Source organism: Oceanicaulis sp., assembly GCF_051859625.1.
Classification (GTDB): domain Bacteria; phylum Pseudomonadota; class Alphaproteobacteria; order Caulobacterales; family Maricaulaceae; genus Oceanicaulis.
In genome coordinates this window covers 57,672-110,273 of the sequence record NZ_JBHYFH010000001.1, presented here as the reverse complement: position 1 = coordinate 110,273, position 52,602 = coordinate 57,672, and the positions used below count along the sequence as shown (strand labels likewise).

The 52,602-nt window shown below is 62.2% G+C and carries 66 protein-coding genes and 3 tRNA genes (2 of these 69 running past the window's edge); 43 read left to right on the top strand and 26 right to left on the bottom strand.

Going from position 1 to position 52,602, the window contains the following annotated elements:
• On the top strand, positions 1-2,144 hold the 3' portion of the coding sequence (locus tag ACTIGF_RS00565; protein WP_439635018.1) for an efflux RND transporter permease subunit. Its footprint begins 994 nt before the window's first position; only the last 2,144 of its 3,138 coding nucleotides appear in the window; the start codon falls outside the window, past its left edge; its stop codon occupies positions 2,142-2,144.
• 56 nt (positions 2,145-2,200) lie between these two features.
• Here ACTIGF_RS00565 and ACTIGF_RS00560 read toward each other — a convergent pair whose 3' ends face one another.
• Positions 2,201-2,620 carry a c-type cytochrome gene (locus ACTIGF_RS00560; protein ID WP_439635017.1) on the bottom strand — a complete coding sequence of 140 codons (420 nt, stop codon included), beginning with the start codon at positions 2,618-2,620 and terminating at the stop codon, positions 2,201-2,203.
• Between the two features lie 242 nt (positions 2,621-2,862).
• Here ACTIGF_RS00560 and ACTIGF_RS00555 point away from each other — a divergent pair, with 242 nt between their 5' ends.
• From ACTIGF_RS00555 to ACTIGF_RS00545, 3 genes are read left to right on the top strand one after another with little or no spacing between them, the layout of a single operon-like run.
• Positions 2,863-3,582: an ABC transporter ATP-binding protein gene (locus tag ACTIGF_RS00555; RefSeq protein WP_439635016.1), complete on the top strand. Its 720-nt coding sequence runs from the start codon at positions 2,863-2,865 to the stop codon at positions 3,580-3,582.
• A complete protein-coding gene (locus tag ACTIGF_RS00550) occupies positions 3,579-5,957 on the top strand; it encodes an ABC transporter permease (RefSeq protein WP_439635015.1) in 2,379 nt (792 codons plus the stop codon). The genes ACTIGF_RS00555 and ACTIGF_RS00550 overlap by 4 nt, the downstream gene beginning before the upstream one ends.
• A gap of 15 nt (positions 5,958-5,972) precedes the next feature.
• A complete protein-coding gene (locus tag ACTIGF_RS00545) occupies positions 5,973-7,169 on the top strand; it encodes an efflux RND transporter periplasmic adaptor subunit (protein ID WP_439635014.1) in 1,197 nt (398 codons plus the stop codon).
• 200 nt (positions 7,170-7,369) lie between these two features.
• On the opposite strand, the gene ACTIGF_RS00540 is transcribed toward ACTIGF_RS00545, so the two are convergent.
• Positions 7,370-7,445, bottom strand: a tRNA-Thr gene (locus ACTIGF_RS00540).
• Between the two features lie 161 nt (positions 7,446-7,606).
• Here ACTIGF_RS00540 and metG point away from each other — a divergent pair.
• The 7 genes from metG (at position 7,607) to ACTIGF_RS00505 (ending at position 14,348) form a co-directional block, all read left to right on the top strand.
• Positions 7,607-9,313 carry a methionine--tRNA ligase gene (metG, locus tag ACTIGF_RS00535; protein ID WP_439635013.1) on the top strand — a complete coding sequence of 569 codons (1,707 nt, stop codon included), beginning with the start codon at positions 7,607-7,609 and terminating at the stop codon, positions 9,311-9,313.
• Positions 9,314-9,407: 94 nt separating this feature from the next.
• Entirely contained in the window at positions 9,408-9,899 is a 492-nt protein-coding gene (locus tag ACTIGF_RS00530) for a hypothetical protein (RefSeq protein WP_286800430.1), read from the top strand.
• 74 nt (positions 9,900-9,973) lie between these two features.
• Positions 9,974-10,621: a hypothetical protein gene (locus ACTIGF_RS00525; protein WP_439635012.1), complete on the top strand. Its 648-nt coding sequence runs from the start codon at positions 9,974-9,976 to the stop codon at positions 10,619-10,621.
• A 70-nt stretch (positions 10,622-10,691) separates the two neighbouring features.
• Entirely contained in the window at positions 10,692-12,026 is a 1,335-nt protein-coding gene (locus tag ACTIGF_RS00520) for an amidohydrolase (protein ID WP_439635011.1), read from the top strand.
• Between the two features lie 3 nt (positions 12,027-12,029).
• Positions 12,030-12,446: a RidA family protein gene (locus tag ACTIGF_RS00515; protein ID WP_439635010.1), complete on the top strand. Its 417-nt coding sequence runs from the start codon at positions 12,030-12,032 to the stop codon at positions 12,444-12,446.
• A 17-nt stretch (positions 12,447-12,463) separates the two neighbouring features.
• Entirely contained in the window at positions 12,464-13,603 is a 1,140-nt protein-coding gene (locus tag ACTIGF_RS00510; RefSeq protein ID WP_439635009.1) for a DUF819 family protein, read from the top strand.
• A 205-nt stretch (positions 13,604-13,808) separates the two neighbouring features.
• Complete coding sequence (locus tag ACTIGF_RS00505; protein WP_439635008.1) at positions 13,809-14,348, top strand: hypothetical protein; 540 nt, start codon at positions 13,809-13,811, stop codon at positions 14,346-14,348.
• Here the strand turns inward: ACTIGF_RS00505 and ACTIGF_RS00500 are convergent, their stop codons facing one another.
• Positions 14,349-16,004, bottom strand: a complete 1,656-nt coding sequence (locus ACTIGF_RS00500) for an acyl-CoA dehydrogenase family protein (RefSeq protein WP_439635007.1) — start codon at positions 16,002-16,004, stop codon at positions 14,349-14,351.
• 171 nt (positions 16,005-16,175) lie between these two features.
• Between ACTIGF_RS00500 and ACTIGF_RS00495 the strand changes: the two genes are divergently transcribed.
• Entirely contained in the window at positions 16,176-17,210 is a 1,035-nt protein-coding gene (locus tag ACTIGF_RS00495; protein WP_439635006.1) for a GIN domain-containing protein, read from the top strand.
• A 17-nt stretch (positions 17,211-17,227) separates the two neighbouring features.
• Here ACTIGF_RS00495 and ACTIGF_RS00490 read toward each other — a convergent pair whose 3' ends face one another.
• Positions 17,228-18,031 carry a TrmH family RNA methyltransferase gene (locus ACTIGF_RS00490; protein WP_439635005.1) on the bottom strand — a complete coding sequence of 268 codons (804 nt, stop codon included), beginning with the start codon at positions 18,029-18,031 and terminating at the stop codon, positions 17,228-17,230.
• 143 nt (positions 18,032-18,174) lie between these two features.
• Here ACTIGF_RS00490 and ACTIGF_RS00485 point away from each other — a divergent pair.
• A tRNA-Tyr gene (locus tag ACTIGF_RS00485) sits at positions 18,175-18,260 on the top strand.
• A gap of 94 nt (positions 18,261-18,354) precedes the next feature.
• Here the strand turns inward: ACTIGF_RS00485 and ACTIGF_RS00480 are convergent.
• From ACTIGF_RS00480 to ACTIGF_RS00395, 18 genes are all read right to left on the bottom strand, one after another.
• Entirely contained in the window at positions 18,355-19,572 is a 1,218-nt protein-coding gene (locus tag ACTIGF_RS00480) for a hypothetical protein (RefSeq protein ID WP_439635004.1), read from the bottom strand.
• The gene (locus ACTIGF_RS00475; protein ID WP_439635003.1) at positions 19,569-19,772 is read right to left on the bottom strand and encodes a hypothetical protein; all 204 of its coding nucleotides are present in this window, start codon (positions 19,770-19,772) and stop codon (positions 19,569-19,571) included. The genes ACTIGF_RS00480 and ACTIGF_RS00475 overlap by 4 nt, the downstream gene beginning before the upstream one ends.
• 40 nt (positions 19,773-19,812) lie before the next feature.
• Positions 19,813-20,205: a hypothetical protein gene (locus tag ACTIGF_RS00470; protein WP_439635002.1), complete on the bottom strand. Its 393-nt coding sequence runs from the start codon at positions 20,203-20,205 to the stop codon at positions 19,813-19,815.
• A 223-nt stretch (positions 20,206-20,428) separates the two neighbouring features.
• Entirely contained in the window at positions 20,429-21,229 is an 801-nt protein-coding gene (locus ACTIGF_RS00465) for an N-6 DNA methylase (RefSeq protein WP_439635001.1), read from the bottom strand.
• Entirely contained in the window at positions 21,229-21,702 is a 474-nt protein-coding gene (locus tag ACTIGF_RS00460; RefSeq protein WP_439635000.1) for a hypothetical protein, read from the bottom strand. The genes ACTIGF_RS00465 and ACTIGF_RS00460 overlap by 1 nt, the downstream gene beginning before the upstream one ends.
• Positions 21,699-22,544: a DUF5131 family protein gene (locus tag ACTIGF_RS00455; protein WP_439634999.1), complete on the bottom strand. Its 846-nt coding sequence runs from the start codon at positions 22,542-22,544 to the stop codon at positions 21,699-21,701. The genes ACTIGF_RS00460 and ACTIGF_RS00455 overlap by 4 nt, the downstream gene beginning before the upstream one ends.
• Positions 22,537-23,280 carry a hypothetical protein gene (locus ACTIGF_RS00450; protein WP_439634998.1) on the bottom strand — a complete coding sequence of 248 codons (744 nt, stop codon included), beginning with the start codon at positions 23,278-23,280 and terminating at the stop codon, positions 22,537-22,539. Before ACTIGF_RS00450 ends, ACTIGF_RS00455 begins: the two co-directional genes overlap by 8 nt.
• Positions 23,277-23,564: a hypothetical protein gene (locus ACTIGF_RS00445; protein WP_439634997.1), complete on the bottom strand. Its 288-nt coding sequence runs from the start codon at positions 23,562-23,564 to the stop codon at positions 23,277-23,279. The genes ACTIGF_RS00450 and ACTIGF_RS00445 overlap by 4 nt, the downstream gene beginning before the upstream one ends.
• Positions 23,561-23,938, bottom strand: a complete 378-nt coding sequence (locus tag ACTIGF_RS00440) for a helix-turn-helix domain-containing protein (RefSeq protein ID WP_439634996.1) — start codon at positions 23,936-23,938, stop codon at positions 23,561-23,563. Before ACTIGF_RS00440 ends, ACTIGF_RS00445 begins: the two co-directional genes overlap by 4 nt.
• Before the next feature lie 27 nt (positions 23,939-23,965).
• Positions 23,966-25,000 carry a hypothetical protein gene (locus tag ACTIGF_RS00435; protein ID WP_439634995.1) on the bottom strand — a complete coding sequence of 345 codons (1,035 nt, stop codon included), beginning with the start codon at positions 24,998-25,000 and terminating at the stop codon, positions 23,966-23,968.
• Entirely contained in the window at positions 24,997-25,911 is a 915-nt protein-coding gene (locus ACTIGF_RS00430; protein ID WP_439634994.1) for a PD-(D/E)XK nuclease-like domain-containing protein, read from the bottom strand. The genes ACTIGF_RS00435 and ACTIGF_RS00430 overlap by 4 nt, the downstream gene beginning before the upstream one ends.
• Positions 25,911-26,810: a hypothetical protein gene (locus ACTIGF_RS00425; protein ID WP_439634993.1), complete on the bottom strand. Its 900-nt coding sequence runs from the start codon at positions 26,808-26,810 to the stop codon at positions 25,911-25,913. The genes ACTIGF_RS00430 and ACTIGF_RS00425 overlap by 1 nt, the downstream gene beginning before the upstream one ends.
• A 41-nt stretch (positions 26,811-26,851) precedes the next feature.
• On the bottom strand, positions 26,852-26,983 hold the full coding sequence (locus ACTIGF_RS00420) for a hypothetical protein (RefSeq protein WP_439634992.1): 132 nt from the start codon (positions 26,981-26,983) through the stop codon (positions 26,852-26,854).
• On the bottom strand, positions 26,980-27,492 hold the full coding sequence (locus ACTIGF_RS00415; RefSeq protein ID WP_439634991.1) for a zinc-finger-containing protein: 513 nt from the start codon (positions 27,490-27,492) through the stop codon (positions 26,980-26,982). The genes ACTIGF_RS00420 and ACTIGF_RS00415 overlap by 4 nt, the downstream gene beginning before the upstream one ends.
• A 103-nt stretch (positions 27,493-27,595) precedes the next feature.
• Positions 27,596-27,865 (bottom strand): hypothetical protein, encoded by a 270-nt coding sequence (locus tag ACTIGF_RS00410; protein WP_439634990.1) that lies wholly within the window; start codon positions 27,863-27,865, stop codon positions 27,596-27,598.
• On the bottom strand, positions 27,865-28,083 hold the full coding sequence (locus ACTIGF_RS00405) for a hypothetical protein (protein WP_439634989.1): 219 nt from the start codon (positions 28,081-28,083) through the stop codon (positions 27,865-27,867). The genes ACTIGF_RS00410 and ACTIGF_RS00405 overlap by 1 nt, the downstream gene beginning before the upstream one ends.
• Complete coding sequence (locus ACTIGF_RS00400) at positions 28,084-28,395, bottom strand: hypothetical protein (RefSeq protein ID WP_439634988.1); 312 nt, start codon at positions 28,393-28,395, stop codon at positions 28,084-28,086.
• A 98-nt stretch (positions 28,396-28,493) separates the two neighbouring features.
• Entirely contained in the window at positions 28,494-29,111 is a 618-nt protein-coding gene (locus ACTIGF_RS00395; RefSeq protein ID WP_439634987.1) for an XRE family transcriptional regulator, read from the bottom strand.
• 103 nt (positions 29,112-29,214) lie between these two features.
• Between ACTIGF_RS00395 and ACTIGF_RS00390 the strand changes: the two genes are divergently transcribed.
• From ACTIGF_RS00390 to ACTIGF_RS00340, 11 genes are all read left to right on the top strand, one after another.
• Positions 29,215-29,439 (top strand): helix-turn-helix transcriptional regulator, encoded by a 225-nt coding sequence (locus ACTIGF_RS00390; protein ID WP_439634986.1) that lies wholly within the window; start codon positions 29,215-29,217, stop codon positions 29,437-29,439.
• A 94-nt stretch (positions 29,440-29,533) separates the two neighbouring features.
• A complete protein-coding gene (locus ACTIGF_RS00385) occupies positions 29,534-29,995 on the top strand; it encodes a hypothetical protein (protein WP_439634985.1) in 462 nt (153 codons plus the stop codon).
• A gap of 53 nt (positions 29,996-30,048) precedes the next feature.
• Complete coding sequence (locus ACTIGF_RS00380) at positions 30,049-30,603, top strand: hypothetical protein (protein WP_439634984.1); 555 nt, start codon at positions 30,049-30,051, stop codon at positions 30,601-30,603.
• Positions 30,603-31,112, top strand: coding sequence for a hypothetical protein (locus ACTIGF_RS00375; protein ID WP_439634983.1), 510 nt, complete (start codon positions 30,603-30,605; stop codon positions 31,110-31,112). The genes ACTIGF_RS00380 and ACTIGF_RS00375 overlap by 1 nt, the downstream gene beginning before the upstream one ends.
• A 186-nt stretch (positions 31,113-31,298) precedes the next feature.
• Complete coding sequence (locus tag ACTIGF_RS00370) at positions 31,299-31,496, top strand: hypothetical protein (protein ID WP_439634982.1); 198 nt, start codon at positions 31,299-31,301, stop codon at positions 31,494-31,496.
• Entirely contained in the window at positions 31,493-32,107 is a 615-nt protein-coding gene (locus ACTIGF_RS00365; RefSeq protein WP_439634981.1) for an MT-A70 family methyltransferase, read from the top strand. The genes ACTIGF_RS00370 and ACTIGF_RS00365 overlap by 4 nt, the downstream gene beginning before the upstream one ends.
• Positions 32,100-33,587: a DnaB-like helicase C-terminal domain-containing protein gene (locus ACTIGF_RS00360; protein ID WP_439634980.1), complete on the top strand. Its 1,488-nt coding sequence runs from the start codon at positions 32,100-32,102 to the stop codon at positions 33,585-33,587. The genes ACTIGF_RS00365 and ACTIGF_RS00360 overlap by 8 nt, the downstream gene beginning before the upstream one ends.
• On the top strand, positions 33,577-34,506 hold the full coding sequence (locus ACTIGF_RS00355; protein ID WP_439634979.1) for a hypothetical protein: 930 nt from the start codon (positions 33,577-33,579) through the stop codon (positions 34,504-34,506). The genes ACTIGF_RS00360 and ACTIGF_RS00355 overlap by 11 nt, the downstream gene beginning before the upstream one ends.
• A gap of 82 nt (positions 34,507-34,588) precedes the next feature.
• Positions 34,589-34,885 carry a hypothetical protein gene (locus ACTIGF_RS00350; protein ID WP_439634978.1) on the top strand — a complete coding sequence of 99 codons (297 nt, stop codon included), beginning with the start codon at positions 34,589-34,591 and terminating at the stop codon, positions 34,883-34,885.
• 4 nt (positions 34,886-34,889) lie between these two features.
• Complete coding sequence (locus ACTIGF_RS00345; protein WP_439634977.1) at positions 34,890-35,801, top strand: hypothetical protein; 912 nt, start codon at positions 34,890-34,892, stop codon at positions 35,799-35,801.
• 148 nt (positions 35,802-35,949) lie between these two features.
• A tRNA-Met gene (locus ACTIGF_RS00340) sits at positions 35,950-36,024 on the top strand.
• Positions 36,025-36,136: 112 nt separating this feature from the next.
• Here the strand turns inward: ACTIGF_RS00340 and ACTIGF_RS00335 are convergent.
• Positions 36,137-36,685, bottom strand: coding sequence for a hypothetical protein (locus ACTIGF_RS00335; protein ID WP_439634976.1), 549 nt, complete (start codon positions 36,683-36,685; stop codon positions 36,137-36,139).
• Between the two features lie 617 nt (positions 36,686-37,302).
• On the opposite strand from ACTIGF_RS00335, the gene ACTIGF_RS00330 reads away from it, so the two are divergent.
• Complete coding sequence (locus ACTIGF_RS00330) at positions 37,303-37,515, top strand: hypothetical protein (RefSeq protein WP_439634975.1); 213 nt, start codon at positions 37,303-37,305, stop codon at positions 37,513-37,515.
• On the opposite strand, the gene ACTIGF_RS00325 is transcribed toward ACTIGF_RS00330, so the two are convergent.
• Entirely contained in the window at positions 37,512-38,321 is an 810-nt protein-coding gene (locus ACTIGF_RS00325) for a TIGR02391 family protein (protein WP_439634974.1), read from the bottom strand. The genes ACTIGF_RS00330 and ACTIGF_RS00325 overlap by 4 nt on opposite strands.
• A 281-nt stretch (positions 38,322-38,602) precedes the next feature.
• Between ACTIGF_RS00325 and ACTIGF_RS00320 the strand changes: the two genes are divergently transcribed.
• The 7 genes from ACTIGF_RS00320 to ACTIGF_RS00290 are packed head-to-tail and all read left to right on the top strand — an operon-like array spanning position 38,603 to position 44,579.
• Positions 38,603-39,172 (top strand): ParB N-terminal domain-containing protein, encoded by a 570-nt coding sequence (locus tag ACTIGF_RS00320; protein WP_439634973.1) that lies wholly within the window; start codon positions 38,603-38,605, stop codon positions 39,170-39,172.
• Positions 39,157-39,843, top strand: coding sequence for a protein Mom (locus ACTIGF_RS00315; RefSeq protein ID WP_439634972.1), 687 nt, complete (start codon positions 39,157-39,159; stop codon positions 39,841-39,843). The genes ACTIGF_RS00320 and ACTIGF_RS00315 overlap by 16 nt, the downstream gene beginning before the upstream one ends.
• Positions 39,844-39,852: 9 nt before the next feature.
• Entirely contained in the window at positions 39,853-40,338 is a 486-nt protein-coding gene (locus ACTIGF_RS00310; protein WP_439634971.1) for a helix-turn-helix domain-containing protein, read from the top strand.
• The gene (terL, locus tag ACTIGF_RS00305) at positions 40,292-41,779 is read left to right on the top strand and encodes a phage terminase large subunit (RefSeq protein WP_439636629.1); all 1,488 of its coding nucleotides are present in this window, start codon (positions 40,292-40,294) and stop codon (positions 41,777-41,779) included. The genes ACTIGF_RS00310 and terL overlap by 47 nt, the downstream gene beginning before the upstream one ends.
• A complete protein-coding gene (locus ACTIGF_RS00300) occupies positions 41,780-43,318 on the top strand; it encodes a DUF1073 domain-containing protein (protein WP_439634970.1) in 1,539 nt (512 codons plus the stop codon). It abuts the gene before it with no gap.
• Between the two features lies 1 nt (position 43,319).
• Positions 43,320-44,330, top strand: coding sequence for a minor capsid protein (locus tag ACTIGF_RS00295; RefSeq protein WP_439634969.1), 1,011 nt, complete (start codon positions 43,320-43,322; stop codon positions 44,328-44,330).
• A 9-nt stretch (positions 44,331-44,339) separates the two neighbouring features.
• On the top strand, positions 44,340-44,579 hold the full coding sequence (locus ACTIGF_RS00290) for a hypothetical protein (protein WP_439634968.1): 240 nt from the start codon (positions 44,340-44,342) through the stop codon (positions 44,577-44,579).
• On the opposite strand, the gene ACTIGF_RS00285 is transcribed toward ACTIGF_RS00290, so the two are convergent.
• Together ACTIGF_RS00285 and ACTIGF_RS00280 are read right to left on the bottom strand one after the other, a co-directional pair.
• Positions 44,576-44,881, bottom strand: a complete 306-nt coding sequence (locus ACTIGF_RS00285; RefSeq protein ID WP_439634967.1) for a HigA family addiction module antitoxin — start codon at positions 44,879-44,881, stop codon at positions 44,576-44,578. The two genes, ACTIGF_RS00290 and ACTIGF_RS00285, sit on opposite strands and share 4 nt — an antisense overlap.
• 63 nt (positions 44,882-44,944) lie before the next feature.
• Entirely contained in the window at positions 44,945-45,226 is a 282-nt protein-coding gene (locus ACTIGF_RS00280) for a type II toxin-antitoxin system RelE/ParE family toxin (RefSeq protein WP_439634966.1), read from the bottom strand.
• 97 nt (positions 45,227-45,323) lie between these two features.
• Here ACTIGF_RS00280 and ACTIGF_RS00275 point away from each other — a divergent pair, with 97 nt between their 5' ends.
• The 11 genes from ACTIGF_RS00275 to ACTIGF_RS00225 form a co-directional block, all read left to right on the top strand.
• Positions 45,324-47,000, top strand: coding sequence for a DUF2213 domain-containing protein (locus ACTIGF_RS00275; protein ID WP_439634965.1), 1,677 nt, complete (start codon positions 45,324-45,326; stop codon positions 46,998-47,000).
• A 9-nt stretch (positions 47,001-47,009) separates the two neighbouring features.
• The gene (locus ACTIGF_RS00270; protein ID WP_439634964.1) at positions 47,010-47,465 is read left to right on the top strand and encodes a structural cement protein Gp24; all 456 of its coding nucleotides are present in this window, start codon (positions 47,010-47,012) and stop codon (positions 47,463-47,465) included.
• Positions 47,466-47,477: 12 nt separating this feature from the next.
• A complete protein-coding gene (locus ACTIGF_RS00265; RefSeq protein WP_439634963.1) occupies positions 47,478-48,416 on the top strand; it encodes a DUF2184 domain-containing protein in 939 nt (312 codons plus the stop codon).
• Positions 48,417-48,418: 2 nt separating this feature from the next.
• Entirely contained in the window at positions 48,419-48,877 is a 459-nt protein-coding gene (locus ACTIGF_RS00260; protein WP_439634962.1) for a hypothetical protein, read from the top strand.
• Positions 48,878-48,975: 98 nt separating this feature from the next.
• Entirely contained in the window at positions 48,976-49,455 is a 480-nt protein-coding gene (locus ACTIGF_RS00255) for a hypothetical protein (protein WP_439634961.1), read from the top strand.
• Positions 49,439-49,879, top strand: coding sequence for a hypothetical protein (locus ACTIGF_RS00250; RefSeq protein WP_439634960.1), 441 nt, complete (start codon positions 49,439-49,441; stop codon positions 49,877-49,879). The genes ACTIGF_RS00255 and ACTIGF_RS00250 overlap by 17 nt, the downstream gene beginning before the upstream one ends.
• On the top strand, positions 49,879-50,289 hold the full coding sequence (locus tag ACTIGF_RS00245) for an HK97 gp10 family phage protein (RefSeq protein ID WP_439634959.1): 411 nt from the start codon (positions 49,879-49,881) through the stop codon (positions 50,287-50,289). Before ACTIGF_RS00250 ends, ACTIGF_RS00245 begins: the two co-directional genes overlap by 1 nt.
• Before the next feature lie 12 nt (positions 50,290-50,301).
• Positions 50,302-50,727 (top strand): phage tail terminator-like protein, encoded by a 426-nt coding sequence (locus ACTIGF_RS00240; RefSeq protein WP_439634958.1) that lies wholly within the window; start codon positions 50,302-50,304, stop codon positions 50,725-50,727.
• A 77-nt stretch (positions 50,728-50,804) separates the two neighbouring features.
• Positions 50,805-51,749, top strand: coding sequence for a phage tail tube protein (locus ACTIGF_RS00235; RefSeq protein WP_439634957.1), 945 nt, complete (start codon positions 50,805-50,807; stop codon positions 51,747-51,749).
• A 110-nt stretch (positions 51,750-51,859) separates the two neighbouring features.
• Positions 51,860-52,399, top strand: a complete 540-nt coding sequence (locus tag ACTIGF_RS00230; RefSeq protein ID WP_439636662.1) for a hypothetical protein — start codon at positions 51,860-51,862, stop codon at positions 52,397-52,399.
• A protein-coding gene (locus tag ACTIGF_RS00225; RefSeq protein ID WP_439636628.1) for a phage tail assembly chaperone crosses the window boundary here: on the top strand, positions 52,357-52,602 show its 5' portion. Its footprint extends 9 nt past the window's final position; 246 of the gene's 255 nt are visible here — the first part of the coding sequence; its start codon is at positions 52,357-52,359; the stop codon falls past the right edge of the window. Before ACTIGF_RS00230 ends, ACTIGF_RS00225 begins: the two co-directional genes overlap by 43 nt.

The following is a 52,602-nucleotide window of genomic DNA, read 5'->3' as shown; positions in this document are numbered from 1 at the left end:
AGGAGGTCTGGCGCACCTTCGCCGTGGCCGCCACATTGGTGGTGCTGGTGATTTACCTCTTTCTGGGCAGCTTCAGGGCCGCCATCGTGCCGGCGGCCGTGGTGCCTGTCTGCATGATCGGCACCTTCGCCATCCTCGCCGCGGGCGGCTTCTCCATCAATATCCTGACGCTTCTGGCGCTGGTGCTGGCGATCGGGCTGGTGGTGGACGATTCCATCGTGGTTCTGGAGAACATCCAGCGCCGGGTCGATCTGGGCGAGCCGCCCATGCTGGCCAGCGAACGCGGCGGACGCCAGGTCTTCTTTGCGGTGATCGCCACGACCGCAGTTCTGGTCTCGGTCTTCATGCCGTTGATTTTCCTTCCGGGGCTCATCGGTCGGATTTTCGCCGAGCTGGCGGTGACCATCACCGGCGCCGTGGTGTTGTCGAGCTTTGTCGCGCTCACCCTGTCTCCGATGATGACGTCAAAATTGCTCAAGCCCAGCACTGAGCTGCGCGGTCCCGCCCGATGGGTGAACAGGGGCCTCGATCAGGTTCAGATGAGCTATCGTCACAGCCTGAAGCTCATTCTGGGCATGCCCTGGATCGTTGCGCCGCTGATCATCGTCGCTGTGGCGGGCTCGGCCTTCATGTTCTCACGCCTGCCTGGCGAGCTGACCCCGCCGTCTGATCGCGGCAGCTTTTTCGGCTTTGTGGGCGCCCATGAAGGGGCGAGCTTTGATTATATGAGCGGCCAGATGATGCAGGCCGAAGAGATCGTGAACAGCTATCTCGACAACGGTGAATTGCGCCGGGTTCTGGTGGTGTCGCCGGGCTGGGGCGGATCGGGGTATAATTCCGGCATCGTCATCGGCAGCATGACCGACTGGGATGAGCGCCGTCCGGGTGATGAGATCGTCAATGAGATCAACGCGCGTCTGGGCCAGTTGCCCGGTGTTCGCGCCTTTGTGTCCATGCGCTCGCCTCTGGGCGGCGGCGGGGGCGGCGGCAACGACATCCAGTTCGTGCTGCAAGGGCCTGAATATGAGCTTCTGGACCGCGAGGCGGACCGGCTGATCGCGGATATGGCCGAACGCAATCCCAATCTCATCCGCGCTCGCAAGGATTACCAACCCACGGCGCCGCGTCTGCTGGTCGATATCGATCGCGAACGTGCGGCGGCTCTGGGCGTGTCGGTGTCTGACATCAGCCGCACCTTGCAAACCCATCTCGGGTCGCGCCGGGTCGGGCAATTCATTGATCGCGGCGAGGCCTATAATGTGATCATGGAGAACCGGCAGGCGGACCGGTCCAGCCAGAACGACCTGGAAGCCCTGTTCGTCCGGGCGCAGTCAGGCGATCTGATCCCGTTGTCGAGCCTTGTGAATTTGCGCGAAGTGGGCGAAGCGCCCAGCCGCTCGCGCATTGATCGCCAGCGCGCGGTGACTGTCTCGGCCACCATTCAGGGTGACTACACCATTGGTCAGGCCGTGGAATGGCTGGACGCCTGGGCGGCGAACACGCTGCCGCCGGAAGTGGGCACGACCTATGTGGGTGAAGTGCGCGAATTCCTGCGGTCCAACAACGCGATCTATTTCGCGTTTGGTCTGGCGCTCCTGATCGTTTTCCTGGTGCTGGCGGCGCAGTTTGAAAGTTTCATCCAGCCCGCCGTGATCATGCTCACCGTGCCGCTTGCGGTCGCGGGCGGCCTGTTCGGGCTTTATATAGGCGGGTCGAGCCTGAACATCTTCTCCCAGATCGGATTGATCATCCTGATCGGTCTGGCGGCGAAGAACGGCATTCTGATCGTGGAGTTCGCCAATCAGCTGCGTGAAGAGGGGATGACCCTCGCTGAAGCGACGCTGGAGGCGTCTGTCACCCGCCTGCGTCCGATCTTGATGACGGGCGTGTCCACCGCCATCGGCGCCTTCCCGCTGGTGATCGCGAGCGGTCCAGGCTCTGAAACGCGGGTGACTATCGGTCTGGTGATTTTCACCGGGGTGATGGTGGCGACCCTGTTCACCCTGTTCGTGGTGCCGGCCGTGTATGGCGTTCTGGGCCGATACACCAAGACGCCGAACTGGGTGACGCGCCAGCTTGAAAAAGAAGCGCGTGAGGTGCGCGGCGCGGATCCGATAGACCCGCCCGCAGCGCCCGCGGAATGACAAAGAAAAACCCCGGAGCTCGCTCCGGGGTTTTTTGTTCAGCGTTGCGATAGAGCTTAGTTGGTGTTCACCGCCAGCCAGGCGATCAGGTCATGACGATCTTGTTCATCACGCAGGCCTGCGAAGCTCATCCGGTTGCGCGGAATGTATTCGCGCGGATTGGTCAGATAGCCGTCCAGCGTTTCCGCGCTCCAGACAATGTCGGCTTCGCTCATGGCCGGCGAATAACGGAAGTCTTCCTTGTGTCCCGCTTCACGACCGAACACGCCATGAAGGTTCGGGCCGACCATGTTGCGACCGCCTTCATCCACGGTGTGGCACGACTGGCAGCGGCGGAAAATCCGCGCGCCGTTTTCAACGCTGGCGCTCACATAAGGCTCGCCCAACTCGGACAGAAGGCTGGTTTCGGCGTCGTCTTGCGCGGACGCTGCGCTGGTCAGGGCGAGGGCGGCGATGCCCGCGAAAATCATACGCATAGAGGCTTTCTCCTGTTGAACTCAGGTACGAGTGTGCATCTAGCGCGCCTAATCGGGTCCGGCAAATGCGCCAACCGTCGCAGTGTGCGCCAATCGTCACCTTGAAATCATGAGCTTGCGGCCCGATTAAGGCCGTGAGTGTGCAGGTGCGGCAAGATGAAACAGCGTCGCGCCCCTGTCCTGACTGACTCATGTCACTCGATCTCGCTAAGATGACCTGGATCAGGCGGGGATGAGGCCAGATGGCGAACACATCACCCATAGCGTGTTTTGAAACGCGCGATCTGTGCAAGGTTTACGGGGAGGGCGCGGGCGCCGTTCACGCCTTGCGCGGCGTCAACCTGCTGGCGCCGGAAGGCGAGCTCGTGGTGTTGCTCGGGCCGTCAGGGTCCGGCAAATCCACCTTGCTCAATATTCTGGGGGGGCTGGATCGCGGCTCCAGCGGCGAAGTGTTCTTTCGCGGACATCCCCTGCACGCCGCCAGTGAGCGCCAGCTAACACGCTATCGGCGCAACCATGTGGGCTTTGTCTTTCAGTTCTACAATCTGATGCCCAGCCTGACTGCGCTTGAAAACGTGGCGCTCGTCACCGAGGTGGCGCGCGATCCCCTGCCGCCCGAAGAGGCGCTGGCGCTGGTGGGCCTGCATGAACGCATCCATCATTTCCCCGCCGAGCTGTCGGGCGGCGAGCAACAACGCGTCGCCATTGCGCGCGCCATCGCTAAAAAACCCGAAGTCCTGTTGTGCGACGAGCCCACGGGCGCGCTGGATTCCGCAACCGGCATCAAGGTTTTGCAGGCGCTGCGCGAGGTCAATGAAACCCTAGGCGCGACCACGTTCATCATCACCCATAACGCGTCCGTGGCGGACATGGCTGACCGGGTCATCGTCTTCGGCGATGGTCAGATCCGGGAGAACCGGGAGAACGCCACCAAGCTGGATCCGAAGGAGATCGCCTGGTGACCCGGCGCTGGCTCTCAGTGCTGGACCTCAAGCTCTGGCGCGATTTCTGGTCCATGCGCGGTCAGGCGCTGGCGATCGCGCTGGTGATTGCGGGCGGCGTGTCGGTGCATCTGGTGATGGCGGGCATGCTGGGCTCGCTCGATGAAACCCGCTCCGCCTATTACGAGCGCTACCGGTTCGCGGACATCTGGGCGCCGGCGGTGCGCGCGCCCAACGCCGTCATTGACGATATTCGCCAGATCGACGGCGTCGCGGCCGCGCAGTCACGCATTCTCGCACCGGTCTTGTTCGACATGCCGGACATGACGGCGCCGCCAAGCGGCGTCATTCATTCCCTGCCGCATGTGGGACGGCCTCTGGTCAATGATATTCATCTGCTTTCGGGCTCCATGCCCGACCCGGCGCGCCGTGATCAGGTGGTTGTGCTGGAGGGGTTCGCGAGCGCGCACGATCTGAAACCGGGCGACATTCTGGACGTCACCATACGCGGTCGGCGGGAGCGCCTCGCCGTGTCAGGCATCGCGCTGGCGCCGGAATATGTCTACGCCATCGCGCCCGGCCAGCTTGTGCCGGATGCGGCGCTGTTCGGCGTTCTGTGGATGGATCGGGATGCGCTGGAGACCGCCGCCGATCAACAAGGCGCGTTCAATGAAGTCGTGGTGCGCTTGTCGCGCGGCGCTGATCCGGCGCCGGTCCGGGCTGCAATCGACCGTATTCTCGAGCCCTATGGCGGATCCGGCGCCTATACCCGCCGGGAGCATGTCTCGGCGGCGTTCTTGCGGAGCGAGCTTGATCAGCTTCAAACCATGGGCGCCATTCTGCCGCCGATCTTCCTCGCGGTGGCGGCGTTTCTGGTCAATATCGTGATTTCGCGGTTGATCGCCGTGGAGCGCGAGCAGATCGGGCTTCTCAAGGCGTTCGGCTATTCGTCAGAGGCGGTGTCGCTGCACTATCTCAAGCTGGTGGCGGTCATTGCGGCTCTGGGGCTTGTGATCGGCTTTGGTCTGGGGACCTGGCTGGGGCATTCCATGGCGGTGATGTACACGCGGTATTACAGCTTCCCCTTCCTCATTTTTTCAGCCAGCCCGGGCGTCTACGTCATTGGCGTTCTGGTCACGCTGGCGGCGGTCGGCGGCGGCGCGATGTGGGCTGTACTCAAGGCGGCGCGGCTGGCGCCGGCGGTGGCGATGCGCCCGCCGCCGCCGCCCGATTACTCGCGCGCCGCCGGCGCGGTTCTGACCCGGCTGAACGTACTCGACCATCAAAGCCGGATGGTCTTGCGGCAGATATTCAGATGGCCCGTCAGGGCGGGGCTGACCGTCACCGGCATCGCCGCCTCGGGCGCGCTTCTGGTGATGACGCTGTATTTTCTTGATGCGATGGAGGTGATGATCGAAAGCTATTTCGACCTCTCCAATCGCTATGACATGGCCGTGACCTTCACCGAGCCGCGCACCATGACCGCGTTTTACGAGCTCGCAGGGCGAGAGGGCGTCGTGGAGGCGGAGCCTTACAGGGTGGCGAGCGCCCGTTTGATGTTTGAGAATCGCGAAGTGCTGATGAGCCTGACCGGGGTCGTGGATGACCCGGTGCTGTCGCGAATGATGGATGGGCGCGGGCTGACCGTCTCGCCGCCGCCCGGCGGTCTTGTGTTGTCTGAAGACCTGGCGAACCGGCTAAACGCTGCATCGGGAGAGATGCTTGCGGCTCAGGTCACCGAAGGCGCCCGTCCGTTGCTTGAGCGGGTCATCACGCAAACGCCTTCTGTTCTTGTGGGATCAGGCGCGCAGATGCGCCTTGGCGATCTGAACGAGGCGCTGGGCGAGGGGCGCGTGATTTCCGGGGTGTATCTGCGCGTGGACCCTGACTTTCAGGACGCGTTGTACCTGGAGCTGAAAGACGCGCCGCTGGTGGCGGGCGTCCAACTGCACGCCATCGCCCGAGAGAATTTCACCGCGCTGATGGACCAGTCCATGCAGCGGTCAATTTATATCTACACGCTGTTCGCGGGCATGATCGCGCTGGGAGTGATCTATAATTCGGTGCGCGTCTCGCTCGCCGAACGCGAACGTGAACTGGCGTCCTTGCGGGTTCTGGGCTTCACCAAGGGCGCGGTCAGCTACATCTTGCTCGCTGAAAGCGCCATCCTGACCCTGGTGGCCCTGCCGATCTCTCTGGTCGCCGGCGCGGGTATGGCGTGGAGCATGGCGAAAGCCATGAGTTCGGATTTCTTCCGACTGCCTTTCGTGATCGAGCCGGCCACTTACGGGTATTCGGCCTGCGTCCTGATCGTGATCGCCCTGATCAGCGGGCTGATCGTCCGCCAGCGCATCAACCGGCTCGACCTGATCGCTGTCCTGAAAACGCGCGAATAGCTTAGGAGGCGCCCGATGACCTTGAACTTTCGAACGGTGTTCTGGCCTGCGGTCGGGCTGATCGCTTTGGCGTTGATCATCTACGCCTTTCTGCCGCGTCCCGTTCCGGCGGATTTTGCAAGTGTCGAGCGCGGCGTGCTGACGGTGACCGTTCAGGATGAGGGCTATACCCGGGTGCGAGAGGTCTACACGGTGTCTGCGCCGGTTGGCGGGCGATTGCTCAGGGTTGACCCCGAAGCAGGCGACGCTGTGAGAGTGGGTGAGGTGCTGGCCAATATCCTGCCCTCTGACCCGGCCTTTCTGGATGCGCGCAGCCAGGGTGAAGCCGAGGCGGCCTTGCGCTCGGCTGAGGCCTTGTTGGGCTTTGCGCAAGCGGATGTGGAGCGGGCGCGTGCTGAAGCTGATTTCGCGCAGGCCGAGATGGACCGGATCAATACGCTTTACGAGCGCGGCACCGTCAGTGAAGGCGCGCTGGATCGGGCGCGTCTGGCGCTCAGAAGCGCAAATGCGGCGCTGAACACCGCTCGCGCCAATGTGCGCGCCCGCCAGGCGGAGCGCGATGCCGCGGCGGCGCGATTGATGGAGCCCGGCGATAACGGCGATGCGCGCGGCCTGGTCGAAGTGACGAGCCCGGTCAGCGGTCGTGTGCTCCGGTTGGTGCAGGAAAGCGAGACGGTTGTCGCGCCCGGCGCGCCCTTGCTGGAGTTGGGCGATCCTGAAGACCTGGAAATTGTGGTGGAGTTGTTGTCCACCGACGCCGTACGCATCACCGAGGGCGCTGCGGCGACGCTGGAAGACTGGGGCGGGGCGCCGCCATTGCGCGCCCGGGTCAGCCGGGTGGAGCCCTTCGGGTTTCTGAAAATCTCCGCGCTGGGCGTGGAAGAGCAGCGCGTCCGGGTTCGGCTGGATCTGCTGGACCCGCCGCAGATGTGGGAGAGCCTGGGCCATGGCTTCCGGGTGGAGCCTGCGATTGAGGTCTGGCGCGGCGAGGATGTGCTGATCGCGCCGGTGGCGGCGCTCTTCCGGCGTGAAGGCGGATGGGCCTGTTATGTGGTGGAGAACGGACGCGCGCGACTGCGCCAGGTCGAGATCGGACAGGCCAATGGCGTTGACGCTGAAATTCTCAATGGCCTTGAAAGCGGTGAAACCCTGGTGCTCTACCCTTCAGACCGGATCGAGGACGGCGTGCAAGTGACCGAGCGCGGGGAATAAAGCTCGCCCAACGAACCCGCAGGGTTCGCAAGGTCAAAGGCCGCCCGCAGCGTAGCGAGGAAAGAGCGATCCAACCCGCAGGGTTCGCAAGGTCAAAGGCCGCCCGCAGCGTCAGCGAGGATGGAGCCCGAACCCGCAAGGGTTCGCAAGCGCGAACGCGCGTCCGCAGCGCAGCGAGGATCTTCAAATACAGGGGAAACTGGCGCCGGCTGAGGGAATCGAACCCCCGACCTTCGGTTTACAAAACCGCTGCTCTACCAGCTGAGCTAAGCCGGCGCGTCTGGGCTTTCTACGCGGGAGCCGGTCTGTTGGGCAAGCGTCTGGATGCAGACAATGCAGGTGATGGGGGCGGGCCGCTGAAGCGGGCTGGTTTCCCTTTGCCGTGAGCTTGGGTAAGAGTGCGCGTCTCATCCCGTGACAGACCGGATCTATTCCCCATGGCCCGCATACTCATCACCAGCGCTCTACCGTATATCAACGGCGTCAAGCATCTCGGCAATCTGGCCGGCTCCATGCTGCCCGCCGACGTGTATGCGCGCTTCATGCGGCTGAGCGGCCATGACGTGCTGGCGATCTGCGCCACCGACGAACACGGCACGCCCGCCGAGCTGGCCGCCGCCGCAGCGGGCCAGGATGTGCGCGCCTATTGCGACGAGCAGCACGAGATCCAGAAATCCATCGGCGAGCAGTTTGCGCTGAGCTGGGATTATTTTGGTCGCACCTCTTCGCCCCAGAACGCTGAACTGACCCAGCACTTCGCCGAAGTTCTGGAAGCGAACGGGTTGATCGCTGAAGTGGTCGAGCAGCAAGTCTATTCCATTGATGACGGCCGTTTCCTGCCTGACCGCTATGTGGAGGGGACTTGCCCCAATTGCGGGTTTGAAAAAGCGCGCGGCGATCAGTGCGATAATTGCGGCAAGCTTCTGGACCCGATCGAGCTGATCGAACCCTATTCGGCGGTGTCTGGATCGAAGAATCTCGAAGTGCGCGATACGCGCCATTTGCAGCTCAAGCAGACCGATATGGAAGCGCGCATCCGCGCCTGGGTGGATGCAGCAGACGGCTGGCCGCAATTCGCCAAATCCATCGCCTATAAATGGCTGGATGAAGGCCTGCGCGATCGCACCATCACGCGCGACCTCAAATGGGGCGTGCCGGTCACCAAGGACGGCCAACCGCGCGAAGGCTTTGAAGACAAGGTCTTCTATGTCTGGTTTGACGCGCCCATCGGATACATCTCCGCGACCCGTGAGTGGGCGGAGAAAAACGGCGGCGACTGGGAAAGCTGGTGGCGGACCGACAAGGGCGCCGACGATGTCCGCTATGTGCAGTTCATGGGCAAGGATAACGTCGCCTTCCACACGGTCAGCTTCCCGGCCACGCTCCTGGGCTCTGAAGAGCCGTGGAAGACGGTGGACGCGCTCAAGGCGTTCAACTGGCTGACCTGGTATGGCGGCAAGTTCTCCACTTCCAACAAGCGCGGCGTCTTCATGGACCAGGCGCTGGAGCTTTTGCCGTCTGACTATTGGCGCTGGTATCTGACCGCCTATGGCCCTGAGGGGGCTGACGCGCAATTCACCTGGGATCATTTCCAGTCCAGCGTGAACAAGGACCTGGCGGATGTTCTGGGCAATTTCGTCAATCGCATCCTGAAATTCGGCGCCAGCCGGTTTGACGGCGTGATCCCTGAGGGCGGAACGCCGGGCGAGGCGGAAGCCTGGCTCGAGCAAGAGGTCGAGACTCGTCTTGCCGCCATCGCCAGCCATTATGAGGCGATGGAGTTCCGCAAAGCCGCCGCGGAAACGCGCGCGCTGTGGGCGGCGGGCAATGAATACCTGACCAGGGCTCAGCCCTGGGTGCATTTCAAGACCGATCCGGTCCAAGCGGCGCTGGGCGTCCGCATGGGGATCAATCTGGTGCGCCTGTGCGCCATCGCCGCCCAGCCGATTATTCCCGATGCGGCGGGCAAGATCTTGTCGGCGCTGGGCCTTGAAGGCGTTCAGGACTGGCCCACGGGCGATGCGAAAACCCTTCTGGGCGCGCTTGAGCCGGGTCGGGCGTTCACTCCGGCTGAAATCCTGTTCGCCAAGATCGAGGATGACCAGGTCGCAGAGTGGGCTGAGCGGTTCGGCGGCGCCGAATAAGGCGAGTTCGGGCGCTGAATACGCCCATTACGGTTAGTCTTTCGTTTAGGCTGACTTGGCATTGTCTGCTTTGGACCAGACGACGGGGCTGATCATGAGCGAAGCGGCGACCTTGGGTGAGGGCGCGCTGTCAGCGGAGGCGTTGACGGCGGCGAACGTGCATCCAGACACCGGCCTAGCGACTGACTATCTCAACCATTTCAACGAAGTGGTCATGCTTCTTGAGATGCTGCCAGATATGCCGGACTTCGCCGAGGAAGTCCTGGCGTGGGAGCCTGTTCCCTATGAAGAGCATTTCGAGCGCACCAATTATGTGGGCAAAGAAACTGTAATCGCCGCATACGCCGCGGTGGACCACACCTTGAAAGCGCATCTTGAGACCATCGTAGCCGCCGTGAACGATGAAATGCGCGAAGCCCAATCCAAAGTCGAGGCCGGCGATTTCGCGGGCGCTTCGGCCATGGCGGGCAGTGAAATTGAATCGCTTCTGGCCGCGGCCCGCGCAGCGGTTCAGGGCCGGATCGAAGGCGAAGGCATTGATGACAGCGCCGCCGCTCAGGCAGCCGCCGACGCCCTGTTCGATTGACGATCTGACCATTCTTTAAGTTGAGCGTGTTCCCGTTTGCGACTTAATCTGTCTGTGCATAAGGGAGGGGCCTGATGGACTATGATCGCGACCGCTACGACGCCTGGACCTGGAAGCATCCGCTCATCCTTCACTGGGTGCTTAATCCCGGACTGGCTATCAATGAGCTGGTGCTTGGTCAGCGCATACCGCGTCTGACCTTGATCGATACCCAGTCTGAAGCGCCGTTGGTTGACCGCCAGTACATCCCCTGTCCGCATTGTCAGGCGCTCAACCCGGCAGTCGTCTATAAGAACGCTCGTTTTGGCAATTACGCAGGTCTGGTCTGTCCTGAGTGCGGTGAGGAGATCCCGACGGTCAAGAATGCGCTGACCTGGCTTTTGCTCATGATCAGCTGGCCGCTCTGGGCGCCGTTCAAGCGGCGCGTGGCGCCTGCCATGCTGGCGAAGCAGCGTGCGAAAATGCTGCACCAGACACCCGACGACGCCCGAGCTCCATCTCAATCGAAAGTTTCGGGCCTGAAGCTGGGCGCCTTTTTTGGCCTGTTCATGGGCCTGTTCTTTTTTGCGACGGCCATGCTGGGCGGTGGCGGTTTCGGGGCAGCGCTAACATCGTCGGCAATCGGCGGGGCGCTGGGGGGCGTGTTCTTCGGCGTCACCATGAAACTGTTTCTGACGGTGGCGGGCCGCCGCGCAGCGCCGGAAACCCCTTCGCAGCACTGACGCTTTATGCGTTGACCTCCCCGGACTGACGGTCTGCAATGCCGCCAAGAAAAAAAGGGGAGTCGCACTTATGCGTCATTTGTTCATGGCCGCCGCCGCAGGGCTGGCGCTGACCGCGCCGTCTTTGGCTCAAGACGATCTGCGCACCGCCATCGCCGCCGACTGGGATAATCATTTGCAAGCGCTCTATGAGCACTTCCATGAAAATCCCGAGCTCTCCTTCATGGAAGTGGAGACCGCGGCGCGACTGGCGCAAGAGCTGCGCAGCGCCGGGTTTGAAGTCACCGAAGGCGTGGGCCGCACGGGCGTCGTCGCAGTGATGGAGAACGGCGAGGGGCCGACCCTCATGTTACGCGCCGACATGGACGGCCTTCCCGTGCGCGAGGACACGCCGGTCGAGTACGCGTCTGAGATTATGGGCGAGGACCGGATGGGCAACACCTTCCCGGTCATGCACGCCTGCGCACACGACACCCACATGACTTCGCTGGTCGCCGCGGCGCGGTATATGAGCCAGAATCGAGATGACTGGTCGGGGACTTTGGTGCTGATCGGCCAACCTGCTGAAGAAGTGGGGCTCGGCGCGCTCGCCATGCTGTCAGATGGTCTCTATGAGCGTTTCCCGGCGCCGGACGCGGTCGTGTCCTATCACACCTGGGGATACATGCCGGCCGGCGTGATCCGCTATGCGCCGGGCTGGGCGATGGCGAATGTGGATTCGGTCGATCTGTATGTCCGCGGCGTCGGCGCCCACGGCGCCTCTCCGCATCTGGGCAAGGACCCGGTGGTCCTCGCCAGCCAGATCGTCACCAATCTGCAGACGCTGGTCAGCCGCGAGCTGTCGCCGCTTGAAACCGGCGTTGTGACCGTCGGCGCGTTCAACGCTGGGACCAAGCACAACATCATCTCTGATGAAGCCCATCTTCAGATCACGGTGCGGTCGTATTCTGACGAGGTGCGCGAACGCCTGATCAGCGGGATCGAACGGATCGCCCGGGGGCAGGCCATGGCGGCGGGGTTGCCCGAAGAGCTGATGCCGGTGATGGAGGTCGAAGAGACCTACACGCCTGCGCTCTATAATGACCCGGCGCTGTCTGACCAGGCGGGCGCCGTGCTGTCCGCCCGGTTTGGCGAGAACGCCGTGGGAACCGCGGACCCTGTGACCGGCGGCGAAGACTTCTCGCGCTATGGCCGCACCGAGGAAGACGTGCCGATCTTCATGTTCTGGGTCGGCGGCGCTCCTCAGAGCGTGTGGGAAGAGTATCAGGCGCGCGGTGAAACCCCGCCGGCCAACCACTCGCCCTTCTTCTATCCTGACGGCGAAGGCGCGGTGACAGTGTCCTCTGAAGGCATGGTGGCGATCGCGCTCGACCTGTTCACCAACGGCGTGCCTGAAGGCGAGTAGACGATGACCAAACCCCGTCACGATATCCAGCGCGTCACCTCTGGCGCGCCCTGGGAAGAGCTGGTCGCCTATCGCCGCGCCGTACGCGTCGGAAACCAGGTGTTCGTGGCGGGGACGGTGTCGGTGGATGCGCAAGGCCAGCCGTTCGCGCCCGGAGACGCCGGCGCCCAGACCTCACAATGTCTTGAAATCATCGCGCAAGCGCTGGACAAGGCGGGCTCCCATATCAGTCATGTCGTGCGTACGCGCCTTTACGTGACTGATATGAGCCCTGAAACACAACGCGCGGTGGGGCAGGCGCATCGCAAGGTGTTCGCAGAGTTTCCGCCCGCCAGCGCGATGATCGGGGTCGCGGCGCTCGCCGGGCCTGAGTTTATTGTTGAGATTGAAGCTGATGCGGTCATCCCGCCCGGCGACTGATTTTTCAGGATGTTTTGATGGATGCTTCCTTGATCCCCGCCGACCAGAACCTCGCGGTGATGGCCGGGCTGACCGTGATCGCTGCTGCAGGCTTTTTGCTCGAAAAGACCAAGTTCGGCGCTCTGCTGACGGGCACGGTGTGGACGATTCTTTTGGCGATCCTGGCCTCCAATCTGCGCATCCTGCCGTTTGACGCGCCAGCCTATGGGTTCGTGTTCACCTATGCGGTGCCGGTGCTGATTCCGCTCTTCCTGATGAAGGCGGACCTCAAGCGGATATTCTTCGAGACGACCCGTATGACCGGGGCCTTCCTGATCGCGTCCTTCGCCACTCTGGTCGGTGCGTTGGTCGCGTCCGCCGTGTTGCCGCTTGGCGAGCATGAGGTCGGCATCGCCGCTTCGCTGACGGCGTCCTATGTGGGCGGGTCCGTGAACTTCGCGGCGTTGACGGACGTGACGGGCATCGCCCAGGACGCGCCTGGCGTGGTGTCCGCCATGCTGGCGGCGGACAATATGGCGAGCGCAGCCTATCTGGGACTGTTGGCGGTCCTTCCTGGAATCACCTTTATCGCCAGTCGTTTCGTCAAGCGTGATCACAGCGCGGGTGAAGTGGAGGAGCAAGGCGAGGCCAGCGAGGGGCGCGCCACGCCGCTGAGCCTGGGACTGACCCTCGCTTATGCGCTGCTTGTTGTCGCGGTGGGTGATTTTCTGACCGAACTGACCGGCTTCTCCCAGTTGCGCTACGTCATCATCACCGCGCTAGCGCTGATCTTGCCGACCGCCATCCCTGGCCGGATGGCGAAGCTGCATGGCGGGTTCGAGCTGGGCGTTGTGTTCGCCTTCCTGTTTTTCGCAGCCATCGCGGCGGGCGCCAATGTGGCCCAGCTGATCACCAGCGCGCCGATGATCATCGCTTTCATCGCGATCCTGTTATCGATCCACGCGGTTATTGCGTTCACGCTCGCCAAGCTGTGCCGGCTTTCCCTGCCCGAGATCATCATCGCCTCGAACGCCGCCATTCTCGGCGCCACAACCGCGCCTGCGCTGGCTGCGGCCAAAGGCTGGCGTGATCTGGTGACGCCAGGCGTGCTGGTCGGCGTGCTCGGCTATGCTGTGGGCACCGTGTTGGGATCTGTGGTGTATGGCATTTTGGGCTGACGCCTGTAGCCGGTGCAACCAGCCCCCAGACCAGTCGACCTTCGCCCGCCCCAGGTTCTTTGCTGAGGTCAGGAATGTCGGTTCGCCGGCATAACGACGCCCCTCAGATCGGCGGAGCCCATCAATCAATCGTTTTGGCTCGGAAGGCTTATAGGGGTTGCGAGCGCTCAAAGGGTGTCGATAATTCGCCTCATAAGGAGGCGTCATGGCAGACATACCCATGCACGAACCAAACGGCGCGGGGGGAGGCTTCGGCGGCTTTCACGGTGATTTCGGCGATGATGGCGATGGTGAGTTCCAGGTCAGCTTGGAGATTGAGGTTACACTCGACCTGGAAACGACCGAGCTGGACTCTGTCGCTGCGGTGTTCGCTGACGGGTTAAGGGAGAGACTGAACGCTTGGTATCAGCAAGAGGTCGCACCAGCTGACGATCTCACGCCGATGATTGACCATCTCACGGTAGAGCTGATCGAGGTCCGCCCAGGCAGCGTCATAGCCCGCCTTCGTGTGAGCCTGGGCGTTTGGGGAGGCCGAGCATGGAAAGCGATGCAGGCTCTGGCTGTCTTGATCACCCTGACAGGCGCCGTACCTGAGGGCGCACCGCCTACAAAGACCGAGGCGGCTGCAGGCTTTGAGGTGCTTGTGATCAAGCAATGCGAGATCACAGGTGAACAGATGACGGGCAAGAAACCCGTGGTTACCCCCATGGGACCTTCGGACACCAAGCCGGTCATGAAATCCTGATCAGCCCGCCAGTCGCGCCCGTCCGATCAGCCAGTCATGATCGATGGCGGCTTCGCCGGCGCCCAGAGAGGTGGGATTTTCGGCGATCCGGCGCCCGATATAGGCGTCCGCCGCCGGATCCAGTCCGGCGCGGATCAGGGCGCTGGCGGTGAGGGCGGTGGCCGACCATTCCGCAAAGCGGCGCGCATCCGCTTCGCCAATGCCGCCCGACGCCATCTTCGTCAACGCATTAAGGCGCGCATCAAGGGCCGGGTGTCGGCCAAAGGCGGGCGCCAGTTCGGCGGCGAGGGCGTCCCGCGCCGCTGTATCGCGCGACAGGGCGCGCAGCACGTCGAGCGCGATCACATTGCCCGAGCCTTCCCAGATGGCGTTCAGCGGGCTCTGGCGGAACATGCGGGGCAGCGGGTGTTCTTCCACATATCCTGCGCCGCCATGGGCTTCCATGGCCTCATAGGTCAGATAGGGCGCCCGCTTGCAGATCCAGTATTTGGCGATGGGGGTGAGCAAGCGCGCCAGCGCCGCTTCGTGCGGATCGGTCTCGGCCTTGTCAAAACTCTCGGCGACCCGGAAGGCGAGGGCGATCGCGGCTTCAGCCTCCATGGACAGCTCGCCCAAGACTTCGCGCATCAAAGGCTGGTCGATCAGGCGGCGCTGAAAGGCGCTGCGGCGGTCAGCGTGCCAGACCGCATATGCGGCGCCATTGCGAATGAGGCCCGCCGACCCCGCCAGGCAATCGAGCCGTGTGTGATTGACCATTTCAATGATGGTGCGCACGCCACGTCCGGGCTCGCCCACGCGGCGGGCCCAGGCGTCCTTGTATTCAATTTCGGAGCTGGCGTTTGAGCGGTCGCCTAGCTTGTCCTTCAGCCGCTGGATTTCAATCGTGTTGCGCTCCCCGTCCGGGGTCCAGCGCGGCACGAGAAAGCAGCTGAGTTGCGCGTCGTCGCCCGCGCCTTCATAGGCGAGGGTCAGGAACCCGTCGCTCATGGGGGCCGAGCAGAACCATTTATGCCCGGTCAGCGTCACCACATCGCCGTCCTGGCTTTCTGCGGTGGTGGCGTTGGCGCGCACATCAGACCCGCCTTGTTTCTCGGTCATCGCCATGCCCAGCGTCAGTCCGACCTTGTCTTCAGGCGGCAGGAAGCGCGGGTCATAGCGCCCCGAGGTGACGCCCTGAACCCACGGGCCGGTCCAGTTTGCGTTCTTCAACGCCGGAACGCTGGCGTATGTCATGGACTGCGGGCAGCAGACGCCGGCGTCAGCCGTCCCCATCAGCATCAGAAGCGCGGCGTGCAGCGAGTGCGGCGCTTGCTTTTCCGTCCAGGCTGCCGACGACACGCCATGGCTCAGGCCCAGCTCCATCAGCGCATGATAGGCGGGGTGGAACTCGACCTCATCTATGCGATGACCAAACCTGTCGAAGGGTTTGAATTTGGGTGGGTTTTCATTCGCCATCCGGGCCAGGTCCTGAACGCTGTCAGAGCCGATTTCGGCGCCCATGGAGGACAGGCGATCGGCATGCACGTGGGCGCCGTTGCGCGCCAGCGCATCCTTGAGCATGGCGTCGTCGGAATACCAGTTCACCCCGACAAGCGGTTCGGACTGGTTTTCAACACTATGGGTGGCGAGGTCGGAGCGGGGGGCGTGATGTCTCATACCTGGCATCAAAGCGTTTTGAGCGGCGGCTGTCGACCGGCGCAACATGGAGAAAAGTTTAGTCTGTCGCAATGTTGTGGTGGGGTGTCTTCAGCCAGCATGCAGATGCGATGGCGTTGAGGGGGACAACCCGCGCCTAATGATAACAAACTCAAAGATGTGAGGGTCGATATGACGGTCATGGTTCTGGCGCTGGCGACGGCGATGCAAGCGGGCGGCGCGCCGTCCGTAGAGATTGAAAACTTCATCGGTACGGTGCGTGTGGAGCACGGCTCTGTGCTTGAAGCTCGTTTCGAACGCGGCGGCTCCAGCGCTGACATCCGCAATGCGGACGGCGCGCTGTATGTGGACGGCGGCGAAACCATGCGGCGCATGCGGTGCTTTGGCGGATTCCGGGAGCAACGTGTCGGACGCAATCGGCGCGAAGCGCTGTCTTTTGACGAGCTGCCGGTTCTGGTCATCTCGACGCCGAACCCGGCCAGCGTGGAGCTTGATGACTCGATTGTCCGCGCCGAACTGGGCGCCACTCAATCGCTTGATCTGGTGATGTCGCATTGCTCAACGCTTGAAGCAGGTGATGTAAGCGATGACGCACGCTTGGCTATTCGCGGTTCGGGCCATGTGAGCGTGGGCGAAATCGGCGGCGCCTTGAATGCGGCGCTGTCTGGCTCGGGGCATCTGAGCGCCGAGGATATTGGCGAATCGGTTGATCTGGCCGTGTCAGGTTCCGGCGATGTTGAGCTCGGGGATGTAGGCGGCGACATGGATATCGGAATTTCCGGCTCTGGCGAAGTCGAAGCCGGTCATGTGGCGAGCCTTGAGGCCAGCGTCTCCGGCTCCGGCAATGTCGAGATCGGTAATGCGCCGGGCGGCGTTCAATATGCCGCGTCAGGCAGCGGTGATCTGTCGGTCGGCGCCACGTCTGATGTGTCCGTGAGCATTTCAGGCTCCTCCAATATGGAAGTCGCCAGCATGGACGGCGTTCTGGAGATGAGCAGCAGCGGCTCAGGCGATGTGCGCATTCAGCAAGGCCGCGCCAGTTCAGTCGAAGCGCGCCTGGGCGGCTCGTCGGATCTGTGGTTCGGCGGCACCGCAGGCGATGTGGACATCCATGTGAGCGGCGGGTCAGACGCCTACATTCGCACGGTTACCGGCCAGCGCAATATCCGCACCTCCGGCGGCGGCGACTTCACCACGGGCGGCTAGGCCGACTGAGAATCGGATCACTCCGCCTTGGGATTGATCCGTGGATCAAAGCGGGAGGCCTCGTACAGCGCGATCGCCGCGGCGTTCGACACATTGAGGCTTTCCGCTTTCGGTCCCATCGGGATGCGCGCCAGCGCCGAGCAATGCTCGGCCACGCGCGGGCGCAGGCCATCGCCCTCCGCGCCCAGAACCAGCACCAGGCCCGGCCCGGCGTTCTCGGCGACTTCGACCGCCAGGCTGGCGTCCGCTTCGCCCGCCAGGCCGATCACATAGCGGCCCGCTTCCTCAAGCGCGATCAGCGTATCGGCGATATTGGTGACCTTCACATGAGGAATGGTCTCCGCGCAGCCGACCGCGGTCTTGCAAAGGGCGCCAAAGAAGGGCGGCGACTTTCGATCCTGAACGACCACCGCGCGGACGCCGAAAGCGGCGCAGGAACGCAGGATGGCGCCCACATTGTGCGGGTCGGTGATCTGGTCGAGCACCACCAGCAAGCCATGGGTGGGTTCAAGCACGGCGTTCAGCGATTCCGCAGGCGGCGCGCCGGTTTTCAGCGCGAAGCCCTGATGCACCGCGCCTTCGGGCAAACGGGCCGTGATCTGGCCGGGCAATTCAATGTCGGCGAGCTTGCTGAACGTGTCGTCCAGCTCGGTCGCAGCATTGCGCGTCACATGCAAAGAGATGTGTTTTCGCTTGGGGTTGGCCAAGGCCGCCAGGACCGCATGGCGACCCCAGATCCACCCCTGATCGGGGCCGTCACGTCGGGCTGCATTTCGCGCTGCAGAACCCTTTTTATCGGTGTTGCGCCGTTGAAAAGCCATGACTATAGTCCGCGCTCCAAATCAGGAAGCGGCCTCGTTAAAGCCCTTAGCGCCTAAGCGCAATCGGTTGATGCGGTGAAGCCCTGAATTGGCCCGACGGCTGAGCTCCCAATCAGTCGTTTTCGCGGTGACGCGAACCCTGTGGAGGGGTGGGAGAGTGGTTAAATCCAGCAGACTGTAAATCTGCCCGTTTCGGCGTACGCTGGTTCGAATCCAGCCCCCTCCACCATTCTGTTTTCATTGATAAATCGAGACTGTTCCAGCCTGTTCCAAACAGTCTATTCCGAACGCCTGTCTGGCGGTTATTCCGAACTCTGTTCTCTTTATGTGTTTTTACCGCGCCTGTAAGCGACCCGCTTTCGAGTGGCTAGAATGGCCTGGGTCTCTGTGCGGTGGATGTAATGATCGAGGGTGCCGCGGTGTTTGTGGCGGCTCAGAGCTTGCGCCCAGGTGTCCGGCAGCTCGGCATCACCCAGCTCAGTCGCTCCACCATGCCGGAAGGCTTTCATGGCGATATGATTTCCGAGCCCAGCTTTTTCCCGGATCTCACGCACCTTCTTCGCCCAGAAAGATTGGTCATAGCCCACCCATGGAGTCTGGGCGGTGGCGTTCGACCGCTTCCTCACCCCTTTGGGATACAGGACCATCAGGTCGCCTTTGCGCCCTCTGCCGGCAAGCATGAGCGCATAGTGCTCCAGCTCCGGGTAGAAGAAGTGCAGCTCATCGGTTTCAGGATCGATTTCATCGAGCGTGAACCATTGGCCCGCACCATTCTTGCCTGAGAGCCCGAAAGCCTGCTGCGGCATTTCTGGCGGGCGCCAGTGGTCCCATGTCATCCTGTAGAAGACATCTTCCGGCCGGGTCAGAAGCTCCCAACAAACGCGGGCCGCGAAGGCCAGCTCGATATAGTCGAGCTCGACAGCGGTCTCACAGAAGGCGTTCAACTCCTCAAGCGTAGCTGGCGTAGTGCGTTGCCGGACACGGCGCCCCTTGTAGACATTCTCGAAGGGGTTTTCGGGGGGCACATCCTTGGATTTGCGCTTGGCCACATTCCAGGCGAGTTTGCACACCGTCATGGCCAACTCTGCCTGACGGGTCAGGCCCTGTTCAACAAACCGGTCGTAGAGCTTGTCTACGACAATGGGTGTGATCTTGAGCGCCGCGCGTTGCCCCAGAAGACTACCATCCTTGAGCGCATGACCGCCCACGCGCCGCATGGCGCGCTCATACTCTTTCCGGGTGGCATCACCGATGGCGCGATAACTGCGATCGGTCCGGTACAGCTCAAAAACCCAATCAAGGGTTCCGTGTCGTGCTGGCATGTCTGCGTCACGACCCTGGCGCCATGCGTCGAGCGCACTGTTGAGCCTGTGAGCTTGCTCGAAAGCCCTGAGCATTTCTGCGCCAAGGGGGCTGGCTTGCAGCATGCAGCCCTGCTTCCTGAATTTTGTAGGGGGCTCCCAGAACCACGACAGTGACCCGTCAGCCATCGTCTTCGATCTGGTGTAGCGTGGCTTGTCGCCGGGATTGGCCTCGATCATACGAGGCTCTCCAGCTCTTCGTCCTCGCGACGGAGTCCGTGCGCCCGGTCCAGCGCCGCGTCCAGATCTTCTCTCAGCCATCTCTCGCCTTTGCCCTCGATATTCTTCGGGGAGGGGTAGAGCTTGCCCTTTCCTGTCGCGCGACGGAAGGCCTCGACCGATGTCTCGTCGACATAGGCGGCAGCCGTTGCGGCTCGCATCTGGCGGGGCCAGGCGTTTATGCGAGCGGGGAGGGTCACGTCAGGGGCGCGCCCCCATGTTGATTTTCTCGCCCTCAAAAGAGGCGAAGAGATTACCCTGAATAAGCTGGTTGCGTTCGAGCTCATCGAGCCAGGCGAGGTAGGCTGAGGTTTTGAGGTCTGGGCGCTGTAGCCGGGATCGAGCAAAAACGATAGCAGCCTTCAGCGCGGCGTCACGGGTCGGGTCTAATGGCTTGGGGAATTGAACCGAATTGCCCAGAGGGCCGCTGAATCCGCCGATAGAGTGCATGGCGCCGACCGTCCAGACCCAGCCACCGTCCATCTGCCCCAGCCGGATCTCCACGAGCGGGTTTACATTGCCCTTCTGGGGCAGGGCGAAAACCTCGATGGGCTCTACATGCCGGAAATGATCGCGCTTTCTGGGCGTGGTCATGAGGCCGCCTTTCGCTCGATCCATTGATGATCATGCAGGGCGTTCAATGCCTCCCCGATCTCATCGAAGACCCGCGTAGAGACAGCGCCGTTGTCCAGAGCCCAGCCTTTGGCTTCGGAAGCGCATTGGTCGGGCATAACCCAGCTGAACGTCACAAGCGCGCCCGCTTCAGAAAAGCCGAGGACTGCGCACTTCGGGAATTGACGGGTTGAGGGGAAGACCATCACGCCACCTCACAGGGTTCTGCGAACAGATCCAGTTGCAGGGTGAACCGCGCGGAGTCGTCTGGGCTTGCTGGCTGGTCGTCTTCTGGCCGAGCTCCAAAGGGTGAGCCATACCGGGCGTGGAAGAGCGCGTAGCCGGGCGTGGGCACCCATTCCATGATGTATTGCTCAGGATCGCCGGAGAGTGTGTTCCCCCGCACGACCTGGGCGGCGATCCCTCGCAGGCTTAGCTGGATAAAGCTCATCTTGAAGCAGAGGTCTGAGAGGTCGCGTGCCTCAACGAACATCGACGTGGTGACCGACAGCCCTTGCGCCTCAACATGATCAGCTGCGGCCAGGATCATCGCCCCGGCGCCCGCTGCGGGCTCGTGCAGGGTGAAGAATCCCTTCTTCCCGCTGAGACGGCGCGGATCGCCAAGCTGAATTGCCGCCATCATTCGGCACACATCGTATGGGGTGAAGAACTGCCCCATGAACTTGTTCAGGGTCTCGATGTGGCCGGCAGCGCGTCCGAGGAAGTCGATGCCGCCCTCTGGAAGCTGCTGGACCAGCGGCGCCATGAGTTCAGGCATGGCCCGGATGATGTCGAGCTGACCGCGCTTCTCGTACCGGCCCACGATGGCCATGTAGGCGTTCTCATGGTGTTCCGGCTTCGGGTCATTGACCCTCGCACCGGTCATCATCCACGCGCCTTTGGCAAGGGAATGGAAGGCCAGGTCCACGAAGTCGCAGAAGGTCTGGGAAGGGCGCTCGGCCCGGTTCAGGGTGATGAGCTTGTCCGCCCACTTCTCAGGTGTCATCACCGGTCCCCCGAATAGTCAGGCAGCAGCTTCGGCATATTGCCGGTGCTGTATGCGTCTTCGATCTGAGGCTTGGCCCAGGAGCCGACCGTCTGTCCGTCTGGCAGGATGATGTGAGCCAGGAACTCGTCCTCGAACTCAGTGATGCCGCTTTCAACAGCTTCGAGCTTGGCCTTGATGACGAGCGCGAGCGCGCGCCAACGCTGCCGGCAGGCTTTCTCCCATTCCGCCGCGGCTTGTTCGCTTGAGCGCTTCAGATTCCGGCCTGGTGTGTGCGTGAATTCGCGCGCCGTCCGGTCAGGCAGGGGCAGTATGAATTTCACCTGCCGCCCGCGCATCCTGAAGCCGACGAGGGCGCGATCACCTTCCGAGCCATAGATGAAGCCATCGGCGCCGTAGCGCTGAAGCGTCTGCTCGATCTCGGCGCGTGACTGAAAGGTGGAGACCTGAGTGTCTTTGGCGTAGCGGCTCATTGCATGCCTCCTTGGACCGGATACCCGTCATGGATCACCCCATCGAGAGCGCGGCCTTTGGCCTTGATCGCCTTCTGATCGGGGCCTTCCCACTGCTTGAAGAGGAACGGCACGTCAGCCTCGGCGCACTGGTCGCGGAGCTGGCGGAACCAATCGGGGTCAGCGGGCCGGTACTGCGCGCCGCTCTCGCCCCCGGCGATCACCCAATGAAGCGCGGGCCCATTTTCGAGTTTGCTGCGCGAGCATCCGGCGCATGGCTTAGCTGGCCCACAGAAATGATTGGTCAGATAGACCGGCCCCCAGAAGTGACCGGTCAGATCGACCGGGCCGATCAGGGGTTCGCAGGAGAGGAACCGGATTGCGGCCGGCACCTGAAGGAGCGCCGGTATGCGCTGATCTGCGGACTTCTGATCCTCGACGGTCGTCCCGATCCAGACGTGTGAGGGCAGGCCGTCGCGCCAGCGCTCGGGGATCATCTTCATGATGTTCTGAGGGCGCTTCGTCAGCAGGAGCCAGTCGAGGTTCGGCGTCTCGTCGATCAGCTTCCAAAGGTCTTCGCGCCACCCCGGCAGGATGCTCCGGTGATTGTCGAACACGTCCGCCAGGCTTGCAACGAAGACGCGAGGCCGGATGCCGGTCTTGTCGGCTTGCCGGTTCCATTTGCGGGGGTTCGGCCACGTCTTCGTCAGGGTCCGGTCAGCGTGCGGCCCCCAGCGGTTTCCGCCGAAGCGATGGTCCCATTTCTCCGCATAACAGAAGTCACACGCCGCGCTGACTTTGGTGCAGCCGATCCACGGGTTGAAGGTGTGGGTCGTCCACTCGATACCGCTGTCCTCAGCCATCGGACGCCTCCACCACCTGATCGACGTTCGCGCGGATGACCTCGAAGCTGACGGCCACGACCCACGGGTTTGAAGCCCAGGAGAAGGCGCCGCCGTCGCGTTTGGCGTTCAGGCTGTCCCAGAGATTTTCGAAAACATCGCGCTCGTTCTCGACATGAGACCCTGACGGCATTCCTACGGTCAGCGCATCTTCACGCCACTCGTCCCAATCTTCAGTGATCGCGCCTTCAGCTCGAATGTCTTTGGTGCTGATCTCCTGAAGGCGCTGAACGCGGACCTCGGTCACTCGCAGGGTCAGGCGGGACGCCCAGCGGAGCATGAAGATGGAGGGGCGCGTCTTGCCGGCGATCCCGAAGCTGTCCGGCTCGGTAGTTGCTAGAAAATCAAGGTTCGGATGCGCCGTCCGGGGGAGCTCGCGAGGCTTGTAGCGGTCGAAGCGCGCATCGACGCGCCAAGTCTCCTTCACCCAAAGCAGGTCGCCGGGAGCAAAACGGACATCGATATCGCTCTCGGCGGCATCATTAACATCGGATTGAACGCTTAAGGTCCAAATCGAGGAGCCGAATTGGTATTCGTCCTCTTGCCATATCCCAGAGAGCGGCCAATCCATGATGTCTTTGCCATGGTGCAGGTAGGAGGGCGGCTGAGGCTTCAGAACCCGCCGCGTCTGGGTCTTGCGACCTTCGAGCAGCGCGCGGACCATCGGCCCGCTGAACAGGATCGGGCGGACGGTCATGACTGGCCCTCCGGCTTTTCCGGATGCGCGTACTCGACGCCTTCCAGATTGTGGAGCGGGCCTTCGAAGATGCAGGTTTCCCCGTCGAACACGCGGACGCGCTCAAGACTGCAATAGAGGCCGGGAAGGTCGGCTGAGACGGTGATGCGGGTGACGATGCCAGCCTCGCGCCAAGCGCCGTCTATGGTGCGCATGTATCCCCTGCCAACGTGGAAATATAGCGCCTGGGTTCCTTCCTCTTGGGGAAGGCCGGAAACGGAAATAGCTTCGCGAACCTCGCTCATGCATCCTCTCCCTGACGAGAGAGAACCAGGTCTTCGATCAGGCCAGAAACGCGGGCTTTCGCCCGCTGGGTGAGGCCCGGCCAGTGCTTGCTGACGATGTTGAAGTGCCGGTCAGAACGCAGCGCAGCTTCGTCGGCCGGCATGGGCGTGTCGCCCCCTTCCAGGCCCTCGTAGAAATACTGGACGGGCACATCGAGCGCTTCTGCGATCTCGAACAAGCGGGATGCGCTCACACGGTTGGCGCCGGTCTCGTACTTCTGGATCTGCTGGAAGCGGATGCCGACCGCCTGGGCGAGCTTCTCCTGAGTCATCTGCAGCAGCTTGCGGCGAAAGCGGATGCGCTGGCCCACATGGGCGTCGATTGCGTTGGTCATGATCAGTGGCTTTCTTGAAAGGGCGCTCTAAGCGTCACCGGGGAAGGGGGCGTCATCGTCATCACTGGAAGGGGCGGGATCGTCCGGCTGCTCTGCCGGGGTCTCAACCGCCCCTTCCTCCGGGGCCGCGGCTGATGCAGCCGCTCCCTCCCCGGAATCCTCGTTGATGTCGCGCGCCGGGCGCTCGTCTTTGCCCTGGGGCTCAGGCTGAGCGGTCTCATCCTGTTGCTGAACGCGCTTTGCTGCGGGCTTGCGGAATCGTTCACGGATGGAGCCCCGATCAGCCGCCTTCTGACCGTTGAACACCTCTTCCGGTGTCGCCTCTCCGTTCTTCAGCGCGGAGTACATGCCTCGCAGGGTGATGATGTCGTCGAGGGTCACATCATCCGGGCCTTCATGACCCAGGGCGGCGCAGACCTGTTCTGGCGTGGCGCCATAGGTCGCCAGCGCCTTGATGGCCTTCTCACGGTTTTCCGCCAGCGTGGTGATGTCTCCGGCAATGGCGTATTCGACGGTCTCATAGGCCCGGCGCCAGAGAGGGCGCGGAATTCCATCGAGAATGGCGTTGCGCTTGGCGATGGCGCAGGCGGCGTTGCCCGTGACGACAATCATGTCCTCACTGAAGAGCCTTCCATTTTTGTCAGAGATCCGGCGCCGAACGCGCGTGGTCGTTGCGGAGTTGGTTTCGAGGTCGTGGAAGACGCCTTCCGCTTCGACGTACTTCTCTTCACGGTCCACATGGACGACACGGGCGGCTGCGCGACAGTTGCCGTATGCCTGTTTGAGGATTTCAGCGAAGCGGACGCTCGGTCCCTTGATGGGCTTGCCGCCCCTGGGCAGCGCGTACATGCACTCAGCAGCGCTCTCTTCATCGAGCGTGGCCATGTTCATGATCGCCTGCTTCACACGGCTCAGTGAGCGCGGGTATGCGCGGGCAGTTGTTATCTGTTGGTCGATCTCGGCGCGTTGAAGCTGCACGGCCATGCTGCTCGGACGCTCTGCCGGGGCGAGAATTTCCAGATCAGCGTCGGTTTCACGGTGTGGGGTCGCAATCTCGTTCATGCGTCATTCTCCAGAGGCTTGAGCCAGGCCGGGGTTTCGATGCCGGCGCAGCGGTCGATGATGTATTGGGGGGTGGTGAGGTCATCGGCTTCGCCATAGCCGGGCCAGACGCCCTCGCTCAGGCATTGGGCGAAGGTCCGGATGGCCGAGCGGTTTTGCTTGACGCCCGCCCAGATCGCCTCAATGGGAAGGGACTGGATCGTCACCGCGTAGGGCGGGGTCTTTTCCTGACAGACGAGCGCGTATTCACGGGGCACAGGCTCTCCGAGCTGCGCCAGGCATTCAGCCGCAAGGCCGAGCTGCTGGTGGTATCCGTGGTCGAAGATGGCGCGCTGGATCTTGCGCGGATGGGCGTCAGCCACGGTCTTGTAATCGACCATCCAGCCGCTCTTGGGGATGACGTCAGGGCGGGCCTTGAGCCAGACGCCAGTTTCTTCGTCCCGGCAGATGATGGAGTGCTCAGCGTCCCCTTCGAGAAGACCATCCTGGATCAGGGGCTCGCGCATCAGCACGTCGCGCATTCCGAGAATGCGGGCGTGCTCCTCCTTGGAGAGAGGAACGCGCCCCATCACTTGGCATTCGGACCACCATGTCTGCTTCTCTCCAGCCTTCCAGTCGCCGGTGCTGGTGTTGCGCCCGCCATCAAAGGGGGCGACGGCGAAGTGTTCCTCGAACACCTCGTCGCCCAAGAGGAGGGAGTGAGCCGCCTTGCCGATGCGGAAGGGGGTGGTGTCCACCTTCTCCGCATGCGGGTTGAGATAGCTGGTGGCGAAGTAATGAGCTGCAGTCTTGGAATCAATCGTCCGCAGCCCGCCTGAACTTATCGACGGCCCCACGGTGAGCTGCGCGTGGTATTCCGCCATGGGAATGCCCGCATAGATGCCCGGCTCGGAGATGGGGAGGGAGGGCATCAGCCCACCCACTTCACATGGCGGACGCGACCGCTCTGGAGCGCGGTGGCGAGCTTGCGCGCAAGGCCTACAGACAGAGGCAGTTTCGCCGCATCTGCCGCCGCCAGCAGGTCACCAGCTGTCTCGGTGAGCGGGTCTTCAACCGGCTCCGGGGCGGGCTCCTCCTCGGGCTCTGAAGCGGCGGGGGCGGGCGCTGCAGCCGGGGAAGGCGCTGCCTGCTGCAGCCGGGCTTCGGCCTCGCGTGCTGCGTCCTCACGCTCGCGGGCGGCCTCCTTCTCGCGGAGCGCTTTCAGTTCCGCCGCTTGTTGTTCGCGCGCGAGGGTCTGGTTGAGGGCGTTCTCCAGCGTTTCGAGCGTCTGCGTGCGCATGAGCTCGGCCTGATCGCGCTCCTTACCGAGGAAAAGGTTCTCGCTGATCGTCAGGCTCTTGGCCGTTTCGATGCGGTCACGGATTCCCTGGCTGGTGAGGTCGATAGTGACAATCGCCAGCTCTTTGAGCTTCTTGAGGATGGCCTCACGCTCACCGGCGCGGACTTTCTCGGCATCCTCCCAATCCGACAGCGGCTGGCGGATCTGGTCGCGGTAGCCATCCAGCAGTGTTTTGACCTGCTTCTCGGTCGTGACGATTGCGTCGATCTGTTTCTTGAGCGGTTTCTTCAGCTCAGTGCCCGCCTCGATGATTGCAGTTTTCGTCCGCACGACCCTGTGGGCTGCGCTGGCGATCTCCTTGCGGCTGGCGACCGTGGAGAGGTCGGGCTCCTGCCCGTCTGCGAAAGCCTCGATCTCATCCAAAAGCTGGTTGAGGAAATCAGGCTCCTTCAGCGCCCGGGACGGATCGTCGTGGATGACGGCCAGTGCAGTGCCGGTTTCAGCTTCGGGGGTGTCGGTCAAAACGGCCATGTCGGCCTCCTCTGTGGTTAGGGTCTTGGTGGGGGTGAAGCTCATCGGAAAGCGAGGCCGATCAGGGCCAGGCCAAAGCCGGTGAGGGTCAGGTATGCGAGCCAGCGCCATCCGCGCGGGGTGAAGAAGTTGACGATGGTCAAGGGGAAGCGATGGAAGAGAGGGCGGTTCATGCGGCCTCTCCCTTGTCGGCCGCGCGCTTGTGCGCCTTCGACCAGTCACGGATTTGCGGGTAGGTGACGCCTTTGAGCAGGCGCCAAGCCTCACGGCATTGCTCGACGTCGAACTCGGCAATGTGGACGTGCTCAGGCGCGAGGTTCATGCGCGCGCCGAGGAAGGCGTAGCAGCGAGCGCGCGCCGCGTTCTGGATGCGCTTTCGCGCGACCTCATCCTCGGGCGTGTAACCGCCCGTCTCGGGCGCATTCTCCCAAAGCGGGTCGAACATCCTGTCGTGAAGGGCCTGACGCGCTTTGCGCAGCTCGGCGTTCGCTGGTCGGCCGAGCGCCGCGCCATTGGTCTTGTGGGCGCCGACATAGGCCTTGCATGGATCGCACGCATACATGATGCGATCTGCGAGATCGGGGTGGTTGAGGTAGATCTCTTCACCCGTGGTCTTGCGTGCGGGCTGGCCGCAGTGCGCGCACGGGGGCAGTTCTCCGGCCTTGCGGAATTGCTTGGGCATTGACGTCTCCATTCTGGAGGCGCCGGGGAGCGTCTGTAGGCTGAGGGGGAACGCTCCCCGGCTGCCGCTGACCCATGGGGGCGGGTGCAGCGGGTTCGGGTTTTCAGGAGGTCTTGAAAAGCTCTGCGGTCTTCGCCGCGGCCTGGGCTGTCCGCTTTGCGGGCGGGCAGAGGCCCGAACTCACAAGCGCTTCGATAGCGTCCAGCTGTTCTCGGCTGACCTTGAGACGGTCGCGGATCAGCTGCTCAGCCTTCTGCGCGGAGATGTGGCCTTGCCGCATTTCACGTAGAGCTTCGCCCATGGCTGTGAGCTGGTTCTTGATTCCGTTCTTGCAGCGATCAACACGAGCGGCGGGCGTGTCCTGGGCAGCCATTATGCGACCTCCCGGATGGGCGCCGCATTCGGCTCTGATGGGACCGGCTTGAGCGTCACTGCGAAGCGCTGGCCTGTGAAGTTGTCGGTGATGAAGAACCGGCCAGCCTCATCAGGCTCGCTGGGACGCAGGTAGGGCAGGTCGCCGGCCATCACATTTGCGAGGCGTTGAACTGCCGGGGTGAGAAAACTGCCAAGGGCTTGAGTGAAGTGAGACATCTATGCCGCCTCCTCAGCCAAGCGCTCAAGCATGATCGCTCGGACATCAAGGCCCAGGGGCGTCCAGCGATATTCGAGCTTGCGGATGCAGCGAATGTCATCAGTCGGAATCTGAACAGGCTCACCAATGAGGCCGTGTTGCTTCAGATCCGCTGCTCCGGCGAAGGCCTGTTCAAAGACCGGGGTCGGATCAACCGCGTCATTCAGGGTGAAGGTATCGCGGAGCTTGCACCCTCGAAAAATGCTGATGAGGGCGCGGGCGTCTTTGCTGAGCTGGTCAGCGACTTCTTCCGCTTTCAGGCGTGCAGTCATGTTGGCTCTCCCTAATCGGTTGAGCCAACCCTATAACCGAAACGGTTATGTTGTAAACAGTGAAAATAACAGATTCTGTTAAGTCGTAACCGTTCGGGCTAGAGGAGCTTAATCTCCACACGCGCGCGACCGATGACGTGAAGGTCTTCTTCACGCACGACATATTCGTCATGCAAGGGATTGTCTGACTTGACCTTTACCTTGCGTGGCTCAGATCCGAAGACGCGTTCAAGGCGCTTGATCACGAGGCCTGCGCCATCCCAGACAACGAAGATGCCAGGCGTGGAAATGTCGTTATCAGAGCGGTCGATGATGACGCGTGAGCCTGAGCGAAGTGTCGGCTCCATGCTGTCACCGACAATCCTGATCATGCCGGCAGGTCCACGGCTGAGGCCAAGCTGTTCCATCTGGCTTTCGCTGAAGAGCCAGTGATCGACGGCTTCCTCACTGTCATTCAGGGCGCCGCCACCAGCTGCTGCGCGGATGTCATATTCTGGAAGAGATGAGTGACCTGTGGCTGTCGCACCATCTGCTTCATCGATCAGATCGACGACGCGGCAATCAAGCTTGCCTGCGATACGACGCAGAAGGGGAAGCGTGAGCTTGTTGTCATCGTTCTCATAACGGCTGATCGAAACGGTATCGACCTCAAGCATGGCCGCCAGTTGTTTCTGGGTCAGGCCGCGTGCGCGCCGCACTTCACCGATTCTGCTCATAATGTCCGCTCCGGTTGTTCAAAGCGGTTATGACGCAACGCCTCTTGTAATCCCATAACAGTATCGGTTATGTCTATGCCGAACCGGTATAGGAGGCCGAGCCATGAAACTCGCTGAATGGAGAACGCTTCAAGGCCTCTCCCAGCCTGAACTAGCCAAGAAGCTGAGCACAACTCCGAAGACGATTTCGTCTTGGGAGAATGGGCACACCATTCCAGGGCGAGAAGACATGGCCCGGATTCATCAGGAAACGGGTGAGGCTGTCTCGGCCAACGATTTCTATGGTCTGGGCGCTGATGCGCTTGATCCTGACTGTGCGCCTGCATGAGCGCGCTCTCCATCCAGCTTTCAACTGCCCGCACCTTCGGCCAGGCCCTTCAGCCTGTCAGCCGGACTTTGAGCGGGAACGTCCGGAGAACGACATGAGCCTCGACCCCCTTCAACACGCTGAACTGGCCAGCCGCCTTATCAAGGCGTGTGGCGGTGTGGACGCCATTCTCGAGATGAATCTCGTCTCGATCGGGCGCACCCAACTCTTCGCGTATGCCAGCAAGACCGATCGCGCGACCATGTCGGCCGAGGTCATGGATACGCTCGAAGGATACTGCGGGCAGAGGATCTATAGCGGCTTCATGGCGCGCCAGGAGGCGGTTGAAGCCATCGAAAGCCTGCTCAATTGCGCATCCGAAGCGGACTACCTCGCTAGTGATCTGCAGCGGTCAGTCATCCGGGCGCTGAGCCCCGGAAGTGAAGACGGCAAGGCTCTGAGCGTCAATGAAAAGGCTGAGCTGACCCGCAAGGCGATGAGCCTGTCTCAGGCGGTTTTGGAGACGGTCCAAGCTATTCCAGACGCGAACACCGACGAGATCCACGCGCCTTCATAGGCCGCGCGATGCCGGCCGCGGGCATCAGCGGCGCCGTCATGAAGGAGACCCACATGGCGAAGAATGTGACGGACGCAGATGATGGAGGCAGCGCCGATGTTCACGGCAATGTCAGCCACGACACCTTCCTGCAGGCCATTTCCGAGATCACAAACGCCCAGGCCAAGGTGGATGAAGCCAAGGCCGTTCTGAGCAAGGTCCGGAAGAAGTTCAAATCCGAAGGCATCGAGCTGGGCCTGCTGGATGAGGCGATCAAGGAAGCGGACTGGACGCGGAACGAAAGCCGCTCGAAAGAGCAGACCCGCGCCCGGTATCGCAACTGGCTGAACCTGCCCGTGGGCGCCCAGCCGGATATGTTCGAGCCTGCTGACACGTCAGACCCCAAGGTCTCGGAAACAGAGTGGGAGGCGCGCGGCGTCACTGCCGGGCTCCTCGGGCGTGATCATGAACCTCCGTCTGAATGCCCGCCTGAGCATCACCAGGCTTTCCTGCGGGGGCGCCTGACCGGTCAGACGCGTCTGGCTGAATCCATGCCGGGCGCCAAGAAGGCCGCTGCAAAGGCGAAGCCTTCTAAAGCTCAAACGGCCAAAGAGCCGGAGCCTGCCTGATGCTGTTGGCACTCGATCAGTCGAGCACCCGCACGGGCGTCTGCAAGGGGAGGCCGGAAGGTCCGGTCTCCCTTTACAGCTTCAAGCTCCCTGCGTGCGGTGAGGACTACGGCGTCGCCGCGCGCAATTACGGGGTCTGGCTTTCCAAGCAGCTCGAAGGCGTTGAGGTCATCGCCTACGAGAAGCCCTGCCGTCCTTCTGGGAAGCTGAACCTTCACACGCTGCGCCTGATCTACGGGCTCTGCATGAAGATCGAGGAAGTCGCGCTCGCACACGGCATTCCATGCCTTGAGGCGGATAACCAGAAGATCAAGGCCCTGCTCTACGGCAAGGGCGGCAAGAAGCCCCCGACGAACGTGCAGGTGAAGTGCGCGCGCCGGTGGGGCTTTGACGCCGGCAATAGCGATGAGGCTGACGCTGCCGGCGTCTTTCTCCTGACCTGCCAGCATCGGTTTCCCAAGGCGTTCGACAACGTGTGGATACGCAACCGCGCCGGGGCGCTGGTCTGATGGCCCGGCGAGCATCCGCCTCGGGCGCGAGGTCGGTGTTCGTCCACCCCGGCCCCTACCGCTGCTTCGAGAAAGGCTGTGATCGCCCGGCAGTCCTGGGCGTCGGCTTCAGCATGAAAAACCAAGGGCGGGGCTGGTGTCTCACCCACATCCGCAAAGGCCTGACCCTCAGAAAGGGAGCTGGAAATGTCACATGACGAAAAACTCAAGGACAAGATCGATCTCAGGCTTTGCGAACTGGTCGACATCCCACCTCACGGAGAGGGGCGGAGCATGGGCGAGGCGGCCCGTATCCTGTCACGTGAGTTCCCCAAACAGACCTTCACTCGGAACAAGGTCTTGGGTCAGTGGCGGCGCATCAAGGCGGCGGCTGGGATCGTATGAGCTGGCCCTTCGGAGACCTCGCCCCCTTCAGCTATGACCTCATCATGGCGGACCCGCCCTGGTCGTTCAAAAACTGGTCCAAGAAGGGCGAGCACAAGAACGCCAGCGCGAAATACGAGTGCATGGATCTCGACGCCATCAGGGCCCTGCCGGTTCAGCAGCTCGCCGCGCCCGATTGCCTGCTCTGGCTGTGGGCGACGAACCCGATGCTGGATCAGGCCATTGATGTCCTCAAGGGCTGGGGCTTCACGTTCGTGACGGCCGGAACCTGGGTGAAGCTTTCAAAGACCGGCTCAAAGCTCGCCTTCGGGACGGGGTATGCGCTCCGCAGCGCCAACGAGCCTTTCCTGATTGGTCGCATGGGTTCTCCCAAGCTCTCAAGGTCTGTGCGTTCGGCGCTGATGGCGCCCGTGCGCGAACACAGCCGCAAGCCGGATCTGGCCTTTACCGAGGCGGAGCGACTGATTGCGCCCCAAGCGGGAATTCACTCCCCAAGACTTCTCGAACTGTTTTCGCGGCAATCGCGCAAGGGCTGGGATGTGTGGGGCAATGAAACCGAAAAGTTCAATTCCAACGATGAAACGGTGACTGAAGGAGAGGGAGATGTCTGAAGAAGGCGAGCATCGTGGGGAGCCGGTTGCGGTGAAGGATTTCACCTTCGCCAACATCGAAGCAGAGCAGGCCTATCTGGGCGCGCTGCTGTATGACAATTCAGTTCTGGAAGAGACGCACTGGCTGAAACCTGACGACTTCAGCGAAGACATACATGGAGCCATTTTCGAAACTGCCGTCGAAGACATAGAAGTGGGTTCGACTGTAGACGCCATCACGCTGAAGACGTGGGCGCAATCTGAAGAGATGGCGGATCTGTTCGAGAAGCTGGGCGGCGCTGTCTACCTCGCAGACTTGATGCGGGACGCCACTTCGCCGGTTGCGGCCAAGGAGTACGCGCGCCTCATCCAGGACCTCTCCCGGCGCCGGGCTCTGTACCGTTTGGGGCTCGATCTCGAACGTGATCTCAAGGCGTATGAACTCGATGTGGATGCGATGATCGATTCGTTTGTGGATCTCGCGTCAGGCATCGGTTCAGCAAGGGATGATCTCAAGCGCGGGCCGACGCAGCTGACCCCCGCCCAGATGCTCGAGCGTGAACGCGCGGAGGAAGCGCGCGGGGTTCCCCGCACGATTCCGACCGGGCTGTCAGCGCTGGATGAGAGGCTTATGGGGGGGCTGCCCCGTCAGGCGAACACCTTCCTCGTCGGCGGCACCGGCATGGGCAAGACCGCAACGGCGACGAACATTGCCTTCAATGCGGCGGCTGCGGGTTATCGGGTGTTCTTCTGGACGCGGGAGATGACCAATCGGCAGATGCTCAGCCGCTTCACCTGCCTGACAGCGGCAAGCGCCGGCGTCTGGCTTGATGGCGCCAGCATCCTCTCAGATCACCAAACCGAGACCCAGGCGCAAGCGGCCGAGCGTTTCAAGATCGAGTTCTCGAAAATGGAGAACCTGCTGGTGGAGACACAGTCCTCCATGAGCGTACAGGGCATGCGCGCTAGAGTTCGGCAGGCGGCGAAGACCCTCGGAGGCCTGGACCTGATCATCATTGATTATCTGGGTCAGGTTGGCGTGGAGGGCGCGGGCGGCATGAACAAGACCGACCAGAACGCGCTCGTCAGCCAGACGTTCATCGAGCTTCTGAGCCAGTATGACGCTGCTGGCCTGCTGCTGGGGCAGGTGACGCGCGAGCTGAAGAAGCGGGACAATAAACGGCCCCAGCTGGGGGATGCGCGCGAGGGCGCCCGGGTTGAGGATGACGCCTGCACAGTCATCTCACCTTACCGCCCCCTTTATTGGCTGAACCAGCAGGAGCCTGATCCCGCTGACGAAGACGCCTATCAGGACTGGCAGGCGGAATGTCGAGCGGCGGCGGGTGGCGTTGAGATCCTGACCTTGAAAAACCGTGACGGGCCCACAGGGATCGACCGCTTCACGTTTGGCGAGGCGACGGGATCAATCGGCAACATACCCGTTCTCCAATCCAAAGGCGCAGACCAATCCGACATGATGGAGATGGACTATGGCCAGTGACGATTTCTATTGGCGGCTCAATTTCGAGAAATGGGATGGGGGCTGCATGATCCTCACCCACGAGGAAGAGGTGGCTTACCTGAAAATCTGCAACAAGATCGCGGACCTCGGCGGGCCCATCCCCGACACTGAGCCTTTCAACCGCGCACTGGCCGCGTATGCGCGTCTGGGCTGGAACAAGTGGAACAAGGTCAAGGCCGCTCTGGTCACCAAGAAGAAGATCATCATCGAGGGCGGCAGCATAATCCAGAACAAGGCTCTGGAGGAGGTCGAGTTCCGCGCGCAGGCCAGGCAGAAGCGGGAGGAGAACCGTGAAAATCAGAAAAACGGCGAAAATTCTGGAGAAAATTCCGGGAAAAAATCGGAAAAAAATCAGGAAATTTCCAAATCCTCAGACGGTAACGCTCTGAAAAACAACGACGCCGAACCGCATAGTATAGAGTCCATAGCTGATAGTTCAGAAGGTTCGGGTCTCCTGACGGAGACTCCTCAAGAGGACCGGCAGCTAACCCTTGTTTCCGACAACCCGGATCGAGAGACGGATGCGGATTTCGCGCTCCGGATCTGGCGAGAGGTCTGCGTCCCCGCTGGCCTGCCGGAGGTCAGGGTTTTCACCGACAAGCGCCGGAAGAGCGCGAAAGCGCGGATTGCCGAGGTGGGGCGGGACGAGTGGCTGCGAGCCTGCCAACACGGCGCGGCATCGAGTTTCTGCCGAGGCGAAAGCGACAGCGGCTGGAAGCTCGACTTCGACGACATCACCAATCCCACAAAGCTCACCCGCCTCCTGGAGGGCAAATACGATGACCGAGATCATGGCGCAGCAAAAAGCAAACTCGATGACGCTGTCGAACGACGCCGGCAGGGTGGTCGCGAGCTTCTTGAACACGAACGAGCAGGCGGCTCTGGCTTCTCCTTCTGAGGCGCGACTGCGGGACGCTGAGACAGCACTGGCCGCCGCAGAGAGTGCCAGTCGCCCGGCGAACGGCGAGGAACGGCTTGTCATGGTCGAGATGTTGGCCGCGTCCTATCCCGAGAGCGCCAGACAGGCCTCAGCGGGTGGGGATGCCTCAGTCAAGGCGTGGTGGAACGGTTTCAAGACCGGGCTTGAGGATGTGCCCGCGGATCTGATCCGGCTCGCATGCCGCCGCTGGCTGCGGGGAAAGCACGCCTTCATGCCCAAGCCGGGGGAGCTGCGCGCCCTCATCGAGCCAAGCCTTCGCGCGCGCCGCGCCGAGTTGGAGCGGACGCGCGAGCGGGTGGCGAATATGCGCGCCGCCCTCAGCTTGGTGGAGGCGTGAGGCCATGAAGCTTTATGAGCCCCATCTGGCTGCGGGCCTGAAGCGTGCGGGCCTCTGGGACGAGACGCGCATGCAGGAGGCAACGCCCCCGCGCGCCTGGCGTCCGCAGGCTCAGGCGCCCGCGCCGCTCAAGCCCCGGTCCCTGTATGAGCTCGCGCCTGAATTCACGCCACTGCCTGCTGGGGATATGAAGCTCATATTCTCCGATGAGGAGGGCGTGTCCCGTACCTTCAGTCTCAAAGCCCTGGCGCGCGCTTTCCAGCTGCCTGCGCCAGTCTCACCTGTGGGCGCTGCCACATGCACACCAGATGCGGCCGGGCGCGGAGGTGCGGGCAAGCGCAAGCGCGTTCGCTACGGGGAGCCAGGGCGAGACGGGCGCGCTTCGGATATGATGGAGGTGGATTCCCTCAGCCTCATGCCTGCCAAAGGCGTTGGCCGCAAGCTGGTCTTCTTCGATGGATCACACCCGATTGAGCGCATGCGGCTCTCTGGGGGGCTGGCCAACCGCATGAAGACCAAGGCGCTTGAGGGCTCGCGCGTCAGCGAAGAGGAGCGGCCGCATCTGCGCTATTGCGCTGCCCGCCTATGGTCTGAGGACTATGAAGTCGCCTGCGGCCAGACCGGGTATTCAGCCGAATATGGCGATCGCGTGGACAGCAGCCCCAGCCGGACGGGCGCACAGGAGCGGACGCTGCATGCACTCACCCGGCGCCGTGAAGGCTTGGCGGCTGTGACGAAGAACCAGGCGCAGATCCTCGACGCGATTTGCGGGCAGGGGCAGAGGCCGGCTGAGGTCGCGCGGGGGCGGGGCGTGCATCATTCGACGATTATTGAAGCCCTTCTCGCAGGACTGGATCGACTTGTGCACGCATACGGATACGAGCGTTTTGGCCTGATTTCCGCCGCCGAGCGTTAACCTATGCAGTGTTGACACACCCCGCGAAACTGTGATTCCCGTTTCCATGTTGACGGAATCGGTCAAGTAATTGACCGTATCGGTTAAGCTTAGACTTCCCTGATGGAGGCGGTCATGCACTCGCCGGGTAAATCCGGCGCCACAGAATAGCGGGGTGGAGCAGCGGAAGCTCGCTAGGCTCATAACCTTGAGGTCGCGGGTTCGAATTCCGCCCCCGCTCCCAAACGGCATGGGGAGAGCGTGTGCCGTGTCCAGCGCGCCAGCCCGCGCTCCGCTCTCCCCGAACGGTTTCTCCGCGAAGGCGGAAACGGGACTCCTTGCGGGGGCGATGGCGATCAATAATAGTAGTTTAGCGCCAAAAGTGTCGCGAATCCGATATAAGCACCTACTAAATATAGTGATGTATTTATAAGTTGTGACCTGGCGGTGCTCTGTCCTTCTAATCCTTTAGTATCGTAGTAAGTCATAATGGGCAAAAGAATAGCGACAATAATAAACGTCCAGTGCAGCCTAGGAATTAGTGAACCTAAATAAAATATAAGAAAAAGCATTATTTTTGTAGAGTGATGTTCAACATGATCCTCAAGTGTTGATCTATTTTTGTTAATGCTAAAATCTACAAATGCTGAAGAATGTAAGTATATGATGGGAGATAGGGCCACATATATTCCCATGCCGACCCTTGGCTTTGTCCAGCCGGGTAAGTTGGCCGTCCATTCTGATACCAAGTTGGGCATGATGGCCACGACTTGGTAAATCGGCTCCGTGATCGGTGCTAGATCGAGGCTGAAGAAGTCGACCGATGCGTTGAAAAGCCCCAGGGCTGCTGCGACCATGCCTATGGCCATTGATGCAAAGCCAAAGCCTTGTTTGATCCCGCTCATATCTGCCCCATTCATCAAAGATATGCAGAGTGTTCCTTAACAGGCGAACCTGATCAACCTGAAACAGAGGGGAGTTCATGCGCGCCAGCCCGCGCTCCGCTCACCCCCGATCAGTTTCTCCGCGAGGGCGGAACTCACCAGTGAATGTGATCGTAGCTCAACTGGATAGAGCCTCGGCGTGCTGGTTCGACCCCAGCCGATCACTGTGACGGCGGAGCTGAAAGCAGAAGCCTATGGGAATTTGAGCCTGTCTTGGCAAACCGATCCGAAAAGCTCGTCGGAGCCGTGCTGCAATGCCTGCACCAAGACAGGGAGCCGGAAGTCATGACCGGCCCGTCACACCAGTTCCTCCTCCCGAGGAAACCTGCGGGGCCTGGCCCCGTTTCATCTGGGCTTGCGCCCATCCTCCCCAACACCTTGCCCCGGATGCTTCGGCCTCTGGGGCTTTTCTTTGGAAAGGGCCAGGGCATGAACGCGTCAGCCATCGTGAAGATGATCGAGAGAAACGGCCCGACCTGCCAGTGCGAGACCAGGCTGCATGAGCGCAATGCCGACCGGCTCGCACAACTCGAAGGGGTGGCCGCTCGCCGGCAGGTGGTCCTGCGGGGACGGGGGCAATGACCGAGGCGGAGCGGCGCGCAGCCGCCGAGCCCATACAGGACGTGCTCAACGACCTGACCTCGATCATTCGCCGTTTCGAGCAGACCCTCACTACGCCGGGCGCTGTGCGCGAGGGCGCCGAGGATCCAGCCCTTCAGTTCGTAGCCGCGCTCAAGCAAGCGCAACGGGAGGGGCTTCATTGCGTTCGTATTGTGAGGAACGGTGATTAATCGTTTGGTGCGCGCTTTTCTGCGCTCTCCGCAAGTTTCGCCAAGAGACTGACGTAAGCGATGAACTCCAATGCGCGCTCCGGATCGTCAGAGACAAGCCTGTGGGCGCGAGGGTTTCTAAGCCCACTGACGGCTCCCTTGAACATAAACATATAGCCTTCTTGCTCACTCAGATCGTTTTCATCCTGAAGCTCATTGAAGGCGAGAACCGGATCATTCCTCTTGAAGGCTTCATTCATAAGGCGGTTGCCATCTTCCATGAGGCCGGATTTTAAGCGAACTACGTTGTTCAGAGCTTTGACCGCATCTTCAACCGCCTGAGCATAATGCCCGTCGAGATACAGGGCGCTGGCGGCTTCTTGGATTGCGGGGTGAAGTTCCAAGCCTTGATATGCTGCGATCACCTGGCTTTCGCGGTTCTCACCGTTATCGCCGGCAAGATCTTCCTCGAAATCAGAGATGATAGCTTCGATTGTGGCGATGCAGCGTGACTTGCCACGCTCCATGCCAGAAATGATCTGATGAAGGGGTGTGTCATAGCCAAAATTGAACCCGGCTCTGTCCAGTGTAGAGGCGCTTGATCTGTAACGGTTGTTCTCAACCGTTCCGACCGGGAAAATGCTATCAATCGCCTGCTCAAGCCGAAGCTCGAGTTGGGTGACTCTGACATCGCTGCGATCCCTGATGGAACTCGGATCAAATGCTGCAAGGTCATCTAGTCTGCGACGTAGCTTGGTAATGGCGCTTCTTTTCTGCACAGCGTTCAAGACCGCCTGCCTCTGTGCAGGTTCTGCTTTCCTAGCCATCAGTATCTCCGGGTATGGGTTGGATACCAAGTAGATCGCGCTATGCGCTTCTGTGGAAGCCTCAGACGCGAAATTAATCAGTGATATTCAGTCAGCCGATCCGGTTGACGAAGTTGCGCGCCCTTATGGGGCGGGCTTGCTCCTGCCTTGAAAGAGGCGGGGGCCGGAGCGCGCCAACGCTCCGAGCCGGGAGGTATCAGCTCCCATGACCTGAGACCGGCCTGCGCCGCAGGCCATCCCGCCACCGCATGCACGCGGCGGGGCAATTCAGAGCATGAGTCATGGGAAAGACAACTGTGCGAGGCGCCTCCCGGCCCTCCATGAAGGTCGAGGCATGGCCTCTCGACCGCATCAAGCCCTATGCGGGCAACCCTCGGAAGATCAGTGAAGGCGCTGTGGAAAAGGTCGCAACCTCGCTGAAGAAATACGGTTGGCGTCAGCCGATTGTGGTGTGTGCGGCCGGTGAGATCGTCGCCGGTCACACGCGCAAGCGAGCCGCCGAACTGATTCTTCAGCGCGGGGAGAGCATCCCCAACTGGCCCGATCCGGCGAACGCGCCCGTACACCCGTCCGGCATGGATGTGACCGAGGCGCGGGCCTATCGCCTGGCGGACAATCGGGCAGGTGAGGAGGCGAGCTGGGATCTCAGGCTTTTGGAATTCGAGTTCGAGCTGTTGGCTGAGGTCGAGTTCGATTTCGTGGAAACGCTTTTCGATGCTGCAGAGCTAATTGACCTGGGCGTGGTGGAAGCCACGTTCGAACCCGGTGCGGAGACAGAGCAAGGTGCGCTCGACCAGCTCAATCCAAACGTCAAATGCCCTGCCTGCGGCCATGAATGGACGCAGTCATGACGCTGAAGCTGGATTGGGCGAGCCATCAGGCCGCCGAGCACGCCTGCAAGCGCTGGCATTACAGCCAGTGCATGCCCGCGGGGAAGCTCGTGAAAATCGGGGTCTGGGAGCATGGCCGCTTCATTGGCGTGGTCATCTTCGGGCGCGGAGCCAATCGCAAGATCGGCATGCCATACAAGCTCGATCAGACCCAATGCTGTGAGCTGGTGAGGGTGGCCCTGGACCAACACGACGCGCCTGTGAGCCGGGTGATCAGCATTGCTCTTCGTTTTCTCAAGCGCGCCAACCCCGGCCTCCGGCTTGTCGTCAGCTATGCGGCCAGTGAGCACAATCACCACGGCGGCATCTACCAGGCAGGCAACTGGATCTACACCGGGGCGATGGACACCTATGTGTTCTGGGTGAAGGGGCGCCCGGTGCATGCCCGCTCATTGGCGGCGAAGTACGGCAGAGGCTCCCAGAAGATCGAGTGGTTGAGGGCGAACCTCGATCCACACGCCTATGCAGACAGGAGCATGGTTCGGCACAAATACCTGATGCCGCTGGACGCTGAGATGCGCTCCCAGATCGAGCCCATGCGTTTGCCCTATCCCAAGCGTGAGAAGCAGGCGATGGCCGGCGACCAGCCGGAACAGCGGCGGTGCGACACCGACCCTCACGCTCCAACCTAGAAGGTGATCATGGCGTTATCTGATCAGACCATCGCTAAGGCCCTCGAGAAGACGGGCGGCAACATGGCCGCTGCGGCGCAGAGCCTCAAGGTGACGCGCCAGGCCGTGAGCAAGCGCGTGAACGCCACCCCTGAGCTGAAGGCGATCTGCACAACGGCAGAAGAGACGCTCGTAGACGCAGCCGAGTATGGGCTCAGCAAAGCCGTCAGGAAGGAGAGGGCGTGGGCGATCCGTTTGGTGCTGACCACCAAGGGCCGTGGCCGCGGCTATGTGACCCGGCAGGAGGCCACGGGCCCGGATGGCGGGCCGCAGAGGCATGCACACAGCCTCGATGTTGAACAGATTGACGCCATGCTCAGGGAGGCGAACGATGAAGAGCTCGCCGTCCTTGAGCGACTCCTTAGCCGAGCTGTCCCAAAACCCGCAGGAGATCCTTCACCGTCTGAGGATGGAGAGGGATCGCCGGGCGAAGGCGGCGGAGCAGAGACGGATTGAGGAGAATGCGGCCGAGATCCGGGCGCGCTGTGAGGCCTCTCACCTCGAATTCAGCAAGGAGATGTTTCCGCACCTGGAAGGGGCTGGCCTGCGTGTCGGCCCTCACCATGAGGTCATGTGCAAGGCGCTCGACCGAGTCTTCTCAGGAGAGTGCAAGCGGCTGATCATCAACGTGCCGCCCGGCTACACCAAGTCGGTGCTGGCTGGGGTGATGTTGCTCGCTCGCGCCTTCGCACTGAACCCGCGAGCGCGCTGCATCTATTCTTCGTTTTCTGAAGCCCTGGTCAAGGAAACCTCCGGAAACGCCCGCGACCTCATGAAGACGCCTGAATTCCAGGCGCTGTGGCCGCGCCAGCTTCGCAAGGATACCGAGGGCAAGGGCCGCTGGAAGACGATTGAGGGAGGGGGGCTGCTCGCCGCACCTGCAGGCGGCACCATCACCGGCTTCCGGGCCGGCACGATGGAGCCGGGCTTTACGGGCTTCCTGATCATCGACGATCCGCTCAAACCCGATGACGCGGATTCCGACACCGAGCGCCCGAAGATCAACAAGCGCTGGCACACCACCTTCAAGAGCCGCCTGGCGCATGAGGACGTGCCCGTCATCATCATCATGCAACGGCTGCACCCTGACGATATGAGCGGCTATCTGCTGTCCGGTGAAGGCGGGGATGAGTGGGAGCACCTGATGCTTCCCGTCGAGATCAAGGCGGATGAAGCCTATCCCGACGAGTTCACACACGGGCGCCCGATTGACCATGGCCTGAAGCCGGGTCCGCTCTGGCCGGCCAAGCACACGGAAAAGCACATCGAGCTACTTAAGCATGACGAGTTCGTCTACTCGGCGCAGTACGCCCAGCGACCGATCGCGCCGGGCGGGGCCATCTTCCGTGAGGAACATCTGGTCGGTTGGGACGAGCTGCCGAACATGGTCCGGCGCGTTATCTACGCCGACACCGCGCAGAAGGACAAAGAGAAGTCCGACTACACGGTCTTCGCTTGCTGGGGCCTGGGCGTGGACGGCATCGCCTATCAGATCGACCAGATACGCAGCAAGGTGAAGGCGGCGGACCTCAAGGCCACGGCGCTCACGTTCTGGCGCAAGCACAAGGCCGCAACCACCATCGCTTCCGGCCCGCTGACGGCGATCAAGGTTGAGGACAAGGTGTCGGGAACCCAGCTGATCCAGGAGCTTCAGCGCGAGGCTATCCCGGTCGTAGCCGTGCCCCGCCAGACGGACAAATACATGCGCGCTCAAGATGCGCTACCGAGCCTGAATGCCGGGCTCGTTCGCTTCAATATGAAAGCCCCCTGGTGGAAGGAATGCCGTCAGGAGCTCACCCGCTTCCCCTCCGTCACCCATGACGACCAGGTCGATGTGACCGTGGACGCCATCGTGGACCTGTGCGGGAACGGCAAGCAGATGTGGGAGGTGGTCTAGATGGCCGAAACTCAAGGCGGTGGTTCACCCATCGCGGTGGCGCGGCAGTTTGTGGCCGACACGCTCACCAACCTGACCTCCCAGCTCATGGCCGGGGCGGACAAGCGCCAGTTTGACAGCTACGGGCGGCGGATCATCAGCCCTCACGAGCTGGTGAATGCCTATACCGGCTCATGGGTGGCGAAGAAGCTGATCAACACCCCGCCTGAAGACATGGTCCGCGAGGGCCGCGCCTGGCAGGCGAACCCTGAGGAGATCAGCGCGCTCGAAGCTGTGGAAACCCGCCTGCAGCTTCTAGAAAAGGTCAAACTGGCCAAACAATGGGCCCGCCTCTACGGCGGCGCGGCTCTGATCATCGGGACCGAAGACCGGGATCTGCGAGAGCCGCTGGATCCGGCGAAGCTCAAGAAAGGCGGGCTCCGGTATCTGCACGTGGCGACCCGCTACCAGCTGGCGCGGGAGACCGAGGAGACGGACGTTGAGAGCCCGAACTTCGGCAAGCCCCGGCTCTGGCGCTATACGCCGCGCAATCAGGGCATTCTCGGCTTCCTCAAGGGCGGGGCGATCATCCACGCTAGCCGTGTGGTCGTCTTCTCGGGCGATGAAATCCCCCCTGAGATGGACCACGAGGGCACGGGCTTTGGTGACAGCGTCCTGCAGGCGGCATGGGATGCTGTCCTCGATGCTGACCGCGCGGCGGCCATCGCGGGCACGCTGCTGTATGAGCTGAAGGTGGACATCCTCAAGACGGATGTGCGCACAGCCGCAGAGACTGAAGCAGGGCGAGAAGGCATGCTCAGGCGTGCGAACCTCGCGGCCCTGGCCAAGTCCACGACCGGCTTGATGCTGATCGACAAGAGCGAGGAGTGGGAATCTCGCACCATCAACCTCTCGCAGGTGCCGGAAACGATCCGGCTTGCGCTTGAGAATGTGGCCGCTGCGGCTGACATGCCGGCGACCCGGTTCCTTGGTCGGAGCCCGCAGGGCATGAACGCCACCGGCGAGAGCGATCTGCGGAACTATTACGACGCCGTGGCGGTCCTGCAGGAGTCCGAGCTGACCCCGGCCATGGAAGTCCTGGATCAGTGCGTGATCGCATCAGCGCTCGGCCCGGCCGCCCTCTCGCGTGACGAGCCGGTCTGGTATGACTGGCGCCCGCTCTGGCAGCCGACGCTGAAAGAGAAACACGAGAACGCTAAGAGCCTGGCTGACACGGTAGACAAGGCCGCGCAGACGGGCCTCGTGCCGCTTGAAGCGTTGGCCGAGGGCTACAGGAACGCCCTCATCGAGAGCGGGCTTCTGCCCGGCCTGGGTGACAAACTGGCTGAGATTTCGGAATCGGATGCCCAGGCGATCAGGCGCCCGCTGAACTCGGCCGACGCTGAGAAGATGGTCCGGATCTGGCAATCAGGCGCCGCAACTCTCGAAGATACGTTCGAGGTGATGAAGTCAGCCGGTCTTTTGAGGCCGGGACTGACCTTCGAGAAGTATCAGGCCGAGCTGGAAGACGCCGGATCGGGCGAGGGAACGGGAGTATGACATGGCCGCACCCAGCCCGAATGAGGCCCTGCACGGCGCGGGCGTAAAACATCAGGTCGGTTTGCTGCGTCTGTCGGAGGCGACCATCCGCAAGATGATCGCGCTCCTGGCCGGTGTTGAGGCAGACCTGATCGAGCGCTTGTTCAGACTGGACCCAGAGAATGCGGGCGCGAACCGGCTACAGGCGATCCTTGAAGAGGTGCGCACGCTTCAGCGGGAAGGCTATCGCACGCTCTCCACGACGCTAATGCAGGAGGTGGAAGCGCTGGCGGGGTATGAGGCCGGTTTCCAGTCGCGTCTGCTCAACGGCCAGCTCGGTTTCATGACCGCGCGCCCGCCGTTTCCGACCGTGATCGCGGCTGTCAACGCCCGGCCATTCCAGGGGCGGCTCCTGCGCGAATGGCTTGATGACCTGGACGCCTCAGCGGCCCGGCGCGTGAGAGACGCCATCCGCATGGGTGTGATCGAGGGTGAGACGAACGCCCAGATCGTTCGCCGCCTTCGCGGAACCCGCGCCCAGCGGTATCGGGACGGCATCATGGAGATCAACCGGCGCGGGGCGAGGACGCTCGTGCGCACGGCGGTCAACCACACAGCCGACGCGGCCCGGCGCGAGATCTACAGGGCGAATTCTGACATCATCGGCGGCGTCATGTATGTGGCGACCCTCGACAGCCGGACGACGCTCACCTGCGCCAGCCTCGACGGGCGGGTGTTCCCGATCGACAAGGGACCGCGCCCGCCGCAGCACCTGAACTGCCGGTCCACGACTGTTCCCGTTCTCAAGGGGCAGGATCCGGCGCCGCGCGTGACCTTCAAGCAGTGGTTCGAAGGGGCAGGCGCAGAGATCCAGCTCGAAGTGCTGGGGGCCGGTCGCTACCGGCTCTGGAAGGCGGGTCTGCTGCCGATTGAGCGGTTCGTGAACCGGGAAGGTCGGGCATGGACGCTGGCCGAACTGGCGCGCCGAGAGTCCGGGGCGTTCGATCTAGCGGGGCTCACCGAGGCGGGGTAGGGTGCGGGCATGGTCAAACAGCCTGAACCCTCACGCTTGCGCGTGGTCAGCTCAGAAGCCGCGCCTGAAGATCAGGGGCCGGTCCTGGCGCTTTGCCGGGTGTGTGAGAGAGACACCGGGACTGCAACCAACACCTGGCTCGATGGGCTGCAGTCTCCGGCGCTCGATGACCGGCTCCGCATGACGGGCGGGAAGCGGGTCAGGATCTGCGCGCATTGCATGGCGCGCGGCAAGGTCACGATGCTCTAGGCAGCGGGCGCCTCCAGGGGCTCGATCTCGGCTTTGATGGAATTTCCAGCCTCGACCTGAGCAGTAGAAAGATCATGCAGTTTTTGAAGGTTGAGCCAGTACTCCGGCGTCGTGCCGAAGAGCTGAGCCAGACGAAGCGCCATGTCTGCATCACAGCGCGCGCCGTCGAGTAAACGAGTAACCCGGTGTCTTTGAACGCCAATCTTCTTAGCAAGAGTTGGCGCTTTAATGTCAAATTCCCCCATAAAATCGGCCAGATGAGCGCCAACCGATTCAGTAGCCTCCTTGAAGTTGTGCGGCATGGTTTCTCCCTTTCCTTGGACACTGAGCGCCGGGAGTGTTCAGGCTCCCCTCAAGCGGCTGACTCAGTGGTAGTCGCAGAACCGAACCTCGTAGGCATCATTGCCTTCAAAACGAAAAACGATCCGGTACTGCATATTGACCGAAACCGACCAGTAGCCAGCTAGGCTCCCTTCAAGCTGGTGCAACCGGTGAGAAGGCGGGAAGCGAAGGTCCTGCACATCATTAGCGGCTTCGATACGTGTCAGGAGTGCGCGAGTACGAGCATACAGCTGCGTGGGAAATCCCTTGGGATTTTCACCAAGGAAGACGCTTTCGGTTTTCTTATCTGCGAAGCTGCGGATCATCGTGCCCTCGTTTTCCTGACAATGGGAATGTAGCGAACAGCGCTACATGTTGCAAGGTTTTTGTAGCGGAGTGCGCTACATTTTTCAGGAGATGAATATGTCACGCCAACGGACCGCAGATGCGGAGCCGAGGACGCTCTACGTCCATAGGCCCGTGAAGAATGCCGCCGAGCTGACCGCCTGGGCGCGCTCGCAGGGGTTTGACGACACCCTCAAGGCCGAGGACCTGCACGTCACCATCGCGTTCTCTCGCAAGCCCGTAGACTGGTTCAGCATCCCGACCTGGGGCGCGGACGAGGACATCGAGATCAAAGGCGGGCCGCGTCTGGTTGAGCCGTTGGGCGACAACGGCGCCATCGTCCTCAAGATCGCGAGCGACCGGCTGAAGTATCGGCATGAGGAGTTCCTGGCCAAAGGCGCGAGCTGGGACTGGCCGGGATTCCAACCGCACGTGACCATCACCTATCGCGGGACCAGTGTGGATCTCGGGCGGGTTGAGCCCTATCAGGGCGACATCATCCTCGGTCCTGAGGTCTATTCCGAGGTGGATGAAGATTGGGCCAGCAAAGCCCAGACCGATCATGTCACCACCGACCACTTGCACGCCTTCAGCCCGCAGCGCCCCACCGCGCTCTACGACGCTGTCAGCGTGGGTGAGGCGCGACGGACCCGTGACGGATATCTGGTCGCGGACGTGCGCATGGCGCGCACGGGCATCTACGAATATGCAGGCTTCGAGATGGGGGACAGTTCGCGCGAGACCGTGCGCGTCTACCGCCCTCCGGAAGAGGTCTTCGATCAGGCCGCGATGGGCTCGTTTGCGCATCGGCCTGTGACGAACGACCACCCGCCTCAGCAAGTCACCGCCGACAACTGGAAGACGTTCGCGATCGGTCAGATCGGCGGCGAGGTGGCGCGCGACGGTGATTTCGTGCGCGTGCCCATGATCGTCATGGATGCGGCAGGCATCAGCGCGTTCGAGGGCGGCAAACGCGAACTCTCTGCAGGCTATGTCTGCGACCTCGACTGGACGCCAGGCACGGCGCCGGACGGCAGCGCATACGACGCAATCCAACGAAACATCCGCGGGAACCATCTGGCGCTCGTGGACAGGGGCCGTGCCGGCTCCGCATGCCGCATCGGGGACGGGCGAACCCCGACGCGGTCTGAGGCCCAGCCATCGCCCGCTCCTGCAAACCAAGAAGAAGGAGGCCAGGACATGGCCGACAATAACCGGAGTGTCGTGGTCGACGGCATCTCCATCCCCGTGAGCGATCAGGCGGCCCAGGCCGTTGGCAAGCTGCAGAACCAGCTGTCGGACGCTCAGAAGTCGATTGAGACCAAGGACGGTGAAATCGACGCGCTCAAAGCCGGACACGCCAAGGAGATCGAGGCGAAAGACGCCAAGATCAAGGAGCTGGAAGCGGTTGCGACCGTCGAGGCTCTGGACGCGGCGGTGGCCGAGCGCACCGCCCTTCTCGACGAGGCCAAGCCCTTCCTCGCGGACGGGTACAAGCCCGAAGGCAAGTCCAACGGCGACATCCGCAAGGATGCGCTGATCGGAGCGGGTGTGCTCACCGACGAGACGGCCAAGGCCAAGTCGGACGAGTACATCACCGCCGCGTTCGACACGATGGTGTCCAGCGGCCAGCGCTCCGACCCCATCCAGCGTGTGGTGGACAACACCCCCGCGCGGTCAGGCGACGGTTCCGCGTACGACAAGCACCGGCAGCGCCTTTCCGATGGCTGGAAATCCCCGCAACCCTCTCAATAGGAGCCCACAATGGCTGTGGTTCAATCCACCTATACCGAGCGCCAGGGGACAGCTGTCCTCGGCGCCATCGCGACTTCGGATGATCACGACATCATCGCGCGCACCGTCGAAAATACAGGCGGCATCGGTTTCGGCCAGGTCGCCTGCCAGGGCGCTGGTGACAACGGCGTCGTTCCCGCGTCCGAAGCCAGCGGCACGCCGGTCTACCGCGGCATCACGCTGCGCGATCAGGCTCAGCCGCCTGAGGCTGAAGACGCCTACCGTCGCTATGACAGCGCGCGCGTTATGACCAAGGGCACCGTCTGGGTGACTGCAGGTGTCAACGTGTCCGTGGGCGAGCCAGTCTACTTCGTACCGGCGACCGGCGTCATCACCAACGTGGCGACTTCTAACATCGCCATTCCCCGCGCAATCTTCGACCAGTCCGCCCAGAGCGGAAATCTGGTCCGCCTGCGCCTGCAATAGGAGACCGCGGACATGCATCGCTTTTTCAATGACAGCCAAGCTGCGCTGTCTTTCGTGATCTCGCAGGCTTCGCGCATTGAGTCCGAAGTCTATGAGATCCAGTACCCGGACATTCAGTATCCGGGCCTCATCCCCGTGGACACGACCGGTCCTGAATGGGTCAAGTCCGTGACCTTCTTCAGCCTGGACAAGGTCGGTTCGGCGGCGTTCATCAACGGCGGCTCGAACTCTATGCCGCTCGCGAACATGCTCCGCGACAAGCATGAAGAGCAGATCTACATGGCTGGCCTCGGCTACGAGTACGGCACTGAAGAGCTGGCTCAAGCGCAGATGGCGGGCGTCAACCTCAGCTCGGAGAAGGCGGACGCAGCGCGCCGCGGCACCGAAGAGTTCGTGGATGACATCTCTCTTCGCGGGCACACCGAAACCGGGATGCAGGGTCTTATCAACCACTCTGACATCACGAAGGTGTCAGCCCCTAACGGCGCCAGCGGCACTGCCACCTGGCCGACCAAAACCCCGGATGAGATCATCAAGGACGTGAACTCGATCCTTGCCGGGATCTGGATTGGGTCTCTGACTGTCGAGATGGCGGACACGACCCTGCTCGATCTTCAGACGCTGGTGGACATCTCAACTCGCCGCATCCCCGACACGTCGATGACGATTCTCGACTATATCCGCGAGAAGAACGTCTACACGCTGCAGACCGGTCAGCCGTTGACCATTCGTGGCGTTCGCGGTCTCGAGACGGCGGGCACCGGCAGCACCCGGCGCATGGTCGCCTATCGCCGGAATCCGAGCGTGCTGAAGCTGCACATGCCGATGCCGCACAAGTTCCTGCCGGTTTGGCAGCATGGCCCCATGGCGTACATGGTGCCTGGCATCCTTCGCCTGGGCGGGCTTGAAATCCGTCGCCCGGGTGCGGCGCGTTACATGGATGGGATCTGATCATGGCTGTGACCATCACCAACAACTCGCGCAGCCCGCTGATCCTTCACGATGAAGAAGGCCAGTCCATCACCATCGCGCCGGGCGGTGACGTGGAAGCCAAGAGCTTTTCGCTGAAGCATCCCGTCCACACAGCGCTCAAAGCCTCCGGCGAGATCACCGTCGAAGGTGAGGCGGAGGCTGACACTGCCAAGGACGCCGACGCCGATGCAGGCAAAGGCGAGGGCGGCGGCGATCAGGAGTTCGCATCCTGGTCGAAGGCGCCGGAGAGCTACGAGATCGGCGACAATACCGTGCCGGCCGAGACCGTGTTGAAGCTCGCAGCCGACAAGGCTGAGGCAGACGTCGCGGCCTGGAATGCTCTCACCGTGGCCAAGCGGAAGGACTTCGTCGAAGCCGCAGTCGCCCAGCTTCAGGCGGAGGCCGCCGCAGGCAAGGGCGAGGGTGGCGGCGGCGAGTAGCGGCCACGCGTTAGACGACAGCCTGAAACAAAGAGCGGGGCCGTCTCCAGTTGCTGGGGCGGCCCCGCTCTTTTCTGGGTTCTGAGAAGGATTTGACCATGCCCCTGACCGTGAAGACGAAACCCGGCCTCATGGAGGCGGGCAACAGCTATCAGACCCTCACCGAATTCATGACGGCGCTTACTGAGCGCAACGCCGCCGAGGGTGTGGAGGAAATCCCCGCCACCGCAGCCCTGATCGAGGCTGCGACGTATATCGACGGCACCTACAGTTTTCCCACTGCGCTCGACACGGTCACGGAGCCGCTGAAGCTCGTTTCCACCCTGCTCGCGCAGCAGGCGCTCAAAGGCCCGCTCGAGCCGATGGATCAGAGCCAGAGGGTGCGCAAGCGTGATCAGAGCGTCGAGGGCGCGGTCAAGGATGTGACGGAGTATTTCGAACCGTCGAGCATCCGCGAGGGACGAGTCTATCCGCTGGTGGATCGCATCATGATCCAGCTCGGGGCGACGCGACAGGGGCAAGGCCCCGTGGGCGTGCTCGTCTTCGCATCCGGAGGCGATTATGCCGGGCAAGTATGAGGACCAGGCGCGCAGTGTCCGCGAGCAGTTTGAAGCCAAGGGCGCAATGCTGAAGCTCTGGCGCTATCCATTGGCGGTGGATGAAACCGCCAATGAGGGGGCGGGTGAGCATCCGCTTCTGGCTGACTATTCCGATCAGACCGGTGCGGGTGAGAACGATGCGCCCACCCCCTACGACATCGCTGTGATTATCAGCCCCGCATCCAAAGGGACCGTCGAGGCCTTCGATGTCCGGCTCAAAGGGCAGACCCTGATCGAGACGCACCTGCGCGCACTCAAGATCGCAGCCTTTGGCCTGGAGGTGCAGCCGCGCCCCGGTGATGGCGTGGACTATGACGGCGAGCGCTGGCGTCTGATCGGCTGCACGCCCATCGGTCCTGATGGCCACGCCATCTTCTACAACGCAGCAATTCAGAGGGCGTGATGGCGGGTTATGGAGACGAGATCGCCGCGCTCTGTGACATGAGCGCTCAGAGGATGGACGCGACCATGCGCGGCACGGTTCTAGAAGCCACGAGCCGGGTGGTGATCCGCACGCCCGTTGATGAAGGACGCGCGCGCGGCGATTGGCAAATCACCGTGGACACGCTCAGCCGTGGCTCGACAGACGATGTTGACCCCACAGGCGCGAAGACGATTGCAGCCGCCGTTTCAATCCTTCCGGCCGGGCAGACGGCAGGGAGAACCGTCTACCTGACGAATACGATGCCCTACATCCGGCGCCTTGAGCAGGGCCACTCCAAGCAGGGCTCACACATGATCGAGCGCACGGTCAACGATTTGCCCGAGATCGTCGACAAGGCCGCCCAAGCGGCGCGCGCGGCTTACCCCTAGAGGAGAGCGAAGATGAGCCTCACAGCCGTGGAAATGGCGCTTCTCGATCACCTGCGCGGCGCCGGTCTCAATCTGCCGATCGCATTCCAGGGCGAGAGCTTCGAGCCTGACCCAGAACGAGCCTATCTGCGCACCACCTTCCTGCCGGCCGACATCAACGAAGCCGAGCAGGAGACTGGCGAAGAGGCCGGGATTCGGCAGACGGGCTCGTACGTCATCATGGCGCTGTACCCTGACAAGGCCGGGCCTGGACCCGTGCGTTTGATGGCGGATCGCCTGGAGCGCTTGTTCAAGCGCCGACAGAAGCTGCCAGCAGTCGCCGGAGAGGTCAGCTTCACTGTAAGCCTCACCTCCACATCAAGGGGCGTTCTCCTGACCGAGGATGGGCGCAACAGCCTTCCCGTTTCTGTTCGCTGGCTCACTCACCGGCCAGCCTGATCCCAACTTCAGACCCGCCCACCCAGCCCGGCTAGATGCCGGGCTTTTTCTTGTGTCGCAACGAAGAGGAGGCCCACATGGCCGCGACCGCTCAATCCACTCCTGCGTCCGGTGCGGCGCTCCAACTTGGCCGCATCCGTGAGGCCACTTTCGGCACCACGCCGGCCACGCCCACGCTCTCGGCAGTTCGGAAGACTTCGCTGCAGATGGCGCCGAATGTTGAGAACTTCATCTCCGATGAGACCAACGCCAATCGCGTCGTCACTGCAATCCGCAACACCTATCTGGGCCCTGCGTTCCAGATCAACTCACCTCTGATCTTTGAGAACTCGGACTCCTTGATGGAGCAGGCGCTTCTCAACGAGTTTGCAGCCAATACGCTGACCGAGGGCAACGTCTTCCTCAGCGATACGCTGGAAGGCTTCTATGCGGACGCAACCACGCCCTTCTACCAGATCATTCGCGGCGCTGCCGTTCAGGGAATGACCTTCAATTTCGACAGCGGCGGTCAGAGCGCTGCAACCGTCCAGTTCACTGGCATCGGCAAGACCTGGGATGTGGCGGAGGCTTCGGTGGCTGCGAGCGCCTACACGGCGGCGCCGACGACTGAGCCAATGGTGGGCGCAGAATCCTCCATTGATATTGATGACACCGAACATCTCGTTGTGTCTGGGTCTCTGACGGTGACGCCGCAGCTCGAAGCTCTCCGTGCCCTTAACAACAAAGGCCCGGCCTTCATCGCCGCCAACGGCAACCGCGCCGTCACAGGACAGCTCGTCGCTTACCTGACCGACAAGACCTGGCTGCAGCGTTTGCGAGACGGTGGAGCCTTTAAGGTCGCCTACAAGGTGGCGGACGCTGGATCTGGCGGCAACTCCTACGCCTTCACGGTCGCCACGGCCAAGGCCACCAATGTCCGGCCGGATGAAAGCGCCGGTTCAACGCGCGTGACCATCGACTGGCAGGCGTTCAACGCCGCTGGCGGCTCCACGCTCTCGATCACGAAAACCGCAGCCTCCTAATCTCACACCGGACGGGTTCGCCTGAGCCGGTCAGTCAGCGCGCGTCCCTTCAGGGTCTGGGGGCGCGCGCTGGCGTTTTCGACCCACACCAGACCCTGAGGACAAGACCCATGGATTTCAACGCATTCGAACGCCTCTATGAGGACACGCCCATCCCGGTATCGCTCTCAGGTCCCGATGGGAAGCTGTTGGTCAGCAAGATCGACGGCAAGCACATCATCTGGAACATGCTCCCTCCCGATGCGCCGAGCGTGGCCGCCCGCTGTGATGAGATCGACGCCCAACAGCGCATCAAGCAGGACGAGGGCAAACTCACCATCGGGGACCGCAAGTTCTATGAAACCCAACGTCTTGCCGCCACGATTGCTGGCTGGTCGGAGAATTGGACTTGGAATGGTGAGACGCTGCCGTTCAGCCAGGCCAATGCCGAGCGGTTCCTCGCCTCCAAAGCGGGGAAGATGCTGCGGGGTTTTTTGCTGGTCTGGCGGCGCAGCAACGAGCTGGCATGGTCCGCCTTGCAGAGGCAGCCAGGGACTACGGGAGCTGGCGCGGACGCCTCGACCGAAAGCACCCAGAAAACGGCCTCACGGGAGAAGAAGAGCTCAAGATCGCAGCGCGCTACGGTGACGAAAACGCAAAGCGCATCCTGAGGCAGCCTGAAGGCGCGCCAGACCTGCACAAGGTCATCAGCCTCTGGCGGGATATGTCGCTGGGGCGGCACTCCGGGGCCAGGGGCGCGGCGCCGCTCTCATGGGCGGATGCGAGCGAGTATGGCCGGACGATGGGGCGTCAACCGCCCCGTCACTTCCTGCGTGCCGTGCTGGTCTGTGATCGCGCGTATCTCGCAGAGATC

Coding starts and splice junctions, on each gene's coding strand:
- ACTIGF_RS00490 (WP_439635005.1), bottom strand. CDS start 18,031: ATGGCTTTTCAACGGCGCAACACCGATAAAAAGGGTTCTGCAGCGCGA.
- ACTIGF_RS00315 (WP_439634972.1), top strand. CDS start 39,157: ATGGACGCAGTCATGACGCTGAAGCTGGATTGGGCGAGCCATCAGGCC.
- ACTIGF_RS00410 (WP_439634990.1), bottom strand. CDS start 27,865: ATGGCTGCCCAGGACACGCCCGCCGCTCGTGTTGATCGCTGCAAGAAC.
- ACTIGF_RS00240 (WP_439634958.1), top strand. CDS start 50,302: ATGAGCCTCACAGCCGTGGAAATGGCGCTTCTCGATCACCTGCGCGGC.
- ACTIGF_RS00465 (WP_439635001.1), bottom strand. CDS start 21,229: ATGACACCTGAGAAGTGGGCGGACAAGCTCATCACCCTGAACCGGGCC.
- ACTIGF_RS00455 (WP_439634999.1), bottom strand. CDS start 22,544: ATGGCTGAGGACAGCGGTATCGAGTGGACGACCCACACCTTCAACCCG.
- ACTIGF_RS00300 (WP_439634970.1), top strand. CDS start 41,780: ATGGCCGAAACTCAAGGCGGTGGTTCACCCATCGCGGTGGCGCGGCAG.
- ACTIGF_RS00435 (WP_439634995.1), bottom strand. CDS start 25,000: ATGAACGAGATTGCGACCCCACACCGTGAAACCGACGCTGATCTGGAA.
- ACTIGF_RS00295 (WP_439634969.1), top strand. CDS start 43,320: ATGGCCGCACCCAGCCCGAATGAGGCCCTGCACGGCGCGGGCGTAAAA.
- ACTIGF_RS00345 (WP_439634977.1), top strand. CDS start 34,890: ATGAAGCTTTATGAGCCCCATCTGGCTGCGGGCCTGAAGCGTGCGGGC.
- ACTIGF_RS00520 (WP_439635011.1), top strand. CDS start 10,692: ATGCGTCATTTGTTCATGGCCGCCGCCGCAGGGCTGGCGCTGACCGCG.
- ACTIGF_RS00530 (WP_286800430.1), top strand. CDS start 9,408: ATGAGCGAAGCGGCGACCTTGGGTGAGGGCGCGCTGTCAGCGGAGGCG.
- ACTIGF_RS00245 (WP_439634959.1), top strand. CDS start 49,879: ATGGCGGGTTATGGAGACGAGATCGCCGCGCTCTGTGACATGAGCGCT.
- ACTIGF_RS00335 (WP_439634976.1), bottom strand. CDS start 36,685: ATGAGCGGGATCAAACAAGGCTTTGGCTTTGCATCAATGGCCATAGGC.
- ACTIGF_RS00470 (WP_439635002.1), bottom strand. CDS start 20,205: ATGACCACGCCCAGAAAGCGCGATCATTTCCGGCATGTAGAGCCCATC.
- ACTIGF_RS00375 (WP_439634983.1), top strand. CDS start 30,603: ATGCTGTTGGCACTCGATCAGTCGAGCACCCGCACGGGCGTCTGCAAG.
- ACTIGF_RS00350 (WP_439634978.1), top strand. CDS start 34,589: ATGGTCGAGATGTTGGCCGCGTCCTATCCCGAGAGCGCCAGACAGGCC.
- ACTIGF_RS00545 (WP_439635014.1), top strand. CDS start 5,973: ATGACCTTGAACTTTCGAACGGTGTTCTGGCCTGCGGTCGGGCTGATC.
- ACTIGF_RS00390 (WP_439634986.1), top strand. CDS start 29,215: ATGAAACTCGCTGAATGGAGAACGCTTCAAGGCCTCTCCCAGCCTGAA.
- ACTIGF_RS00280 (WP_439634966.1), bottom strand. CDS start 45,226: ATGATCCGCAGCTTCGCAGATAAGAAAACCGAAAGCGTCTTCCTTGGT.
- ACTIGF_RS00250 (WP_439634960.1), top strand. CDS start 49,439: ATGCCGGGCAAGTATGAGGACCAGGCGCGCAGTGTCCGCGAGCAGTTT.
- ACTIGF_RS00510 (WP_439635009.1), top strand. CDS start 12,464: ATGGATGCTTCCTTGATCCCCGCCGACCAGAACCTCGCGGTGATGGCC.
- ACTIGF_RS00445 (WP_439634997.1), bottom strand. CDS start 23,564: ATGAGCGAGGTTCGCGAAGCTATTTCCGTTTCCGGCCTTCCCCAAGAG.
- ACTIGF_RS00370 (WP_439634982.1), top strand. CDS start 31,299: ATGTCACATGACGAAAAACTCAAGGACAAGATCGATCTCAGGCTTTGC.
- ACTIGF_RS00505 (WP_439635008.1), top strand. CDS start 13,809: ATGGCAGACATACCCATGCACGAACCAAACGGCGCGGGGGGAGGCTTC.
- ACTIGF_RS00325 (WP_439634974.1), bottom strand. CDS start 38,321: ATGGCTAGGAAAGCAGAACCTGCACAGAGGCAGGCGGTCTTGAACGCT.
- ACTIGF_RS00400 (WP_439634988.1), bottom strand. CDS start 28,395: ATGACTGCACGCCTGAAAGCGGAAGAAGTCGCTGACCAGCTCAGCAAA.
- ACTIGF_RS00360 (WP_439634980.1), top strand. CDS start 32,100: ATGTCTGAAGAAGGCGAGCATCGTGGGGAGCCGGTTGCGGTGAAGGAT.
- ACTIGF_RS00405 (WP_439634989.1), bottom strand. CDS start 28,083: ATGTCTCACTTCACTCAAGCCCTTGGCAGTTTTCTCACCCCGGCAGTT.
- ACTIGF_RS00330 (WP_439634975.1), top strand. CDS start 37,303: ATGACCGAGGCGGAGCGGCGCGCAGCCGCCGAGCCCATACAGGACGTG.
- ACTIGF_RS00450 (WP_439634998.1), bottom strand. CDS start 23,280: ATGACCGTCCGCCCGATCCTGTTCAGCGGGCCGATGGTCCGCGCGCTG.
- ACTIGF_RS00285 (WP_439634967.1), bottom strand. CDS start 44,881: ATGCCGCACAACTTCAAGGAGGCTACTGAATCGGTTGGCGCTCATCTG.
- ACTIGF_RS00290 (WP_439634968.1), top strand. CDS start 44,340: ATGGTCAAACAGCCTGAACCCTCACGCTTGCGCGTGGTCAGCTCAGAA.
- ACTIGF_RS00425 (WP_439634993.1), bottom strand. CDS start 26,810: ATGGCCGTTTTGACCGACACCCCCGAAGCTGAAACCGGCACTGCACTG.
- ACTIGF_RS00415 (WP_439634991.1), bottom strand. CDS start 27,492: ATGCCCAAGCAATTCCGCAAGGCCGGAGAACTGCCCCCGTGCGCGCAC.
- ACTIGF_RS00495 (WP_439635006.1), top strand. CDS start 16,176: ATGACGGTCATGGTTCTGGCGCTGGCGACGGCGATGCAAGCGGGCGGC.
- ACTIGF_RS00525 (WP_439635012.1), top strand. CDS start 9,974: ATGGACTATGATCGCGACCGCTACGACGCCTGGACCTGGAAGCATCCG.
- ACTIGF_RS00365 (WP_439634981.1), top strand. CDS start 31,493: ATGAGCTGGCCCTTCGGAGACCTCGCCCCCTTCAGCTATGACCTCATC.
- ACTIGF_RS00260 (WP_439634962.1), top strand. CDS start 48,419: ATGGCTGTGACCATCACCAACAACTCGCGCAGCCCGCTGATCCTTCAC.
- ACTIGF_RS00255 (WP_439634961.1), top strand. CDS start 48,976: ATGCCCCTGACCGTGAAGACGAAACCCGGCCTCATGGAGGCGGGCAAC.
- ACTIGF_RS00320 (WP_439634973.1), top strand. CDS start 38,603: ATGGGAAAGACAACTGTGCGAGGCGCCTCCCGGCCCTCCATGAAGGTC.
- ACTIGF_RS00480 (WP_439635004.1), bottom strand. CDS start 19,572: ATGATCGAGGCCAATCCCGGCGACAAGCCACGCTACACCAGATCGAAG.
- ACTIGF_RS00440 (WP_439634996.1), bottom strand. CDS start 23,938: ATGACCAACGCAATCGACGCCCATGTGGGCCAGCGCATCCGCTTTCGC.
- ACTIGF_RS00275 (WP_439634965.1), top strand. CDS start 45,324: ATGTCACGCCAACGGACCGCAGATGCGGAGCCGAGGACGCTCTACGTC.
- ACTIGF_RS00310 (WP_439634971.1), top strand. CDS start 39,853: ATGGCGTTATCTGATCAGACCATCGCTAAGGCCCTCGAGAAGACGGGC.
- metG (WP_439635013.1), top strand. CDS start 7,607: ATGGCCCGCATACTCATCACCAGCGCTCTACCGTATATCAACGGCGTC.
- ACTIGF_RS00430 (WP_439634994.1), bottom strand. CDS start 25,911: ATGCCCTCCCTCCCCATCTCCGAGCCGGGCATCTATGCGGGCATTCCC.
- ACTIGF_RS00385 (WP_439634985.1), top strand. CDS start 29,534: ATGAGCCTCGACCCCCTTCAACACGCTGAACTGGCCAGCCGCCTTATC.
- ACTIGF_RS00420 (WP_439634992.1), bottom strand. CDS start 26,983: ATGAACCGCCCTCTCTTCCATCGCTTCCCCTTGACCATCGTCAACTTC.
- ACTIGF_RS00395 (WP_439634987.1), bottom strand. CDS start 29,111: ATGAGCAGAATCGGTGAAGTGCGGCGCGCACGCGGCCTGACCCAGAAA.
- ACTIGF_RS00475 (WP_439635003.1), bottom strand. CDS start 19,772: ATGCGAGCCGCAACGGCTGCCGCCTATGTCGACGAGACATCGGTCGAG.
- ACTIGF_RS00460 (WP_439635000.1), bottom strand. CDS start 21,702: ATGAGCCGCTACGCCAAAGACACTCAGGTCTCCACCTTTCAGTCACGC.
- ACTIGF_RS00230 (WP_439636662.1), top strand. CDS start 51,860: ATGGATTTCAACGCATTCGAACGCCTCTATGAGGACACGCCCATCCCG.
- ACTIGF_RS00500 (WP_439635007.1), bottom strand. CDS start 16,004: ATGAGACATCACGCCCCCCGCTCCGACCTCGCCACCCATAGTGTTGAA.
- terL (WP_439636629.1), top strand. CDS start 40,292: ATGGAGAGGGATCGCCGGGCGAAGGCGGCGGAGCAGAGACGGATTGAG.
- ACTIGF_RS00560 (WP_439635017.1), bottom strand. CDS start 2,620: ATGCGTATGATTTTCGCGGGCATCGCCGCCCTCGCCCTGACCAGCGCA.
- ACTIGF_RS00380 (WP_439634984.1), top strand. CDS start 30,049: ATGGCGAAGAATGTGACGGACGCAGATGATGGAGGCAGCGCCGATGTT.
- ACTIGF_RS00270 (WP_439634964.1), top strand. CDS start 47,010: ATGGCTGTGGTTCAATCCACCTATACCGAGCGCCAGGGGACAGCTGTC.
- ACTIGF_RS00265 (WP_439634963.1), top strand. CDS start 47,478: ATGCATCGCTTTTTCAATGACAGCCAAGCTGCGCTGTCTTTCGTGATC.
- ACTIGF_RS00555 (WP_439635016.1), top strand. CDS start 2,863: ATGGCGAACACATCACCCATAGCGTGTTTTGAAACGCGCGATCTGTGC.
- ACTIGF_RS00235 (WP_439634957.1), top strand. CDS start 50,805: ATGGCCGCGACCGCTCAATCCACTCCTGCGTCCGGTGCGGCGCTCCAA.
- ACTIGF_RS00515 (WP_439635010.1), top strand. CDS start 12,030: ATGACCAAACCCCGTCACGATATCCAGCGCGTCACCTCTGGCGCGCCC.
- ACTIGF_RS00355 (WP_439634979.1), top strand. CDS start 33,577: ATGGCCAGTGACGATTTCTATTGGCGGCTCAATTTCGAGAAATGGGAT.